At 59.4% G+C, this 57671-nt stretch carries 53 protein-coding genes (1 of these 53 running past the window's edge); 16 read left to right on the top strand and 37 right to left on the bottom strand.

The features are described from left to right. The 9 genes from DOU54_RS19770 to DOU54_RS19730 form a co-directional block, all read right to left on the bottom strand. Positions 1 to 606, bottom strand: the 5' portion of a protein-coding gene (locus DOU54_RS19770; protein ID WP_113381088.1) for a prepilin-type N-terminal cleavage/methylation domain-containing protein. Its footprint begins 21 nt before the window's first position; only the first 606 of its 627 coding nucleotides appear in the window; its start codon is at positions 604 to 606; the stop codon falls past the left edge of the window. Between the two features lie 14 nt (positions 607 to 620). After that, complete coding sequence (locus DOU54_RS19765) at positions 621 to 950, bottom strand: hypothetical protein (RefSeq protein ID WP_146617389.1); 330 nt, start codon at positions 948 to 950, stop codon at positions 621 to 623. A 31-nt stretch (positions 951 to 981) separates the two neighbouring features. Then, positions 982 to 1443 (bottom strand): prepilin-type N-terminal cleavage/methylation domain-containing protein, encoded by a 462-nt coding sequence (locus DOU54_RS19760; protein ID WP_286079945.1) that lies wholly within the window; start codon positions 1441 to 1443, stop codon positions 982 to 984. Between the two features lie 23 nt (positions 1444 to 1466). Beyond that, the gene (locus DOU54_RS19755) at positions 1467 to 2678 is read right to left on the bottom strand and encodes a type II secretion system F family protein (RefSeq protein ID WP_113731743.1); all 1212 of its coding nucleotides are present in this window, start codon (positions 2676 to 2678) and stop codon (positions 1467 to 1469) included. Between the two features lies 1 nt (position 2679). After that, positions 2680 to 4149: a GspE/PulE family protein gene (locus DOU54_RS19750; RefSeq protein ID WP_502695981.1), complete on the bottom strand. Its 1470-nt coding sequence runs from the start codon at positions 4147 to 4149 to the stop codon at positions 2680 to 2682. Between the two features lie 143 nt (positions 4150 to 4292). Then, positions 4293 to 5192: a hypothetical protein gene (locus DOU54_RS19745; protein ID WP_113381083.1), complete on the bottom strand. Its 900-nt coding sequence runs from the start codon at positions 5190 to 5192 to the stop codon at positions 4293 to 4295. Continuing rightward, entirely contained in the window at positions 5182 to 5751 is a 570-nt protein-coding gene (locus tag DOU54_RS19740; RefSeq protein WP_113381082.1) for a hypothetical protein, read from the bottom strand. Before DOU54_RS19740 ends, DOU54_RS19745 begins: the two co-directional genes overlap by 11 nt. Beyond that, entirely contained in the window at positions 5748 to 6344 is a 597-nt protein-coding gene (gene gspM, locus DOU54_RS19735) for a type II secretion system protein GspM (RefSeq protein WP_113381081.1), read from the bottom strand. Before gspM ends, DOU54_RS19740 begins: the two co-directional genes overlap by 4 nt. Then, positions 6341 to 7357, bottom strand: a complete 1017-nt coding sequence (locus DOU54_RS19730) for a PilN domain-containing protein (RefSeq protein WP_146617388.1) — start codon at positions 7355 to 7357, stop codon at positions 6341 to 6343. Before DOU54_RS19730 ends, gspM begins: the two co-directional genes overlap by 4 nt. Positions 7358 to 8028: 671 nt before the next feature. On the opposite strand from DOU54_RS19730, the gene lexA reads away from it, so the two are divergent. Then, entirely contained in the window at positions 8029 to 8751 is a 723-nt protein-coding gene (lexA, locus tag DOU54_RS19725) for a transcriptional repressor LexA (protein WP_004441588.1), read from the top strand. A 252-nt stretch (positions 8752 to 9003) separates the two neighbouring features. Next, positions 9004 to 9681, top strand: a complete 678-nt coding sequence (locus tag DOU54_RS19720; RefSeq protein WP_113381079.1) for a glutathione S-transferase family protein — start codon at positions 9004 to 9006, stop codon at positions 9679 to 9681. 19 nt (positions 9682 to 9700) lie between these two features. On the opposite strand, the gene DOU54_RS19715 is transcribed toward DOU54_RS19720, so the two are convergent. Beyond that, on the bottom strand, positions 9701 to 12175 hold the full coding sequence (locus DOU54_RS19715; protein WP_286079943.1) for a ComEC/Rec2 family competence protein: 2475 nt from the start codon (positions 12173 to 12175) through the stop codon (positions 9701 to 9703). Between the two features lie 262 nt (positions 12176 to 12437). Between DOU54_RS19715 and gltA the strand changes: the two genes are divergently transcribed. After that, the gene (gltA, locus tag DOU54_RS19710; protein ID WP_006697561.1) at positions 12438 to 13727 is read left to right on the top strand and encodes a citrate synthase; all 1290 of its coding nucleotides are present in this window, start codon (positions 12438 to 12440) and stop codon (positions 13725 to 13727) included. Positions 13728 to 13850: 123 nt separating this feature from the next. On the opposite strand, the gene lpxB is transcribed toward gltA, so the two are convergent. The 14 genes from lpxB to DOU54_RS19640 all read right to left on the bottom strand — a co-directional run bounded on the left by lpxB (position 13851) and on the right by DOU54_RS19640 (position 28147). Next, positions 13851 to 15032 (bottom strand): lipid-A-disaccharide synthase, encoded by a 1182-nt coding sequence (gene lpxB / locus DOU54_RS19705; protein ID WP_077987096.1) that lies wholly within the window; start codon positions 15030 to 15032, stop codon positions 13851 to 13853. Further along, on the bottom strand, positions 15029 to 15895 hold the full coding sequence (locus tag DOU54_RS19700) for an LpxI family protein (protein ID WP_193603404.1): 867 nt from the start codon (positions 15893 to 15895) through the stop codon (positions 15029 to 15031). Before DOU54_RS19700 ends, lpxB begins: the two co-directional genes overlap by 4 nt. Before the next feature lie 3 nt (positions 15896 to 15898). Beyond that, the gene (gene lpxA, locus DOU54_RS19695; protein ID WP_006697564.1) at positions 15899 to 16714 is read right to left on the bottom strand and encodes an acyl-ACP--UDP-N-acetylglucosamine O-acyltransferase; all 816 of its coding nucleotides are present in this window, start codon (positions 16712 to 16714) and stop codon (positions 15899 to 15901) included. Next, a complete protein-coding gene (gene fabZ / locus DOU54_RS19690) occupies positions 16711 to 17178 on the bottom strand; it encodes a 3-hydroxyacyl-ACP dehydratase FabZ (protein ID WP_004441570.1) in 468 nt (155 codons plus the stop codon). Before fabZ ends, lpxA begins: the two co-directional genes overlap by 4 nt. Further along, positions 17171 to 18238: a UDP-3-O-(3-hydroxymyristoyl)glucosamine N-acyltransferase gene (lpxD, locus tag DOU54_RS19685; protein ID WP_045534116.1), complete on the bottom strand. Its 1068-nt coding sequence runs from the start codon at positions 18236 to 18238 to the stop codon at positions 17171 to 17173. The genes fabZ and lpxD overlap by 8 nt, the downstream gene beginning before the upstream one ends. 49 nt (positions 18239 to 18287) lie before the next feature. After that, positions 18288 to 20612, bottom strand: a complete 2325-nt coding sequence (gene bamA / locus DOU54_RS19680) for an outer membrane protein assembly factor BamA (protein WP_045534115.1) — start codon at positions 20610 to 20612, stop codon at positions 18288 to 18290. Between the two features lie 199 nt (positions 20613 to 20811). Beyond that, positions 20812 to 21933, bottom strand: a complete 1122-nt coding sequence (rseP, locus tag DOU54_RS19675) for an RIP metalloprotease RseP (protein WP_193603410.1) — start codon at positions 21931 to 21933, stop codon at positions 20812 to 20814. Positions 21934 to 21982: 49 nt separating this feature from the next. Next, positions 21983 to 22816 (bottom strand): phosphatidate cytidylyltransferase, encoded by an 834-nt coding sequence (locus tag DOU54_RS19670; protein ID WP_004441563.1) that lies wholly within the window; start codon positions 22814 to 22816, stop codon positions 21983 to 21985. Beyond that, positions 22816 to 23559 carry an isoprenyl transferase gene (locus DOU54_RS19665; protein ID WP_004441561.1) on the bottom strand — a complete coding sequence of 248 codons (744 nt, stop codon included), beginning with the start codon at positions 23557 to 23559 and terminating at the stop codon, positions 22816 to 22818. Before DOU54_RS19665 ends, DOU54_RS19670 begins: the two co-directional genes overlap by 1 nt. A gap of 62 nt (positions 23560 to 23621) precedes the next feature. Next, positions 23622 to 24179, bottom strand: coding sequence for a ribosome recycling factor (gene frr / locus DOU54_RS19660; protein ID WP_004441558.1), 558 nt, complete (start codon positions 24177 to 24179; stop codon positions 23622 to 23624). A gap of 61 nt (positions 24180 to 24240) precedes the next feature. After that, positions 24241 to 24963: a UMP kinase gene (pyrH, locus tag DOU54_RS19655; protein WP_003502561.1), complete on the bottom strand. Its 723-nt coding sequence runs from the start codon at positions 24961 to 24963 to the stop codon at positions 24241 to 24243. Positions 24964 to 25060: 97 nt separating this feature from the next. Continuing rightward, positions 25061 to 25987 carry a translation elongation factor Ts gene (tsf, locus tag DOU54_RS19650; RefSeq protein ID WP_004441554.1) on the bottom strand — a complete coding sequence of 309 codons (927 nt, stop codon included), beginning with the start codon at positions 25985 to 25987 and terminating at the stop codon, positions 25061 to 25063. Between the two features lie 357 nt (positions 25988 to 26344). Continuing rightward, positions 26345 to 27112 (bottom strand): 30S ribosomal protein S2, encoded by a 768-nt coding sequence (gene rpsB / locus DOU54_RS19645; RefSeq protein ID WP_003502558.1) that lies wholly within the window; start codon positions 27110 to 27112, stop codon positions 26345 to 26347. Between the two features lie 192 nt (positions 27113 to 27304). After that, positions 27305 to 28147 (bottom strand): cell envelope integrity EipB family protein, encoded by an 843-nt coding sequence (locus DOU54_RS19640; RefSeq protein WP_004441545.1) that lies wholly within the window; start codon positions 28145 to 28147, stop codon positions 27305 to 27307. 116 nt (positions 28148 to 28263) lie between these two features. On the opposite strand from DOU54_RS19640, the gene DOU54_RS19635 reads away from it, so the two are divergent. Genes DOU54_RS19635 through DOU54_RS19620 form a run of 4 tightly spaced genes read left to right on the top strand, consistent with a single transcriptional unit; the run spans position 28264 to position 31115 of the window. Beyond that, positions 28264 to 28734, top strand: coding sequence for a RidA family protein (locus DOU54_RS19635; protein ID WP_004441543.1), 471 nt, complete (start codon positions 28264 to 28266; stop codon positions 28732 to 28734). Further along, positions 28731 to 29471, top strand: coding sequence for a glycerophosphodiester phosphodiesterase (locus DOU54_RS19630; RefSeq protein WP_162749574.1), 741 nt, complete (start codon positions 28731 to 28733; stop codon positions 29469 to 29471). The genes DOU54_RS19635 and DOU54_RS19630 overlap by 4 nt, the downstream gene beginning before the upstream one ends. After that, positions 29468 to 30646, top strand: coding sequence for a GNAT family N-acetyltransferase (locus DOU54_RS19625; RefSeq protein ID WP_113381077.1), 1179 nt, complete (start codon positions 29468 to 29470; stop codon positions 30644 to 30646). The genes DOU54_RS19630 and DOU54_RS19625 overlap by 4 nt, the downstream gene beginning before the upstream one ends. Before the next feature lie 37 nt (positions 30647 to 30683). Then, on the top strand, positions 30684 to 31115 hold the full coding sequence (locus DOU54_RS19620) for an HIT family protein (protein WP_113381076.1): 432 nt from the start codon (positions 30684 to 30686) through the stop codon (positions 31113 to 31115). Positions 31116 to 31300: 185 nt separating this feature from the next. Here the strand turns inward: DOU54_RS19620 and DOU54_RS19615 are convergent, their stop codons facing one another. After that, positions 31301 to 32152: an urea carboxylase-associated family protein gene (locus tag DOU54_RS19615; protein WP_113381075.1), complete on the bottom strand. Its 852-nt coding sequence runs from the start codon at positions 32150 to 32152 to the stop codon at positions 31301 to 31303. 109 nt (positions 32153 to 32261) lie between these two features. Between DOU54_RS19615 and DOU54_RS19610 the strand changes: the two genes are divergently transcribed. Continuing rightward, a complete protein-coding gene (locus DOU54_RS19610) occupies positions 32262 to 33137 on the top strand; it encodes a LysR family transcriptional regulator (RefSeq protein WP_113381074.1) in 876 nt (291 codons plus the stop codon). Here DOU54_RS19610 and DOU54_RS19605 read toward each other — a convergent pair. The 6 genes from DOU54_RS19605 to cckA all read right to left on the bottom strand — a co-directional run bounded on the left by DOU54_RS19605 (position 33121) and on the right by cckA (position 41139). Then, entirely contained in the window at positions 33121 to 34071 is a 951-nt protein-coding gene (locus DOU54_RS19605) for a phosphatase PAP2 family protein (protein WP_113381073.1), read from the bottom strand. The two genes, DOU54_RS19610 and DOU54_RS19605, sit on opposite strands and share 17 nt — an antisense overlap. Before the next feature lie 55 nt (positions 34072 to 34126). Continuing rightward, positions 34127 to 34471, bottom strand: a complete 345-nt coding sequence (locus DOU54_RS19600) for an AzlD domain-containing protein (protein ID WP_162719197.1) — start codon at positions 34469 to 34471, stop codon at positions 34127 to 34129. Further along, a complete protein-coding gene (locus DOU54_RS19595; RefSeq protein WP_113381072.1) occupies positions 34468 to 35226 on the bottom strand; it encodes an AzlC family ABC transporter permease in 759 nt (252 codons plus the stop codon). Before DOU54_RS19595 ends, DOU54_RS19600 begins: the two co-directional genes overlap by 4 nt. 165 nt (positions 35227 to 35391) lie before the next feature. Then, a complete protein-coding gene (gene clpA / locus DOU54_RS19590) occupies positions 35392 to 37899 on the bottom strand; it encodes an ATP-dependent Clp protease ATP-binding subunit ClpA (protein WP_004441518.1) in 2508 nt (835 codons plus the stop codon). 10 nt (positions 37900 to 37909) lie between these two features. After that, entirely contained in the window at positions 37910 to 38266 is a 357-nt protein-coding gene (clpS, locus tag DOU54_RS19585) for an ATP-dependent Clp protease adapter ClpS (RefSeq protein WP_113381071.1), read from the bottom strand. Between the two features lie 284 nt (positions 38267 to 38550). Further along, positions 38551 to 41139: a cell cycle histidine kinase CckA gene (gene cckA, locus DOU54_RS19580; protein ID WP_006697576.1), complete on the bottom strand. Its 2589-nt coding sequence runs from the start codon at positions 41137 to 41139 to the stop codon at positions 38551 to 38553. A gap of 189 nt (positions 41140 to 41328) precedes the next feature. On the opposite strand from cckA, the gene DOU54_RS27550 reads away from it, so the two are divergent. Both DOU54_RS27550 and DOU54_RS19570 read left to right on the top strand, forming a co-directional pair. Further along, a complete protein-coding gene (locus tag DOU54_RS27550) occupies positions 41329 to 41685 on the top strand; it encodes a hypothetical protein (RefSeq protein ID WP_193603402.1) in 357 nt (118 codons plus the stop codon). Between the two features lie 113 nt (positions 41686 to 41798). Next, positions 41799 to 43046 carry a flagellar biosynthetic protein FliO gene (locus DOU54_RS19570; protein ID WP_162749573.1) on the top strand — a complete coding sequence of 416 codons (1248 nt, stop codon included), beginning with the start codon at positions 41799 to 41801 and terminating at the stop codon, positions 43044 to 43046. 102 nt (positions 43047 to 43148) lie between these two features. Here DOU54_RS19570 and dksA read toward each other — a convergent pair whose 3' ends face one another. Then, positions 43149 to 43568, bottom strand: coding sequence for an RNA polymerase-binding protein DksA (dksA, locus tag DOU54_RS19565; RefSeq protein WP_004441503.1), 420 nt, complete (start codon positions 43566 to 43568; stop codon positions 43149 to 43151). Between the two features lie 302 nt (positions 43569 to 43870). Here dksA and DOU54_RS19560 point away from each other — a divergent pair, with 302 nt between their 5' ends. The 4 genes from DOU54_RS19560 (at position 43871) to DOU54_RS19545 (ending at position 47719) form a co-directional block, all read left to right on the top strand. Then, positions 43871 to 44347: a SixA phosphatase family protein gene (locus tag DOU54_RS19560; protein WP_048902808.1), complete on the top strand. Its 477-nt coding sequence runs from the start codon at positions 43871 to 43873 to the stop codon at positions 44345 to 44347. Positions 44348 to 44474: 127 nt separating this feature from the next. Further along, positions 44475 to 45953, top strand: a complete 1479-nt coding sequence (locus DOU54_RS19555) for a YcjX family GTP-binding protein (protein ID WP_113381070.1) — start codon at positions 44475 to 44477, stop codon at positions 45951 to 45953. Then, complete coding sequence (locus DOU54_RS19550; protein WP_004441496.1) at positions 45950 to 47029, top strand: YcjF family protein; 1080 nt, start codon at positions 45950 to 45952, stop codon at positions 47027 to 47029. Before DOU54_RS19555 ends, DOU54_RS19550 begins: the two co-directional genes overlap by 4 nt. 129 nt (positions 47030 to 47158) lie before the next feature. Beyond that, positions 47159 to 47719, top strand: a complete 561-nt coding sequence (locus DOU54_RS19545; RefSeq protein ID WP_004441493.1) for a hypothetical protein — start codon at positions 47159 to 47161, stop codon at positions 47717 to 47719. A 13-nt stretch (positions 47720 to 47732) separates the two neighbouring features. Here DOU54_RS19545 and folK read toward each other — a convergent pair whose 3' ends face one another. From folK to folP, 3 genes are all read right to left on the bottom strand, one after another. Beyond that, complete coding sequence (folK, locus tag DOU54_RS19540) at positions 47733 to 48248, bottom strand: 2-amino-4-hydroxy-6-hydroxymethyldihydropteridine diphosphokinase (protein WP_193603401.1); 516 nt, start codon at positions 48246 to 48248, stop codon at positions 47733 to 47735. A gap of 4 nt (positions 48249 to 48252) precedes the next feature. Further along, positions 48253 to 48618: a dihydroneopterin aldolase gene (gene folB, locus DOU54_RS19535; protein ID WP_003502532.1), complete on the bottom strand. Its 366-nt coding sequence runs from the start codon at positions 48616 to 48618 to the stop codon at positions 48253 to 48255. A 78-nt stretch (positions 48619 to 48696) separates the two neighbouring features. Then, a complete protein-coding gene (gene folP, locus DOU54_RS19530) occupies positions 48697 to 49557 on the bottom strand; it encodes a dihydropteroate synthase (RefSeq protein ID WP_162749571.1) in 861 nt (286 codons plus the stop codon). 103 nt (positions 49558 to 49660) lie between these two features. Here folP and DOU54_RS19525 point away from each other — a divergent pair, with 103 nt between their 5' ends. Beyond that, positions 49661 to 50287, top strand: coding sequence for a DUF922 domain-containing Zn-dependent protease (locus DOU54_RS19525; protein ID WP_004441483.1), 627 nt, complete (start codon positions 49661 to 49663; stop codon positions 50285 to 50287). 302 nt (positions 50288 to 50589) lie between these two features. Here the strand turns inward: DOU54_RS19525 and DOU54_RS19520 are convergent, their stop codons facing one another. Both DOU54_RS19520 and DOU54_RS19515 read right to left on the bottom strand, forming a co-directional pair. Continuing rightward, positions 50590 to 50910, bottom strand: a complete 321-nt coding sequence (locus tag DOU54_RS19520; protein ID WP_006697584.1) for a 2Fe-2S iron-sulfur cluster-binding protein — start codon at positions 50908 to 50910, stop codon at positions 50590 to 50592. A gap of 131 nt (positions 50911 to 51041) precedes the next feature. Beyond that, a complete protein-coding gene (locus DOU54_RS19515) occupies positions 51042 to 51410 on the bottom strand; it encodes an Hpt domain-containing protein (RefSeq protein ID WP_022556070.1) in 369 nt (122 codons plus the stop codon). Between the two features lie 477 nt (positions 51411 to 51887). Between DOU54_RS19515 and DOU54_RS19510 the strand changes: the two genes are divergently transcribed. Next, a partial coding sequence (locus DOU54_RS19510) for an apolipoprotein A-IV repeat region-like domain-containing protein (RefSeq protein ID WP_286079942.1) occupies positions 51888 to 57671 on the top strand: 5784 nt, incomplete at its 3' end.

Genomic DNA, 57671 nt, shown 5'->3' with positions numbered 1-57671 from the left:
CACCAGACGCGCCGTGCTGCGATCCCGGCGGTCGCGTCTTGTCGTCACCTCAAAGCGAACGGCTAATGGCAGTTCCGCAGGCTCAGACCATTCATCCCGCCAGTCGGACGGGGTTATATCGTCAACATCCTCACGACCCTTGTACCAGAACCTGATGGAGGTCTGCTCCGACAGCGTCAGGGTTTCCGGTAGTCGCCCGGCATCGCTCGCACGCCGTGGATAGAGCTCTAGAACCAGCTTGCCATTCGCCTCGTCATGCGTAAGAACGACATCTCTCAGACCGAAGGCCGATACGCCGACACGCATGACGCCGACAAAAGTGATCCTGCCGGCGGTTCCTCTCAGCAAAAATCGTTTCTGAGGATTGTCCTGAGACAAAGGAAGATATCGTGCGGCGTCAATCATCCTCTCCACCGTACCCGCTAAAGCCTCGAGTTCGACTGCCGCGTCATTGTCTTTCTGCGCGACCTGGATCGACCGCAATTGCGACGTCAGCGCGACCGCCACGAGCGATAGGGCAGCGACGAGGGAAAGGGTTACGAGTACCTCGACAAGGGTAAAACCCGCATCTCCGCGCTCTGTCGGTCTATTGTGAGGCCGCAGCATTCTTCGGCAACGCTTCAACGATCGACGACCCCGCGCTCAATCAGGACGTCTGCCACCTGCGAGCCATCGTTACGAAAAAGCCGCAAGCGTTCCAACATCGGCCCGCCATTCCATCCGGTCTCCTCAATGCCCGTCACGGTCCATTGAAAGCCGCCGACAATGCCTTCCCTCGCACTATCCGCTTTACGGTCGAAAAATCTCTGAAAAACAATCGTGGATGTCACCCGCTTCGCCGCAACCCGTTCACGCGCATATCCGATGCTTTTTGAACCCAGCTGAATTGTCTGGAGCACGATGACGGCGCTCAGAGAGAGGATTGCAAAAGCGCAGAGGACTTCCACCAAGATAAATCCGTCCTCGGATACCCGCCCGGCCCTAACCATGATTGCCTCCGGAATTTTTCATGAAAGGAATGCCGGTCAGCCAGGGAATGGACAGGAGAGCCGACGACTGCTCGCTCTTGAAGGATACCTCCCCTCCGGATGATGAACCATCAGGCAGGAATATAATCGTGGCTCGCCTTTCTGCGCGCACCAGTTCGCGACCGGTCACCACGGTCATTTCCATATGGGCCGGCACGGAAAGTAACCTGTCGCCACGCTCGTTCGAGATCGTTCTGGCCACCATATCGATGACCAGCGGCCGTTGCTGGCGGCTGTTGATCGCATCCAGCCGGACGAACTGGATCAGTTGGGCGACATCGCTCGCCAAGGCGGCCGGAGATTTGGGACGTTGTGTTGCTTGGAGTCCAAAAAACGCGATCATCGCGGTCATCGACAAAATCGCGACGACGACGATCATCTCCACGAGTGAAAAGCCGTCCTCTTCAGCGAGCATAGCCGCCCCTTCGACGCGATATCTCATATTGTGCTCATCTGGTTTATGCTCAGCAACGCGCTCATCACCGAGACCACGAGGGCACCTATCAGCAAGCCCATGAAGATGGTGATGCATGGCGTCATGAGACCGAGCATCGTCTTCTGCATCCGCATCGCCTCCTCCTCCAGAAGCGCGGCCGACCGCTCAAGAACGCGTGGCAAGCTGTTTACCTCGTCGCCAATAGCCACCAGCGAGGAAACAGAACGCGGAAAAATCCGCGCCTCCAGCAGCGCTTCCGAAAGACGCTCGCCTCCAACCACACGCTCGCGCATCGCCTCAAGTACAGCTCTGTAGGATGGAATAGGGCACACCTTCGCCGACAGGACGAGAGCCTTCTGCATCGCGACGCCATTACCGAGCAGGAGCGCGAGGCTGCGCATATACCGCGCCAGCCCCTGTTTTCGAACGAGATCGCCGATCATAGGCGTCACCAGCACGAGCCGCGTCGCGAAAGACCGAAGCCTTTGCCGACCGCTCTTGCGGAAGGTAAAAAGCAACAGAAAAGCCACGACGAGCGCAGCCGGCAAAGCCCAAGTCCGCATTGCCGTGCCGATTGCATCCAGTACCCGGATCAGTGGCGGAGGACGCGCGTTTGCGCCTTCAAAGACCGGTAAAACGGCCGGCACGAGGAAGATCGTGACGATCGCCAAGGCGGCGAACGTCAGCAGGAGAAGGAACGCCGGATAGGTGAGCGCTTCCAGCATTTGACTTCTCCCGTTGCGACGCATGTCGAGGTCGGCTGCGATAACGGCGCAGACGACATGGAGTTTACCCGTGTGTTCAGCGCTCAAAATCAGCGCAGATATTCCCGGACTATCCTCTTCCATCCGCGCAAACGCTTCCGATGGGCTCATGCCGTTTGAGAGGCGTGCGAGCGATTCCGCCGCGAGCGCTTGATTGCCCCCGTTGCCTGTCTCCTCTGCGATTGCTTTCAGAGCACGGTCCAAACCCAGCCCCGCCTCCATGAGCAGCGCGAGATCATAGAAGAAGCGCTGCAGATCGACACGCCGCTCAAGAAATGGCGGCAATCGAACAGGCCGGCGCTCCGCCCGTTCCGCCGACAGACCAAGTTGCAGGACACGAACCCCGTCGGCCTTGAGCCGTTGTGTCGCCTCCGACGCGCTCGGCGCCTCGATCAAACCACGCCGCCTCGATCCATCCCTCGTATAACCCACATAATGGAATCGCGGCATGCTAGACTCCCTGAAGGTCGATGACGCGCGAAACCTCGCTCGATGTCGTCACTCCGGCAGAAACAAGCGCATGGGCATGGTCTCGCATGCTTCGCATACCCATCTGCTGTGCCTCCATTTCGAGGGCACTTTCGTCGTCTCTTCTGGAAATCGAATCGCGCAACGCATCCGTGATTTCCATGATCTCATAGACGGCTTGCCGTCCCGCCAAACCGGAGCCGCCGCAAACGGCACACATGGTCTCGCTGTCGTGATGCCGGCATTCCTCGCACACCCTGCGAACCAACCTCTGGCCGATGATCCCCCGCAAAGTTGCGGCAAGAAGGTAGCTTTCGATTCCCATGTCGCGAAGCCGGCTGATAGCCCCGGCTGCGCTGTTGGTATGCAGCGTTGAAAGAACAAGATGACCGGTCAGCGCCGCCTGCACGGCGATTCTGGCCGTCTCCTCATCGCGGATTTCCCCAATCAGGATGCCGTCAGGGTCTTGCCGGAGAACTGAACGCAGGGCTGAAGCGAAGGTCAGACCAATCCCCGGATCGACCTGCAACTGGGTAATTCCCTTCATCCGATACTCCACGGGATCTTCGACCGTGAAGAACTTCCACCTCGGATCGTTGATGTCGTTTAGAATGGAGTAGAGTGTCGTCGTCTTGCCGGAACCCGTTGGCCCGGTGACGAGAAATATCCCGTTCGGTTTGCGCGTAATGGCCGCGATCGCCTCAGTGGCCTGGTGATCAAATCCAAGAGCACCTAATTCGAGGCGCACATTCGAGCGGTCGAGAATTCGCATGACAACGGTTTCGCCGTGCACGCTAGGCGTCACGGAGACTCGAAAATCGATCTCCTGCCCGCGAACGGATGCCCGCAGCCGCCCGTCCTGGGGTAAGCGTCGCTCCGCAATATTGAGCCGCGACAATATCTTGATCCGGCTCTTTATACCGGCCGCCATCGATCTCGGCACGGTCTCCAGGGTTTGAAGAATGCCGTCTGTCCGCAAACGAATTCTCACACTATCCTCAAAAGGCTCGATATGAATATCCGTCGCTTTGCCATCGACGGCCCGCTGAATGATTCTGGACACGAAGCGAATGACCGGCGCCTCTTTCGCAATGTCGAGCAACCGGTCGACATCCTCCTCGCCTGCAACGTCATGGCGCCCGGGAAAGTCACTGTCGTCTCCCAGGGCATTACGGACCCGAAAAAACTCCTCAAGCGTCGATCTCGGCGCGACAATGAGCGGAAGACGCCCCCCCATCAAAAACTCGATCGCTTCTATGGCCGGGCGGCTAAAGGGGTCCGCAACGATGAGGGAGAGCGCTCCTTTCTCGCCTGTTATTGGAAGAAGTGCATTCCTTGCTGCAAAATCCGTACCGATCCGTTCCAGCAACTGGCTGTCTGCTTCGAAAACCGATTGCGCGCAGCCTATCATGCAGAAATCTGCAATCGCCTGCGCGAGTTCGGCTTCCGGCATCAGCCCCAGCTCACGCATGACAACATCGATCGGTTGACCCGTGGCGCGCCAGGCGGAGGACAGCCTTTGAAGCGCCTCGGGTGTCAACCTTGAGCTGGTGCCGAGATGCGCGATAAACTCATCCGAAGTCGGAAATATGATGGTCACAGGATCATCTCACCAACCGTCTGCGCCAGTGTCGGCCCTAGGAGTTCCAGGCAGGGAGCGGGTCGACCGGGTAGACCGGGGGTGTCTTCAGCCAACTCCTCAAGCCCGGGTATGGCGGCCTCGAGGACCGGAGCACCATTGGCCACGCGAAATATGCCGGCATAACCAAATTCCAGCCTGTCTCCGCGCCGGAGGCCGACGACAACGGTCAGCGCCCGCCGTGGGCCAGCATTGTTGACCAGGAATGGCATGGACCGCCCCGGACCCGCTGAGGCAAGCTGTCGCAATTCGTCGGACGCCTGATCTGGCTGAAGGGTGCCGGTTTGCGTGTGGACGGTAAATGTTCCCGCCAGACGCATGACGGAAACGGTACGCAATGCGAGGAAATCGTGCAGTTCGGCGACATCTTCGAATGCCGCATGTTTAAGACCAGCGGGGTTTAGCTCGATATCCAGCTTCATACCTGTGGTCATGTCTCCGATAGTGCGATAGCGGAGAACACCGAGAGAAAGCGATCGCGCTTCGTCACCCGAATAACCCAGGGATTGGAAACCCAGGTTCAACAGATCGAGGCCGGCAGCATTAAGGTCGATCAGCCCGGCATGGTCCTGTATCCGCACTTCAAGTCGGTTTTCTCCCCATCGGCATCCGGCATTTTCGCCCGTTGAAAGCGCTCCGTCACGACCATCGCCCGACATTTGCTTGGCGGCGATATAGGACACCAGAGCATGCGCTAATGTCTGATCCTCATACGCGCGCAGTTCATTGCCAGTCGTCAGCGCGCGCAGTCGCGCAGATAGAGAAAACGGCAGCAGAATGGCTGACACGACCAGCAACAGGCCCAGGACAGCGACAAGGGCGAAACCGTCCTGTCCACTCGCATCCTCATTGGTCATTCGCTACGCCCTTGTCTTTCCCCGTTTCAGGTGTCTTATCCGCGGCCGCAAAGAGCCCATATGTCGCCTTCTGTTCGCCATTGGCGAGAATGAGCGTATCCCTGCCCACCTCCTCTACGACCCAGCCCTGAAGCTGATCGCCAGCACTGAGCCATATTGCCGGCTGTAGCGGATCAAGTGCTACAAGAACGCTGGCCCGGGAACCGAACAGTCTCGTTCCCTGAAAGCTGAATTGCGGTCGAAGCGCTTGGTCTATAGGCTTCATCGCAACGACTTCCTCTACCGGTTTTGAGGTGGTCCGTGGGGTTTCGGCTACGAATTCTCTCCGAGTTTGGCTGAAGAGCGGACGCGCAAGCGTGTGTGAAATCTTGATGTCACCGCCGAATTGACTTTGGGCGGTGGTCGCCTGCCCTTTCGTAGTCGCTTCCGTAAGCGGCCCGGGCGCCAGCGGCGATATATCGACCGCTTCCCGGTAAAAGAACCAGTTGACCATGAGAAGAACTGCGAGCGTCACCGACCGAGCAGCCCAGTGCAGAGGTTTCAGTAACGGTCTGATCATGGCGCGCCCGCCTTTCGCCCGTTCGAAGCCGTAGGGTCAAGTGCGCCCAAAAAGCTCAACTGCACACTCAATTCAACCGGACCGGGGGATCGTCCCTGATTGACGACATGAACCACCATCTCGCGAACGATCAGATAAGGTTTACCGGTCTCGAGTTGCAGCAAGGCGCCATGAATCGCCTTCAACGATCCTTGCATGTTGGCGCGAATGCCTACGTAACGCACGCCGTCCAGTTCGACAGATGGAATACCGCCTGAGGAAAGCACAGTTACCATCGCGCTGCCAGCAAGCGAATTCAGTCTGTTTTGCAGATTCGCCTGTATAACGGCTTCGTTTTCACCGACAAGAAATTCGGAAGCGGTAGCAGAGATAGTCGGCTGCTTCAGCATCGCTCTGCCGACGGCAATTGTCGCCTCGAAGCGGGCGAGCGCGAGGCGGTTTTCTTCAATTGCTGCAGCGTTCCCGTTCAACACGCTGAACGCGACCCAGCTCAACGCCGAGATGCCAACCCCAATTACAAAAACGATGGCGCTGGCAATCGCACGTTGCGAAGCCACTGAAAGGTTCATGACCCGGATCAAGAGATCGGTCATTGGCGTCCAACCTTCATGTGAATAGTGAAACGCTCACCATCCTGGCCGGGCACACGCGTGACCGGTGCCGTAAAACGCGGATCGCGAAAAACCGGAGAGGCACCGAGCATACCGATCAGGTCGGCAGCCGCTCTGGAAAAGCCGGCAATTGAGACCATATCTTCGCGGAGGGTTAAATCTGACAGCCACGTCGAATCCGGCAGTATGCGCGTCAGTTCTTCCCAAAGCGCCGAGGCGGGCACGGTCCTGATTTTCGCCGCCCGCGCGGCCTGAAGCAGCCGCTCCTCCATCTGCAATGCGTCGACCTCCTCCCTGACCGCTAGTGCCTCACGACGGCGCTCATCCACAAGGATCGCAAGTCTCGCCCCCGCCTCGACCGTGCGTGCATAGGCGTGGCCGAATGTGGCGATCGAAATCAGAAGCACCAAAAGGGAAAAGCAGGCTGACAGACGCTTTTTCACTGACCAACGGGGCGACTGACCCGCTATCGATCGCACGCTTCCGCGAGACACCTCCTCCGCCTGACCTTCGTTTTCCATCAGGATCCGGTCAATCCGGCTTCCCGAGGAATGGATGGCGCTGAGGACCGGTTCCAGAACCTCTTTTTTAACAATGAAATAATCCGTGCCTTGCCCATCGCGAGCGAAACCAAAGAAAACATGCACCTGTCCGATCAGAAAAGGCATGCGCTCACTGATTTCCAGCGACCACAACTCGCTTGCACGTGTGAAAGGTAACCTCTTTGAGGCAAGATTTCTTCGCAGATAACAATCCCCACCGATTGTCAGTACGACGGCGTTCTTCCGTTCGATCTCAGCCAGCAGGCCCGGTACACGTGACACATCAATTGGAACGAGCGCACCCGTTCCTATATCGCAGGCAAGCCCGACACCAGAAACATGCAGAGTGACGGCTTGCGTCGAACGACCCTGGAAAAAACCTGCTAAAATCGTACTCTTAGAGAGAGTCTCTCCAAGCCAAATTAAAATGTCTCGCCAAAGGTAGCCGCTCACACCACTCCTCTATCCACCAACAACGGGAACTTATAAATCAGAGAATATTTAGTTATTTTCCCTACCCTGACAAAATCTCAAATTTACTTCAAGACATATCTTGAAAAACACAAAAAACAGAAACGCATTACATCATAAATATATTATAAAATACGTCTAATTTGCGATGATTATAAAACAATTAACTATATAATATAGTGGAATTTGATAATTAAGAAAATCACCTCTGTGCAGATATGCTGCGATCTGCACTTTGCCAAGCCCGTAAGTCGTGGCAAGTGCAGGACGCCGCAAGCTCACTCACCGGTGAAGACCGACAAGAAAAGCTGGGGTTGCTTCGTGATATGCTTCGGCCAGATGAGCTATAGGGTTCCCAATATATTCCGAGTAATTAGCCACTTAGCTGCTGCGCGAGAACGACGCATTATGGAGGTTTGCCAATACAGCGACTGGCGACGCCTAATTTTCGGAAAAAATCCAATAAAAACAACGAAATCTTATGATTTCCATTCCAGCTTATCTACCTGGGTTCTTGGCGTGCCATTCCCGTTTTGTTTTCTCGCCCCAAGTTCACGAAATTTTAGGGGATTGCGGAACACATATGGAACATATAGTGTTCGTTCTGTATTTGTTTCGCGACTTCAACGACGATTCTCAAGGGTGTTTTCCTCATGCTCACGCGCAAACAGCAGGAATTGCTTCTCTTCATTCATGAAAGAATGAAAGAGTCCGGCGTGCCGCCCTCCTTCGATGAAATGAAGGACGCACTCGATCTTGCCTCCAAATCCGGCATCCACCGGCTGATCACCGCTCTGGAAGAGCGAGGGTTCATTCGCCGGCTACCTAATAGGGCGCGAGCGCTTGAAGTGATCAAGCTGCCGGAGGCCTATGTGCCGGGTGCGAGGCCGCAACGGGGCTTCTCGCCGAGCGTTATTGAAGGCAGTCTCGGCAAGCCCAAGATGCCCGAGCCCGCCCCTGCTCCCAAGGCGCCCGCGAACGACATAGCAGGCGCGGCAACCGTGCCCGTCATGGGCCGGATCGCTGCCGGTGTGCCGATCTCAGCCATTCAGAACAATACGCATGACGTGGCGGTTCCGGTGGACATGCTTGGCTCGGGCGAACATTACGCGCTCGAGGTCAAGGGCGATTCCATGATCGAGGCCGGCATCTTCGATGGCGATACCGTCATCATTCGCAACGGTAACACCGCCAATCCCGGCGATATCATCGTGGCGCTGGTGGATGACGAGGAAGCGACGCTGAAGCGCTTCCGTCGCAAAGGCGCTTCGATCGCACTTGAAGCAGCAAACCCTGCCTATGAAACCCGCATTTTCGGACCTGATCGGGTTAAAATCCAGGGCAAGCTGGTAGGGCTGATCCGCCGGTATCATTGATGCTGCTGCCGGTCCGGATAAGGCCGGAGCGGTCGATGAGCGATAAATCAGGCCTTCAAGATGAACGGCGCGTCATTCCACTCGAGTGATGCGCCTTTTCTTTTTAAAGGCGGCGAAGGCGGCTTTGCCAGAGGACGTCGGCACGGATGGCGCCCCACCCATCAATTGGCGTTATGGGAGCGATGGATTCTTTGCGATATTCCGGGCAGGGCCGCTGGTATAAAAACCCGCTTCACAGTCAGGAGACCCGCAATGTACGATCTTTATATCGCCAACAAGAATTACTCCTCCTGGTCGCTTAGGCCATGGGTCCTGATGCGCACGCTTGGTATCGCCTTCGAGGAGAAACTCGTCCCGTTTGGTGAAGGCGTGTCATTCTCCACCTTTTCCCCAACTGGCAAGGTGCCTTGCCTTGTCGATGATGGGGTGACGATTTGGGAGTCACTCGCGATCGCCGAATATCTTGCCGAACGTCATCAAGGGGTATGGGCAAGCGACAAGCATGCGAGAGCATGGTCGCGGTCGGCAGCAAGCGAAATGCATGCGGGATTTTCGTCCCTTCGCAATCTCTACCCCATGTCCGTTGGCGTTCGTGTCAGACCGAACGTCAGCGATGCCGGGCTTGCGGCGGATATAAAGCGTGTCGATGCGTTGTGGAGCGAGGGCCTGTCGAATTTCGGCGGTCCCTATCTCGCCGGTCAGAAGTTCACGGCGGTGGATGCCTTCTACTGCCCTGTGGCATTCCGTTTCCAGACGTATGGCGCACACCTTTCTCCTGCGGCAAAAGCCTATTGTGAGCGACTGCTCGCTCTGCCTTCCATGCGCGAATGGTATGAGGCGGGACTGAAGGAGACCTGGCGTGACGCGGCACATGAAGAGGAGATCGCCGGAATCGGCGAATTGACGACGGATCTACGCGCAAAGGCCTGACGATCCTTGCCGGTGGCGATCATTGCGACGCCGCCAGCAGACGGGTGATCGTTTCAGGCAATTCACGGTCGAAACGTCCGGTTTTCCAGTCATAATATCGATGTTCACTCCACGGGCGGTTTGCGCCCGCGGTCGACGCCCGTAGCCGACCGACAACGCCGGGCTGATCGCTCCTCGCGAAGTCTATCTCCACGGAACCGATGCGCCGCAATATGTCGCGGTTGAGGAGTAACGCGCCCGAGCGACACTGTGCAAACGACGTTCTGCGGGAAACAATGACGATGTCGGCAATGTCACATGCCTTTCCGGCGAGGCGGCCGTCTTCCAGTACGATGATCCATTCGCCGCTTTCCGCACGCGCCAGGCACCAGCGACCTGACTTGCATGTAAAAATTCCAGGCGCTGCATCCTTCAACGCAGCCGCCATGTCTCGTCCCACAGCCTTTATTTCGTCCCGCGTGAGCTTTGATTTCTTGGTGAGTGCGATGCCGGACGCGGTTGGAACGTCTTTTCTGAGGATAACGGGCGCGAGCGGTTTCTCCGGAAGCAGCAGCGCCCTTTGCCACTGGTCATAGATGAAGCCATGCGGCCGGGCTTTTGTGGCGTAAACCGTGTTCTCGTCCAGAAGCGCGACAAGAGAACCGTCTTCATGAACGAGGAGATCGGGCAAATCGCGCTGAGATGTCGCTGCCGAGAGGCCGAAGGCAAGCAGCAGAGGCGGGATGCCCAAAAGCGCAAGGCGGCTGCGCAGCAGGGTTAGCAGCAGGAAGCCAGCCGAGGCGATGCCGATGAACCAGCCATGCGGACGTCCGGTCGCGGCGCTGCCACCCCAGGAGGCGACTTCGTCCGCGACCTCTATGACCAGCGCCATGCCATGGCCCATGACCTTCAGGAATGGCGCGTCGAGCCCGAACGGCATGAGCAGCATGGCAATCAGACCGAAGGGCATGACGATCAGCGACATGAGCGGGGTGGCGGCGAGATTGGCAAAAAGTCCATAGGTGGTGACACGCTGGAAATGTTCGGCAGAATAGATTGCTGTCGAAAGCCCGCCGATCAGCGACGTTGTGATAACGCCGCCGATCACGGCACCTGCAGTTTGCGCCACCGTCATCCAAACCGGTTTTCGCCCCCTAAAAAGACGCTCGCGGTCAATGCGCCAGCGGCTCCAGGCCGCATAGGCAGAAACAAGCGCGATCGTTGCGGCAAAAGACATCTGAAAGCTTGGCCCCATCACTTCGGACGGGGACAGCGCCAGTATCACGAGGGCGGAGAGCGCAACATTTCTCAGGCTGAGCGAGGGCTGATCGAAGAGCACCGCAATCAGCATCACCGACATCATCAGCCAGGCCCGCTCGGCGGAAACTGCGAAACCGGAAATCAGATAGTAGCAAAGTGTCATCAGGAGCGCTGCGAAGGCGGATATCTTCTTGACCGGCCATCGCTGGGCAAAGGCTGGGAACAGGCTGAATGCGAGCCTCATGCCGACAAAGAAGATGCCTGATGCCAAGGCCATGTTGAGCCCGGATATGGCAACGATATGAGCCAGCCCCGAGACCCGCAGCGCCTCCATGGTTTCCGGCGATATGGCTTGTCTCTCGTCGGTGACGATGGATGCAGCGAAGGCACCCGCATCGCCGCCGATCGTCGTGCGAATGCGCTCGGCGATGGCGGCACGCAGGCGATAAAGCCACATGTCGGCCTTCTCCAGCCAACCCTCGGCCCCAATGTCCGCCGTCGCCACCGCCTGGGGCGGCTGGTAAAAAAAGCCTGTCGCACCGATGCCCCGGAAATAGGATGAAAAGGCAAAGTCGTTCAATCCCGGCAAAGCCGGTCCGGACGGTGGAGAGAGCCGTGCCTTGCCGCGTATGGTCGCGCCGATCGGCATGGCGTCGCCGCCACCGCGCGCAAGGAGCGACACCCTCCCCGGCAGACGCGTTAGTGACGGCGCTTCAGTGGAGTGGAGCTGCACCAGATACCGCCAGTCGCCCCGCGCATCCACCTCCCGGCGCACCACCTTGCCGGTGAGCGTGGTGGTGACCGGCGTGTCCAGAAGGATGGTCGCCGCACGGCGGGTTTCCAGTTCCGCAAAAAGCATGCCGAGCAACAAGAGGGCGACAAGGCTGCACGCCCTCCCCGCCGCATCAAGGCGGTATCGGTTGAGAAGCGCCAGTGGGGCCGCGACTAAAAATGCGACGATCAGAAGGGGCAAGGAAGGCGCGGTGTCGAGAGAAAACCAGAGGATCGCTCCGCAACCGATGGCAACGGGTATGAAAAGAAAATCGTGCCCGAATGCGCGTTCTTCCGTCAGCCAGACGGCAACTTTTCGAGAAACGGAAACGCCGGGTTCGGGCCTGTCGACCAGAGGCGGCAGAACAGGGATCGCGACGGCGCCGGTCCGCTGCAGCGGAAACAGGATATCCACCGTGCCGGGGGCGTTTCCCTGCATCGTTTCGGCATATCCGAAATGCTGTTTTTCCCCTTGACCAAGCATTCTGCGCCGCGCCCCTGCCGCACCGTAAACAGGTTTGCAGAGGGACGCCCGAGATTGCAATGCTTTCCTTTAACCGCGCGTTGACCGAGATTGAATTGCTTCGATCGACGAGGCCAAAAGCAACGCATTTGCGTTTGCCGCAATGCACAATTTGACCTTTGGATAGCTTGGCATCTGCGACAGGATCATATAGCTAATCGGTAGACGCTTAACCGCGGGGCGTGTCTCAACGCCCCCACCCGCATGTTTTCGGAGGATCAGTATGACGGAAAAAAGCGCTACAGTGACACTTGGCGACAAACAGGTCGAACTCCCTGTCAGGGAAGGCACGATCGGGCCGAGCGTCGTCGATATCGGCACGCTGTACAAACACACGGGCTCCTTCACTTACGACCCGGGTTTCACGTCGACGGCCTCCTGCGAATCCAAGATCACCTATATCGACGGTGACGAAGGTGTTCTCCTGCACCGTGGCTTCCCCATCGAACAGCTCGCCGAACAGGGCGACTTCCTGGAAACCTGCTATCTGCTGCTTTACGGCGAACTGCCGACGGCGGCACAGAAGAAAGATTTCGATACCCGCGTCACGCGCCACACCATGGTGCACGAGCAGATGAGCCGCTTCTTCACCGGCTACCGTCGCGACGCGCATCCGATGGCCGTCATGTGCGGCACGGTCGGTGCTCTCTCGGCCTTTTACCACGACTCGACCGACATCACCGATCCGCATCAGCGCATGGTCGCATCGCTTCGCATGATCGCCAAGATGCCGACGATCGCCGCGATGGCCTACAAGTACCATATCGGCCAGCCCTTCGTTTACCCGAAGAACGATCTGGATTACGCCTCCAACTTCCTGCACATGTGCTTTGCCGTGCCGTGCGAGGAATACAAGGTCGATCCGGTTCTGGCCCGCGCCATGGACCGCATCTTCATTCTGCATGCCGATCACGAACAGAATGCCTCCACCTCCACGGTGCGTCTTGCCGGTTCGTCGGGCGCCAACCCGTTCGCCTGTATTGCGGCCGGCATTGCCTGCCTCTGGGGTCCGGCACACGGCGGCGCCAACGAAGCGGCGCTCAACATGCTCAATGAAATCGGCTCGGTTGACCGCATTCCGGAATATATCGCCCGCGCCAAGGACAAGAACGACCCGTTCCGCCTGATGGGCTTTGGTCACCGCGTCTACAAGAACTACGACCCGCGCGCCAAGATCATGCAGAAGACGATGTATGAAGTGCTGGAAGCCACTGGCAATTCCGACGATCCGATCATGCAGGTCGCGCTGGAACTGGAAAAGATCGCCCTTTCCGACCCGTATTTTGTCGAAAAGAAGCTTTACCCGAATGTCGACTTCTATTCGGGCATCACGCTGAAGGCGCTCGGCTTCCCCACGACCATGTTTACCGTCCTCTTCGCTCTCGCCCGCACCGTTGGCTGGATCGCACAGTGGAACGAAATGATCGAAGATCCGCAGCAGCGCATCGGCCGTCCGCGCCAGCTTTACACGGGTGCCGGCAAACGCGACTACGTTCCGGTTTCCAAGCGTTAATCGGCAAACCACGTCACATCAAAGGCCGGCGAGTTTTACTCGCCGGCCTTTTTGCTTGCCATTGTGGATTGGGATACACGCGGTGGGACCGGCGGCAACACAGGCCCTGACACAGATGGGGCTTCAACCTCGCTGTCTGCGGGCGTTCACGACCTCGAGGAGAATAGCCGCGCCGGTTTCGCCGGGCGGGACATCCGTGCGCAGACGTTGCTGCACCAGAGCATAACCTTCGAGCATGGCCTTCCGCTCAATTGTATCGGATGACAGGCGTTCCGCCCAACGCAGCATCGACCCGGCCCTGACCACCTCGTTGAAATACTCCGGGACGACAGCATAATCGGCAATGAGGTTGGGTAGCGCACCCGTCCAGGTCTTCACCCGCTTGCTCAGCATGGTGAAAATCCAGTCGGTCTTGTAGACAGATATGGTCGGCACGCCGGCAAGAGCCAACTCAAGAATGACCGTGCCTGACGCTGCGATAGCCGCATCGGCTTCCGCAAAGGAGTTCCACTTGAAAGCAGGATCGATGCCGATTTCGGGTCTGATTTCCTGCGGCCAAGACGCCGCCAGTTCGCGGATGCGATGTTCCTGACGTGGAACGGTGGGCAGCAGGAACCGCGTCGGACCATTCCGTTCCACAAAAGCCTTCGCCGCGTGCTGGAACGGCTCCATCAGCCTGGTGGTCTCGGTGGAACGCGACCCGGGCAGAAGAAGAATCGTCTTCGGCCGCCCCTCCGCTGGAAGTGGCCGTTCTGCCCGCTTCCGACGCACCGCGAGGACGTCCGGATCGACGCTGAGGCGATGGCCGACGAATGTGGTCGGCGGGCCTCCGAGACTGCGCATCGCCTCCGGCTCAAATGGCAGGAGAGCCAGGACATGGTCCACATAGGATAACATCGCCGTTGCGCGATGTTCTTTCCAGGCCCAGACGCTCGGGCACACATAATTGACGACCGGGAGATGCGGCAGTTCCTTGCGGACTTTTTTCGCCACTCGATGGGTGAAATCCGGGCTGTCGATGATCAAAAGGACATCCGGTTTTTCCCGTATCACCGCCTCAGCCGCCCGGTTGATCAGGCCGATCAGTTTGGGCAGTTTCTTGAGGACCTGCGTGAACCCCATGATCGAGAGTTCGGAATAATCGAAAAGAGAAGTGAGCCCCTGCCCCTCGAGCGCCTCGCCGCCGACGCCGACAAGTTCGATCGAACCGGGATATCGGGCCTTGAGGGCCCGGATCAGATCCGCGCCGAGAAGATCGCCCGACACTTCGCCGGCGATGACCGCCACCTTCAATCTCTCCGTCATTCCATCATGTCTCCGCGAAGTGACGTATCGATGCCACAGACGAATATGCCCGCCTGATCGGCAGCTTTCAACATCGCGTCACGATCAAGCACCAGTGCGCGTCCGGCTTCGACGGCAATGCCCGCAAGCCCGGCCTTTTGAGCATTTTCGACAGTTTCGATCCCGATTGTCGGCAGATCGGCGCGTATATCCTGCTGCGGTTTGCAGAGCTTGACCAGCACGCCCCGGCGGCGGGGCGAGATGCGTCCCTCCGAGCGCAATGCCGCGACGCGCAGTAACATTGCGTCCGTGCCTTCAACGCCCTCAAGCGCCACGATGCGGCCGCCGACAGAGACCGCGCCCTGCCCGACATCAAGTTTGCCGAGCGCAAGCGCCGCCTCAGCCGCCTTGCGTATGTCCTTCAAGTCGTCTTCGGCCGGTTTTTGCGTGCCGAAAGCGCCAGTCGTGGCCAAGAGGCCTGGAGCGATCTCATGCGCGCCGATGACTTTCGCACCGAGCGTGCCGATGATCTTTATGACCATCTGCAGAACGGCGTCATCGCCGCCCGACAACAGCGTTTTGACGATGGATGGCAGTTTTAGCAGGATGGCGACGGTGGGGCGGATTTCACGCCATTCCGGCCGCCGCGCCACGGCCCCGGAGAGTACGACACGATCCACCCGGTTCTCACGCAGCAGCCGGCCAAGCCCGGCGACGTCTCCGACGGAGATGACGGCGTTGTCGAAACCGCTCCAGTCGAAGCGGGAATCATCGCGCAGCCGCACGATGAAAGGATCCTCTCCCATCTCACGGGCGGCGTTCGCCACGTAAAGCGGCAACTGGCCGCTGCCGGCCACAATGGCGAGACGCCCGCCGCCTGTCACGGCTCACTTGCCCCGGTTGGGGGAAGAGATCGCGCGGTCGCTGTCCACTCCAATGAAATCGATGATTTCTAGCGCCTGCGGGCAATCCAGATATTCGCTGCGGTCGATCGCTGCCGCATTGCCGCGGATAGTGCCTTCTGCCTCGAAAATCTGCTTGAAGACGCGCCGGACCTTGTGGATATCTGCGCGCTCAATGCCGGCACGCGTCATGCCAACGACATTAAGGCCGCCGAGAATGCCGGGATTGCCATTCAGCATGCCATAGGGAATGACATCGTAATTGACCGCGGACAGCCCGCCGATGAAGGCCTGACGGCCAATGCGGGTGAACTGGTGAACAGCACAGCCGCCGCCGAGAATGGCGCGGTCCTCGATCGTCACATGGCCGGCCAGCATCACATTGTTGGACAGGATGATGTGGTCGCCAAGGCGGCAATCATGCGCCACATGTGAGTTGGCAAGGAACAGATTGTCGTTACCGACGATCGTCTTGCCGCTGCCATCAGAGCTGCCGGCGTTCATGGTGACGCCTTCGCGCATGATGCAGCGCTCGCCGATTTCGAGCGTGGTTTCAGAACCGTCGTGGCGAACCGCCTGCGGCGTTCCGCCGATGACCGCCATGGGGTGGACGACCGATCCACGGCCGATGACCGTCAGGCCGGATACAACGGCATGATTGTGCAGCCGGACATCATCATGCAGCGTGACTTTCGCGCCGACGTAGCTCAGCGCACCGATGACGACGTTTTCACCGATCACCGCGCCATCTTCGATCACGGCGGTGGGGTGAATTCTGGCCGAGGCGGCAATCGTGCTCATTGCTGGTCCTCGGGGATCATCATGGCGCCGACATCAGCCTCCGCCACCAGCGCACCATCCACCTTCGCCTCGCAATGGAATTTGAAGACATTGCCGCGCTGGCGCTGCTTGACGACGTGGATTTCCAGACGATCGCCGGGGATCACGGGTTTGCGGAAACGGGCGTTGTCGATTGTCATGAAGTAGACCAGATGGCCGCCCTCACCTTGACTGCGGGCGCATATTGCACCTGCCGTCTGGGCCATGGCTTCGACGATCAGAACACCCGGCATGATCGGCCGGTCCGGGAAGTGGCCGGTGAAATGCGGTTCGTTGACCGTCACGTTCTTGATGCCGGTCGCCGAATTGTTACCGTCAATATCGATGATCTTGTCGATTAGCAAGAATGGGTAACGATGCGGCAGAAGCTTCATGACTTCCAGAATGTCAGCCGCGCCGAGCGTCGTCTTCGTTTCTTCAGTCATTGTTTTTCTCTCCTGTTTTTTTATCACGCCCTTCAGCGCGTGCCAGAATTTCGGCCATGTCGCGCAGGAAATATTTCATCGGTCGTGCAGGCGTTCCGCCATAACGGGCGCCTGCCGGCACGTCCGCCACAACACCGCTCATGGCAGCGATCTGCACGCCGTCGCCAATGTTGATATGGCCATTGATGCCTGCCGCACCACCAATCATCACACCGTCGCCGATACGGGTGCTGCCCGCAATGCCGACCTTGCTGACGATGCCGCAATGGCGGCCGATGCGAACGTTGTGGCCAATCTGGACTTGATTGTCGATCTTGGTGCCTTCGCCGATCACCGTGTCATCCATGGTGCCGCGATCGATCGTGGTGTTCGCGCCGATCTCGACATTGTCCTGGATGATGACACGGCCAATCTGGACGATCTTCAGCATGCCGCGTGGACCGGGGGCATAACCGAAACCGTCTTGCCCGATGCGCGCACCATTGTGGATAATCACATTATTACCGATGAGCGCGGCAAGAACGCTTGCGCCGCCTGCAATGGTGCAATCGCGTCCGATCTGTACATCCTGCCCGATGACGACACCGGGCCCGATCCGCGTACCAGCACCGATATGAGCGCCGGCGCCGATCACTGCGAGCGCCTCGACAATGACGCCCGCTTCCAGCTTCGCGGAAGGATCGACATGCGCAGCATGAGAAATTTCGCTTTCCATCCGCGCGATCGGACCCGGACGCATCGCCGAGGGGTGCAGCAAAGCACCAACCTGGGCAAACAGCGTGTGTGGATTTTTCGATATCAGCGCGGGGATGTCGGACGGAAGCATGTCCACGAGGGCAGCGTCACAAATGACGGCGGCGGCTTCGCAGGTCTGCAGCTCATCGCGGTTCTTGCGCGAAAGGATATAGCAGAGCTGATCGGGTTTTGCCCGATAGACCGGAGAAACGGACCTGATAATCCGCTCTCCCGCCGCCTCATCAGACAGTTCCGCCCCAAAGCGGTCTGCGATGTCTTTCAATCGCAGTCCCTCGTGGGGCGGAAAAAACGCGTTGTATTCCATTAGCCGGAAACTCCAGAACGTTCAAAGTTGCAGTTCTGGACTGCCGATATCAGAAAGTGTTGGACATGCCAAACCGGAAACGCTGTTCCTCGTCGTAGTCTTCCTTGGCGATCGGAACCGCGTAGTCTACACGGATCGGACCGAAGGGCGACGCCCACATCACGCCAATACCGGCGGATGCGCGGATGGAATTGTCATCCTTTACACCGGCGCTGTTGGCGACCTTATTGCCGTAAAGCGTACCGGCATCGACGAAACCAGCAAGACGCAGACCGAAATCCTCGGGAACGCCAGGCATCGGAGCCGTGACTTCAGCAGAGGCGGCGAAATAGGTCGTGCCGCCGATGGAGTCGGAACCGATGCGCGGACCGATACCATCGTTCTTGAAGCCGCGCACCTGACGTCCGCCGAACTTGAACTGATCGAATACCAGCAGATTGTCGCCCGTCGGCATCACGTGACCGGCCTGACCGGTGAGCGAGCCGATGACGTCGTACTCATCCGACAGGGTATAGAAGAAGCGCGCCTTGGCGTAGATCTTGTAATATTCGGAATCGCCACCCAGACCGGCAAATTCGTTCGTCAAAGCAGCCTGCCAGCCTTCACGCGGCATGTTGCGGTCGTCAAGCGTATTGTAGTTCAGCGTGTTGGAGATGATGGACTGCGTCCAATCGCCACCGCGGATCAGGTCCTTATAAGGTGCAGCAAGGTTGCTACCGGTCTCCCAGTCACCCTCACCATCATAGTTGAGCTGCTTGTAGGTATACTTGAACGTCGTCGAAAGATCCTCGGTGATAGGCGCGGTCACGCGCAGCGAGAAGCCCTGCTCGTCGTAGTCGTAATAATCTTCGCTGCGGCTCTGGCTCTTGAACAGGTCGAAACCTGCAGCAAGGCGGTAGCCGAGGAAATAAGGCTCGGTAAAGGACAGCGTGTAGCTACGCGCATCGTCTTCACCCGCACCGGCAGCGAGACGGATATACTGACCGCGGCCGAGGAAGTTCTTTTCTTCGATGGAGGCTTCGAGCAGAACACCGTCGTTCTGCGAATAACCGGCGCCGATACCGAACGAACCGGTCGACTGATCTTCAACGTCAACCACGATCACGACGCGGTCAGGCGCGCTGCCGCCGGCGGTCGAGATATTGACCTTCGAGAAGTAACCCAGCGCTTCCAGACGACGCTTGGCAGCGGTGATAACCGTCTGGTTGAACGCATCGCCTTCAGAAATATCGAATTCGCGACGAATGACATAGTCACGCGTGCGGGTGTTGCCACGGATTTCGATACGCTCGACGTAAGCGCGCTCGCCCTGATCAACGATGTAGGTCACGCCAATGGTGTTGCCGGACATGTCGCGGTCGCCGCGCGGCGTTACACGGGCGAAAGGATAACCTTCACCGGCGACGCGCTTGGAAATCGCCTCCATGCTCTGCTGAACTTCCTTGGCGCTGTAGCTTGCGCCCTGGCGGGTCTCAACGAGGCCCTGAAGCTCCGAACCCTCAACACCCGGAACGGTCGATTCGACCGCGACGTTGCCGAAGTTGTAACGCTGACCTTCATCGACCGTGATGGTGATGTTGTACTCGTTTTTGGACTCATCAAGCACAGCCTCGGAACCAACGACCCGGAAGTCGGCGTAACCGCGGTTGTAATAGAACTGGCGCAGCGCCTCTTCGTCGGCGCGCAGCTTGTCCTCGTTGTAGACGTCCTTACGCGTCAGGAATGACAGCATGTTGGACTTCTTGGTATTGATGACAGCAGCCAGACGACCATCGCTGTAGGCATTGTTGCCCACGAAGTCGATGCGGCCGATCTTGGTACGCTCACCTTCATTGATGACGAAAGCGATGTTCACGCGACCCTGACCGACGGAAACCGTCTGGGTGGTGACTTCGACATCGCTGCGGCCGATAGCGGCATAGGCTTCCTTGATGCGGGCAATATCCGCCGTCACGATGGCCTGATTGAACGGGCCGAGCGACTGCGTCTGCACGATGCCGGCGAGCTTGTCGTCCTTGATCTTGCGGTTGCCGTTGAAGACTACCTGGTTCACGAGCTGGTTCTCGTTGACGGTCACGACAAGCGTGCTGCCCGAAACGCGCATGGAAACATTCGAGAAGTAACCGGTGGCGTAAAGACGCTTCACCGATTCATCGATGTCCGAATTGGAAAAGTTCTTGCCGGGCGCAATGGTGATGTTGGAACGAACCGAATCCGCACCCGATCTTTCGGCGCCGCGAACGTCGATTCTGCTGATGACGGCTGCGTGTGCAACGCCAGCAGAGGCAAGCACACCAAGGCCCGCAACCGAAGAAACACCGGCAGACAGAGCAACCGCCGACACAGCGTTCAAAAATCTTGAACCAGCCTTCATTTCAATTCTTACCTTTTTACGTTGTCCCTCAGCGGGCGGAACCCGACTCCGGCCATGTGCGTCGTTTTACCTGCTTTTCCCCTACAAGCAAGCGCGAACGTTAAATTCTGTTTACTTCGTGCTCCAGAGTGGCTCATTCGCCACTTTGGCATAAAAACAAGGTAAACAACCGACTAACAAAACCGTTAAAACACAATCCTCAGCCAATCAAGCTGCTGATATCATTCCATGTTGCAAAAACCATAAGACCCAAAATCATCGCCATGCCGATGCGGAAGGCAACCTCCTGCGCGCCCGCTCCCAGCGGCCTGCCGCGGATGGCCTCGATGGCGTAGAACACGAGATGTCCGCCGTCCAGAACCGGGACGGGCATCAGATTGAGGAGCCCGATCGATACCGACAAAACGGCTGCAAGTTGAATCACGGCGGAAATGCCAAGCGTCGCCATCTGGCCGGAAGCCTGCGCGACCCGCACCGGGCCGCCGAGCTGATCGGCATTCATGCGGCCGGTAACGAGATTGCCGATATAATTGAATGTGCCGGTGATGACGTGGCCTGTCTCGCGCGCACCTTCCAGAAGCGCCTGCGACGGCGAATATTCGATGTGACGGAAATTACCGCTGGTCTGGTCGGTGACAATGCCGATGATGCCCATTTCCAGCTTGTTGCCGAACTGGTCGGTGGTTTCGGTCCGGGTCGGCACCATCGGCAGCTTGAGCTCCTCGCCTGCCCGCTCGACGGTGACCGTGATAGGCGTGCCGGGCCGGATGCCGACATAACGGCGGACATCTTCGAAGGTCACCACTTTTTCGCCATCAATCGCCACCAGACGGTCGCCGGGGCGCACGCCCGCAGCGGCAGCGGCACTGTTTTCACGCACCTCTGCAACGACGGGATCGGCGATCATCCGGCCGTAAATGCCGAAGAGTACTGCGAAGATGAGAATCGCGAGGATGAAGTTTGCGATCGGGCCCGCAGCGACGGTCGCCGCCCTTTTCCACAGTTTTGCACCGGAAAGCGTCTGCGCCCTCTCCTCCAGCGTCATATGGGACAGGCCCGAGCTGTCCGGCTTGCTCGCTGCGTCTTCATCGCCGAAGAATTTCACGTAGCCGCCCAGTGGTATGGCTGAAATCTTCCATCTCGTCCCGCGCTTGTCGGTGAAACCGAGCAGCTCGGGGCCGAAGCCGACGGAGAATGCCGTGGAACGGATGCCGCACCAGCGACCGACGAGATAATGCCCCATCTCGTGGACAAAAACGAGAAGGGAAAGCACCAGGATGAAGGGCACGATATAGCCGGTCAAAAAGCCGGTCGCCGCCATTACTGTGTTCATGACAATCTGCCCTTCATGTCGTGACCTTTCGTGCCGCTTAGAAACCCGGCAGCAGACCGCCGCCCGACCCGGGCACATCGCCGGTTGCCGCCGCGTGCACGAAAGCTATGAGGAATACCGTAAAGCAGGCGAAAACAAGACCGTCAACACGGTCCATGAAGCCACCATGGCCAGGAATGAGATGGCTTGAATCCTTGACCTGGAAACGCCGTTTCACGAAGGATTCGAAGAGATCGCCGATCTGGCTGAACACGGAAAGAAGGAGTGCAAGCCCCAGCACCAGAAAGCTGATGCGTCCGTGATAGGCCATGGAGACTGCCGCGCCGCCGATCACGGCCGCCGCCGCCCCGCCAATCGCGCCGGACCACGTCTTGCCGGGCGAAATAGAAGGCGCCAGCTTCGGCCCGCCGATGGCGCGTCCGACAAAATAGGCAAGAATATCCGTTGACCAGACAACGGCGAAAATGAACAGGATGGATACAAAGCCCGTCAGTTCGTCACCGCGGATGGCCGCCAGTGATATACCGCTCAGACCCGCATAAAAAATGCCCCCCACCAGCCACCAGTTTTTGCCGCGCAATACCGGAAACAGCGCCGCTGTCAGCGTGAAGCCTGACAAAAGCGGCAGGTCGAGCGAGGATTCGCCGAAAATCGTGTTGCCGGCAATGACGGCGACGGAAAACCAGCCCCAGGCGTTGCCGGTCGGATTGCTCTCCGACATCCGGGTAATCGTCGACCACTCATAATAGATGAGAATCGCCAGAAGGCCCGCAACGATGCGGAACAGAATGCCGCCATACCAGGTTGCGGCCAGAATGACCGCGGCCATGACGATCGCGGAAACAATCCGCAGTCTGAGTTCTCGGCTCATCAGGCGCCTGCCACGGCAACCTGCTCGGTGAGTGCACCGAAGCGGCGGTCACGCGTTGCATATTGCTCGATTGCGGAGAAGAAGAGCTGCCGGTCGAAGTCCGGCCAATATTCCGGAATGAACAGGAACTCGGAATAGGCCGCCTGCCAGAGCAGGAAGTTCGACAGGCGTTCCTCGCCGCTGGTGCGGATGATCAGGTCAGGATCAGGAATGCCCGAGGTGTCGAGCCGGGCCGAAATCATCTCGGGGGTGATGGAAGCGGCGTCTAGCCTGCCTGCGGCAACATCAAGGGCGATTGACGCCGTCGCGCGAGCGATCTCGTCACGGCTGCCGTAGTTGAAGGCGATCACCAGCGTCAGCTTGGTGTTGTCGGCCGTCATCTGCTCAGCCTCTTCCAGAAGCGAGCGAATATCGTTCTTCAGCCCCTGCCGGTCACCGATGATCCGCACGCGGACGTTCTCGCGGTGCAGTTCGGCAAGGTCGCGGCGGATGAAAGCCTTCAAAAGCCCCATCAGGTCGCTTACCTCGGATTCGGGCCTGCGCCAGTTTTCCGACGAGAAGGCGAAGAGGGTGAGATAGCGTATGCCGCAGTCACCGGCCGCGCGCACGGTCTCGCGCACGGCCTCCACACCGCGGCGATGCCCCATCACGCGCGGGAGGCCGCGCTGCTTTGCCCAGCGGCCGTTGCCATCCATGATGATGGCGACGTGCTCGGGTATGGAGGAACGTGTCGTCGTCGGCATATCGATCCAGTAACAGGGCAGCGCGGAATTAAACGGAAAAGACAGGTCTATCGCAGGCGATATCAGACCTGCATGATTTCCTTTTCCTTCTCGGCAAGCAAGCGGTCAATTTCCGAAATCGTGTCGTCGGTCATTTTCTGCACCTTTTCCGACTGGCCACGGCTTTCGTCCTGACCGATGTCGCCATCCTTTTCGGCTTTTTTCAGACCGTCCATGCCATCACGACGGACATGGCGAATCGCCACCTTGGATTTTTCGGCATAGTCATGGGCGACCTTGACGAGCGACTTGCGGCGCTCTTCATTGAGTTCAGGCAGCGGAATTCTGAGGTTCTGGCCGTCAACGATCGGGTTGAGGCCGAGGTTGGATTCGCGAATGGCGCGGTCGACAGCGTTGACCATCGACTTGTCCCAGATGTTGACGCCGAGCATGCGCGGCTCGGGAACGGTGATGTTGGCCACCTGGTTGAGCGGCACACGCGAACCGTAGGCGTCGACGGTCACTGGGTCCAGAATGTTGGCCGACGCGCGGCCGGTGCGCAGCGACGCGATATCGCTCTTGAACGCATTGATGGCGCCATCCATACGGCGCTTGATATCGTTGAGGTCAACACCACTCATCTTGATACTCCATCTTGTCGGCCAGCGGCCGTATTCGCCCCAGGGGCGGCATCGTTTTGGATTATTTGTCGTGCACGATGGTCTTGCGGCCGCCGCCGGTCAATATCTGTGCAAAACCACCCTTCTCATGGATCGAGAAAACAATGATCGGGATGTGGTTTTCGCGGGCAAGGGCGACAGCGGCGATATCCATGACCGCGAGCCCCTTGCCGAGCACTTCGCTATGGGTCAGCTCGTCAAAGCGGGTTGCCGTCGGGTCCTTCTTTGGGTCAGCGGAATAGATGCCGTCCACCTGGGTTCCCTTGAAGATCGCCTCTGCGCCCATTTCGGCGGCGCGCAGTGCAGCAGCGGAATCGGTGGTAAAGAACGGGTTGCCCGTACCGCCGGCGAAAATCACCACGCGGCCCTGGGCCAGATGATGAAGGGCGGCACGCTGGGAGAAGCTCTCACAGATCTCGGGCATGGCGATTGCCGAAAGAACGACAGTGTCGATGCTGAGCTTGCGGAGCGAGGTGGCAAGGGCCAGCGCGTTGATGACGGTTGCCAGCATGCCCATATGGTCGCCGGTGACGCGGTCGCCGCCCTTGGATGCCACGGCCACGCCGCGAAAGATATTGCCGCCGCCGACGACAACGCCGACTTCAACGCCCATCGCCCTTGCCTCGGCGATATCGGAGGCAATGCGGTCGGCCACCGCCACATCGATACCGAAACCCTGATCACCCATGAGGGCTTCGCCGGAAGCCTTGAGAAGAACGCGTTTGTAGATCGGCTTGGAAGACATCATGACTCCTCGGAAATGTAACCGAAACGCGGATACACGAAGGGCACCGCGTTGTCACGCGATGCCCTCCCGTTTTCCCAAGATTGGGTAAATATAATCAGCCCTTGGCGACGGCTGCGACTTCAGCTGCGAAATCGCTTTCTTCCTTTTCGACGCCTTCGCCGAGCAGCAGGCGAACCATGCCGGTAACTTCGATGGAAGCGCCAGCTTCCTTCTCGGCTTCCTTGACGGCAGCGCCGACGGTCAGGTCGGGGTTGATGACGAAAGCCTGCGACAGAAGGGCGACTTCTTCGAAGAACTTGCGCATGCGGCCATCAACCATCTTTTCGATGATGGCTTCGGGCTTGCCGGATTCGCGGGCCTGTTCGATGAAGACGTTGCGCTCGCGCTCAGCAACGGCAGCGTCGACTTCTTCAGCACGGATGGCGAGCGGGTTGGTTGCAGCGATGTGCATGGCAACCTGGCGGCCGATGGAGTTGAGAACTGCCTTGTCGCCTTCCGACTTCAGCGCAACGAGAACGCCGAGCTTGCCGATGCCGTCGCCGGCAGCGTTGTGGATGTAGGTCGCGACAACGCCGTGCGGCACTTCCAGCGCAGCGGAACGACGCAGCGTCATGTTCTCGCCGATCGTTGCGATCGCGTCCTTGATGCTGTCCGAAACGGACTTGCCGGTTGCCGGATAGGTGGCAGCGGAAACAGCGTCAACGGTGCCATCGGTGGAGAGAGCAACCTGGGCGATGCCGCGGATGAGATCCTGGAAAGCGTCGTTACGGGCAACGAAGTCGGTTTCCGAGTTCAGCTCGACAACGACAGCCTTGTGACCCATGGTGGCAACGCCGACCAGACCTTCGGCAGCCGTGCGGCCGGACTTCTTGTCGGCCTTCGCGATGCCCTTGGCGCGCAGCCAGTCGATCGCCGCTTCCATGTCGCCATTGGTTTCAGCAAGAGCCTTCTTGCAGTCCATCATGCCTGCGCCAGACTTTTCGCGCAGTTCCTTCACCATTGCGGCTGTGATTTCGGTCATTGTGTGCCTCTTATCGGTTCGATCGGTCAGCCGGCGGAATTTGCCGTGCCGAAGTTCTGGGTGATGACTGTACCCGGCCGCATACCCTTTGAAACCCTGAGGTTCCGACAAGGGGCATGCGCATTCCCAAGTGCTGCGGCGTCGCCAAACATCGAAATGATGGGTGCCGCTCTAGTGTGACAGCGTTATGAAGACTGCCTGCCGTTCCAACCACCTCGGACGCCTGTGGTTTCCAGAAACCGTGGCGGAGCGGTTAGAAACAAACAAGGCCGTCAACCCATTGAAGGTCTTTGACGGCCTTGTCATATCCTGGTCGAGGAGACGGCGATACGGGATCGCCGCCAGACAGGGCCTATATCAGGCGCCAGCCTCGTCTTCGAGAGCGGGCTCGATCGGAGCTTCTTCAGAAGCGCCGATGTCGCGGCCGGAAGCGCCCTGCTGACGGGCAATACCGTCGATGGCAGCGCGTGCGATCAGGTCGCAGTAAAGCGAGATGGCGCGCGACGCGTCGTCGTTACCCGGGATCGGGTAGTCGATGTGATCCGGATCGCAGTTGCTGTCGATGATCGCAACGACCGGAATGCCAAGACGCTTGGCTTCTTCGATCGCGATCTTTTCCTTGTTGGTGTCGATGATGAACATCAGGTCCGGAACGCCGCCCATATCGCGGATACCGCCGAGAGCCTTTTCAAGCTTTTCGCGTTCGCGCTCAAGGTTCAGACGTTCCTTCTTGGAGTAGCCGGAGCCTTCCGAGTTCAGGATCTCGTCAACCTTGCGCAGGCGCTGGATCGAGTTCGAGATGGTCTTCCAGTTGGTCATCATGCCGCCGAGCCAGCGGGAGTTGACGTAGTACTGGGCCGAACGCTTTGCGCTGTCGGCGATGATTTCGGACGCCTGGCGCTTGGTGCCAACGAACAGAACGCGGCCGCCACGGGCAACGGTGTCGGACACGACCTGAAGGGCGCGCGACAGCATCGGAACGGTCTGAGCCAGGTCGATGATGTGGATGTTGTTACGGTCGCCGAAGATGTACGGCTTCATCTTCGGGTTCCAGCGGTGCGTCTGGTGGCCGAAGTGAACACCAGCTTCCAGAAGCTGGCGCATAGAAAAATCGGGCAATGCCATGCCTTGTTACTCCTTTTCCGGTTTAACCCCCGCGAAGCGAACAGCGCCGATTTTCATCGACACCACCGGGCGGAACGGACCGGATTTCTCCCGGAACATCCCAAGCTTCGCGTGTGGAATGGTGAGCCGCATACAGTCGCCCGCTTAAAAATGCAAGCGATTATGCGAAAAAACCGCGCAAATGGCCCCGTTTCAGCGCACGGGCTTGTTTTCGCAGGTTTCGGGCTTGAGAATATCAAGCTTCGCAAGCTTTCCCGTCAGAACGAAATCGCCGTAATCCATGGTGAGATCGCGGGTGATTCCGTTTTCATAAAGCTTGAACGACATGCGGTAGATCGGCAAAGCGTCGGTGCCGGTCTTGTCGTTGTAATAGGCGATGGTCACCGGCCAGAAGGCGGCCTTAGCGAAATCGCCCGCCTTGCCGGCATCCGCGTCCCCGTCCTTCGGTGTCTGCGCCTTGCCGACCAGCGTCGAGGTGATCAGGCTTTCATCACCATCATCCGACCCATCGAAAATACGGGATTCGAAAATGCGCTTTCCCTGCTTCGCGTGCTCGATGACCTGAAACATGTGTTGTGTCGGGAATTCACTTGCGACCAGACTGACCTGGCGGGCATCCGGACGGGTCAGGTCGACCTTCACGCCATCGCTGCTGTCGGTTGCCGCCCCCTGCACTTCCTTGTCCAGCTTGTCATCGGTGTAGGACTTGGTCTCGAAGGTGAATTTCTTGGCGGCAATGTCTTCGAACGTCGTCGTCTGCTGATCCGTCATCCGCACGGCATCGCCCGTGTTGATCTGCGTTACGAAACGGAAATCCGTCTTGTAACCCTGGCAGGCGGAGCCGGTGAACTCATAGACCATGCGACCAGTCATGCCTTCGATGCCGGAGCGATCGGACGCATCCTTGAGTTCGAGGTCGTAGACGGCGCGATGTGCAATGAGATCGGGAACCGCGACGGGCAAGGCGCTGGCGGCGTTCGACAGGCCGGTCATAAGCCCTGTTGCGGCGACGAAACCAAGCGTCCTGACAAACATGCAATATCTCCTGTTGGACTCGCCGCTCATATTGTACAAGCAACCGCCCGGCTTTTGGATCAACATCTTCTGAATGCCGGATTCTTGAAGGATTTACAACAAAACCGGAGACGAAAATGTCGGACGTCATCGAAGGCCGCCTCAAGGAACTAGGCTTTACGCTTCCTGTTGCGGCAGCACCAGCCGCAAACTACGTTCCGTTCACCATCAGCGGCAATCTGCTTTATGTATCGGGTCAACTGCCGATGGAATCTGGCAAGATTGCGGTGACGGGCCTCGTTGGCCGCGATGTCGACGTGGCAGGCGCCCAGCGCGCAGCCGAACTTTGCGCCGTGAACATTCTCGCACAGGTCAAGGCCGCCTTGAATGGCGATCTGTCGAAAGTCCGCCGCGTCATCAAGCTGAACGGCTTTGTGGCTTCCGTTCCCGAGTTCGTTGAGCAACATCTCGTCATCAACGGTGCATCGAACCTCATCGCCAATGTTCTGGGCGAAGCCGGCAAACATGCCCGCGCCGCCGTCGGCATGGCCGCCCTGCCCTTCAATGCATCGGTCGAAATCGACGCCATCGTGGAAATCGACGTATGACACTGAAACTTTCCTGGCTGACGGCCCAGCCCGTCGCCCATCGCGGTTATCATGATCTCAACAAGGCGGTCTGGGAAAACACGCTCTCCGCCTTTTCCCGCGCCGTCGAGGCCGGTTTTGCGATCGAATGCGACGTTCAGCTGGCGGCCGACAGTGTGCCGGTGGTTTTCCATGATCACGACCTGGAAAGGCTGACCGGCATCAAGGGCGATGTGCGTGAACGCACCTCGGCGGAACTGGCAATGCTTTCCGTCGGCCAAACCAAGGATCGCGTTCCGAGCCTCAAGCAGCTTCTGGCTCTCGTGGCCGGCAAGGTGCCGCTGGTTATTGAGCTGAAGGGCCGCGAGGGCGAAGGCGTCGATGACGGCTTTGCCGAAGCGGTGCTGGAAGACCTCGAGGGCTATAACGGCCACGTGGCGCTGATGAGCTTCGACCACCATCTGCTGAAGGACCTGAAGGCTGCGGGCTCGCCCTGGCCGCTTGGGCTGACGGCCGAAGGCGATAGGCCGGAGGACTTCTTCAGACATGACGACGCCATGCAACTGGGGCTCGATTTCATCTCCTATCATTGGGGTCACCTGCCCAACAGCTTCATCGAAGCGCAAAGAAAACTCGGGCTTCCGGTGATTACTTGGACGGTCAGGGATGAAAATGCGCGCGAGACGACCTATAAATATGCGGACCAGATGACATTCGAAGGTTTCGACCCGAGAGAGAACCCGTCCACCACTGCATGACAGAAGATTATTCCATCAGCATTGCGCAGTCCTTCGCGGACATCGATCCGGAGAGCTGGAAACGGCTTTCCGGAACATCGCGCGATGCATCAGGAAAATCTTACAACCCGTTCATATCGCATGAATTCCTGTCTTCTATGGAAGACTCTGGCTCGGCGACCGCCAAGACTGGCTGGCTGGGGCACCACCTGCTGCTGGAAAACGCTGCAGGCACCCTCATTGGTGCCGTTCCTGCCTACCTGAAAAACCACAGCAAGGGCGAATACGTCTTCGATCACGGCTGGGCAGATGCCTTCGAGCGGGCTGGCGGGCATTATTATCCGAAATTGCAATGCTCGGTGCCCTTTACCCCGGCGACGGGCCCGCGGCTGCTGGTTGCCAACGGCGAAGATGTCGGACGATTCAAGCCGCTACTTGCTTCCGGTCTCGCACAAGTGACCGAGAAGATCGGCGTTTCCTCGGCTCACGTCACGTTTCTGCAAGAGGATGACCTATCCGCTCTTCTGCCAGGCGATTTCCTGCATCGTACGGACCAGCAATTCCATTTCATCAATGACGGTTATCGCGATCACAACGATTTCCTCGATGCGCTGTCATCACGCAAGCGCAAGGGGCTCAAGAAGGAACGCCGATCAGCGCTGGAACACGGCATCGAGATCGACTGGCTGACGGGTTCCGACCTGACGGAGGACATCTGGGACCAGTTTTTCGCCTTCTACATGGATACCGGCAGCCGTAAATGGGGCCGGCCCTATCTTACCCGGGAATTTTATTCGCTGATCGGCGAGCGAATGGCCGATGACGTGCTGCTGGTCATGGCGAAACGCGAGGGGCGCTATATTGCCGGTGCGATCAACTTTATCGGCTCGGACGCGCTTTACGGCCGGCACTGGGGCTGCATCGAGGATCATCCTTTTCTGCATTTCGAGGTCTGCTACCATCAGGCGATCGATTTTGCGCTGTCCAAGGGTTTGAAACGGGTGGAAGCCGGTGCGCAGGGCGAACACAAGCTGGCGCGCGGCTACGTGCCGGTCACCACCCATTCGGCGCATTTCATCGTCCACCCGGGCCTGCGCCGCGCCATTGCCGATTATCTTCAGCGGGAGCGCGAAGAGGTCGAGCATATCGGCGATTACCTTGATGAACACACGCCTTTCCGCAAGGGCGAAAGATAGGAACCGGACGCATAGTCCGACATACGGAGAGAGCAGAATGACGGCCAGCGCCTATGACGACAACAATATCTTCGCAAAAATCCTGCGCGGCGAAATTCCGAGCCATAAGCTTTACGAGGACGAGCATACTCTGGCCTTCATGGATGTGATGCCGCAGGCCCCGGGCCATCTGCTCGTCGTTCCCAAAACCGGCTCCCGCAACCTGCTCGACGCCGATCCCGAAGTGCTGGCGAAAACCATTCCGGTGGTGCAAAAACTCGCAGTCGCGGCAAAGGAAGCCTTCGACGCGGACGGCGTTTTCATCGCCCAGTTCAACGAACCGGCCGCTGGCCAGACCGTTTTCCACCTGCACTTCCACGTTATTCCACGCAAGGAAGGCGAGCCGCTGAAGTCGCACTCGGGCGTGATGGCCGATGGTGAAGTGCTGAAGGCTCACGCAGAGAAGATAAAGGCGGCGCTCGCCTCGTGACGGGCGCCAAGACATCTGCGCGTTTGTCGCGGCCTCCGCACGCCGTGTGACAGACCCGATCCCTCGGCTGGCGCGATCAAGTTCTCGATCGCGCTAGCTTTAAGGCGCAGAAGCGCCCTGGCTGCACGCGCGGCATCATCCTCTGGCCCGTTCGGGAACGCACACGGCGGCAATATTGTTTGCAGTCACGCCGGAGGGCGATAGGCATTCCTCTCCGGCCATGGCCAGCCTTCAAGCATCGTCGGATCCGGCCGGTAAATCTCTACCTGCAGCGGATAACAGGCCGCCGTATCGCTGGAATGCGTGGAGCTGCAATCGCCTCCCGGGCAGGCGGACAGCGCGCCGATGAGATCAATTTCCGCAAAGAACTCGAGATAGTCGCCCGGGCGCACCGGACTTGCCTTCATGAAATACTGGTGGGTGTCGCGGGTGAACCCCGTGCACATGAAGACGTTCAACACATCATGAACATGCGGCTCCGCCTGCCGGAACGAAAGGCCCTTGGCGGAAGCAAGCGCGTTCGTGAGGTTGGAGTGGCAACAATGATGATAATCGCCGCCGCTGAGCAGCTTGTTCGTGTAGGGATCGCAGCGCGTGCCGATCACGTCATGCACACCGCCGCCGTCCTCGTCCCAGCCATACCATGACAGCGTGTCATGGGTGATGGTCGCCATCGGCCGAAGGGATGGCAGGTTGCTCCACAACCGGTTGCCGACAGAAACATGGGTGGCATGCAGCGCGCGGGTCTTGCCGCTAAAAAACCGTTCATTCAGATCATGCGCATTCCAGAGGTTCAAATCCCCCACCTGCGGGCCTTCGATACTGACGATGCGGAAAAAATGGCCCTTCGGAACGTTGAAGGTTCGGCCGTCACGCGGCGGCACTATAACCTCATCGATCTTTTCCATGCTCCCGCGTGCTTTTTCCAAAAGCGCAAGGTCGGGAGTCTCAAGTGTGCCGTTCGGGTAAACGACGACAGGCGAAATGGCGCGGCACGCGGCGGCGTCTTCGGGTTCGGCAACAGGCGTTAGGGGCATGAAATCCTCTGAGCAATGTAATGTCGGAGGGAAATTGCGGTACGAATGCCCGGGTGACAAGATGGGTTCTTCTTGCGCTCAGACCAAGTTTTACTTACCCTTGTTTCTCATGATGTTGCCTCCGCTCACCACTCTCCGCGCCTTCGAGGCGGCCGCCAGGAAAGGCAGTTTTGCCCTGGCCGCCCTTGAACTCGGCATGACGGCGACCGCCGTCAGCCAGCATATACGCAATCTCGAGGCATGGCTTGGTGTTGCACTCTTCGAACGGCATGCCAGGGGCGTGACGCTGACGCCAGCCGGGAAGGATTTCGGCGGCACGGTTTCCTCAAGCCTCAGGCAGATCGCTTCCGGCGCAGAACGCATTCGCGGCCGTCGCGATCGCATCACGGTCCGTCTCGCCAGCCTGCCTTCAGTCATTGCGCATTTTCTGACGCCGCGGCTTCCGCGTTTCCGGGCGATGCATCCCGGTATTCAAGTGTCCATCAGCTATCTCGGCGCCAGGCAGGCCGTGCCGGCCGATCTCACCATAGAGCATGGCGTGTCTGCCGGGCCAAATGCCGTGGCGCTTTTCAGCGCCGAGACACGCCCCACCTGCGCTCCCGGTTACGCCGACCAATTCGGTCCATTCAGCGCGGTTGCCAGCCTGTTGCAGGCGGAATTGCTGCATGACGATAGCGAAATGGCCTGGCGCGCCTGGTTCGCCGCCGCCGACACGGTCCCGCCGAATAGCACTGGCCCGATTTTCGCGGATTTCAATCTTCTCGTAACAGCGCTGAAGGCCGGCCAGGGCGTCGGTCTCTGTCCGACAGCACTTCTGCGTGACGAGATTGCGAAAGGCGAACTGACCGTTCTCTTCGAGCGCGCCGCCGACAAGGACAAATATTACTGGCTGGTGGAAACGGCGGAAATGAGTACACCGGCGAGGCTTCTGGCGAACTGGCTGTTGGCAGAAGCACGCGAAGCCGGGACTATTCCGCCACCATGACCTGCCCGGCCGCCTCGGCCGTCCTTTCCATGCGCTCTTTTGCCGACAACCATTGGAGCAACCGGCCCGAGACAGCGCAGATGATGGCAAAAGCGACGAGACCGCCAAAAACATCCGAGAGGTGATGCCCGCCCTGCACGAGGACGGCCGGCAGCATCAACAGGTTAAGCGGCAGTATGACGAGCATCGCCCACCAGTGCCTTGGTGCGAACCAGACAGACATTGCCGCCATGAAGATGTGGAACGACGGAAAACCGATAAGTCCCAGGACGCTTTTAGGGGAAAGGTAGCCAACTCCCTGCGTCGCAAGACGGTTCAGTTCCTGCCCATACTCATTGCCCACCGCCAGAGGAATTGCCTGGGAGACCCATTGGGGCAGCTCCATATAGGCAGATGGTCCGAATGTCGGGAAAAATATCCAGAAAACAATGCTCGCAAAAGCGCCCAGCACCCCGGTGACGAGGAAATGATGCAGCAGCCGGTTCTTGCCCGTAAAGCCCAGAGTGAGGACAATCAATAGAAGCTGGGGAAGTGATGTCGCATAAACGAAGAACAGGATTGTCCCGATCCACGGATGCGTTGCCGCCCAGATGACAATGTCCTTCCAACTATAGCCAAATGCCGCGTCCACAGCGAAGAGCACATGATCGATCGTCGGGAACGCAATTGGCAGGAACATATAGTTGAAGATGGAGGCCGCGAGCGTGAAGAGGATAAAAAGCCCTCCCGACATGAGGGCGGCGGCGATACGGTAATCGCGCCCGCTTCTGCGATAGAATTGACCAAGAAGAAAGACGCCGGCACCCGCGAATACACACAGGGAGTACCCGGCATAATCCACGCTGATGCCCCTTGCTGCAATCAAGGCTGCATCAACGACAAATAATAAAGCGATAAAGCCAACGACGAAACGTTCCGCTGCAAATAATCGCATGGCGCTGGATCCCTGTTTTGATCGCGCAGTCTAAACAGGGAGTTTTAATACTAGGTTAGAAACCCAGCGCGAAAAGTCCGCCTGCCAGGAGCACGATCGGCACCGCGACGCCGACGATGACGCGTTGGCCGGCGGCCAGAAAGGCAACAAAGCCGAGTACTGCCGCACCGATACGCAGCCACATCGGCGAGGACTCAAGCGTTCCGGTCGGAAACACGATCAGCTTGGCGGTGACCGCCATGACGAGTGACGTGGCAACCGCCCTCACCCAATAAAGCGCCTCGGAATCCTCTTTCAACCGGTTACCGGCGAGAACACCGAGCCAGCGCCAGAGATCGGTCGCCAGCCAGCCTGCGATTGCGATGAAGAGATAGGGTGCCCACCAATGGTCGCTCATCATGGTTCACTCTCCGGTGAGGCCGGTTTCATCCTGCGGCGGAATATGAGGCGATCAATTGCATAAGCCACCGTGCCTCCACCGATACCGGCATAAAGGATGTCGAATTCGGGTGCGAGGACCGCAAAGGCCGGACCGGCGATGACGCCGATGACAAAGGCGACCTTGACGACGGAGTGGCGCGCGGAAGCCCAGATGGACGCGATGAAGTAAACCGGCGTCAGGAAGAACAGGACACCAGCAACCAGCGGCGGAAACGCGGCGACGACACCGTAACACAAGCCAACGATGATGGCATTGACGACGGTGAGCGTGATGCCAAACCCGGCAAACCAGACGGCGCGGGCCTCCCGCGGCACCTTTGAAAGGTTCTGTGTTGCAAAGACCCACGCCGTAATCGCAACGAAATGCGAAAGGAACAGTAAAATCCAGGTCGGCGTCTTCGCGCCGCGCATTTCGGGAATAATGGAAGCGACCATCGGCATCATACGGACCGATGACAATGTCACCGCCAGAAAACAGGCGGCAAGATTGGCGCCGCCGACCATGGAGCCGATCAGGATCATCTTGGCGGGCAACGCCCAGATGAACAGCGTCATGAACACGGCTTCGCCGCGGGCTACGCCCGATTCCAGTGCAAATGCGCTGAAACCGACGAAGGACGTCATGAGAATAAGGGAGGGCAACGAGAAAATGCCCTGCATCCCCCTGAAAAACCAGCCGCGCAATGGGATGGTGTCGCTATCGGCATTTTGCATTGCGAACCCACTCGTGCATGTCGTCTGAAATGCCGTGGCATCGCGGCAACGTCATACAGACGGAGAAATGAAGACTTGCCGCCGATTCCATTAAAGAGCGGCACGCTTCATGCATAAAAATGCCGGGCTTTCGCCCGGCATCTGTTTATCGATCAAAGACCGCGGTCACTTCTTCTTCGGTACCTTCGGTACGGCGTTGGCCTTGCGCCGCGGCTTTTCGGCATCGTCGGACTTGTCAGCTTCGGCGACGAGGACATCCGCCTCTTCCTTCGCTTTAGCAGCCTTGGAAGATGTTTTCGCCTTTGCCTTGCCCGGGGACTTCGCCGCCTTGAGTTCGGCTTCCGGCTGCGGCTTGACGGGTGCGGTCTCCGGCAGAACCTCGAGTATGAGGCCATCGGCACCGTCATCCTTCTTGCCGACGGTGACGCTGACGACGCCGCCCTTCTTCAGCTTGCCAAAGAGAATTTCATTGGCGAGCGGCTTCTTGATGTTCTCCTGGATCACACGAGACAGAGGACGGGCGCCCATCTTCTCGTCGTAACCCTTCTCCGCCAGCCAGGAGATCGCATCTTCATGCAGATCGAAGGTGACGTTGCGCTCGGAGAGCTGGGTTTCCAGCTGCATGACGAACTTCTGCACGACCTTGTGGATAACGGCGGTCGGGAGCGGCGAGAACGGAATGATCGCATCTAGACGGTTGCGGAACTCCGGCGTGAACAGGCGGTTGATCGCCTCTTCATCTTCACCAGTGCGGCGCGAAGAACCGAAACCGATGGCGGATTTCGCCATTTCGGAAGCGCCCGCATTGGTCGTCATGATGAGGATGACGTTGCGGAAGTCGATTTTCTTGCCGTTATGGTCGGTCAGCGAGCCGTGGTCCATCACCTGCAACAGGATGTTGTAGATGTCAGGATGCGCCTTTTCGATTTCGTCCAGCAGCACCACGGAATGCGGATGCTGATCGACGCCATCGGTGAGGAGACCGCCCTGGTCGAAGCCGACATAGCCGGGAGGCGCACCAAGCAGGCGCGACACGGTATGACGTTCCATGTACTCCGACATGTCGAAGCGCAGCATCTCGACGCCGAGCGAGGCGGCAAGCTGCTTGGCCACTTCCGTCTTGCCCACGCCTGTCGGGCCCGAGAAGACATAGGAGCCAATCGGCTTGTTCGGTTCGCGCAGACCGGCACGGGCCAGCTTGATGGCCGTGGCAAGCGCCTCGATGGCGATGTCCTGACCATAAACGACGGAGCGCAGTTCCTTTTCGAGGTTGGCGAGAACCATCTCGTCATCCTTGGACACCGTCTTCGCGGGAATACGGGCCATCGTCGCGATGGTGGCCTCGATTTCCCGTTCGGTGATCAGCTTGCGACGCTTGGAAACGGGCAGCAGCATCTGCGCTGCACCGGTTTCGTCAATCACGTCGATCGCCTTGTCCGGCAACTTGCGGTCCGAGATATAGCGGGCCGACAGTTCAACGGCAGCCTTGATCGCCTCATTGGAATATCTGAGGTGATGGTAATCCTCGAAATAGGGCTTCAGGCCCTTCATGATCGCGATGGCGTCATCAATCGACGGCTCATTGACATCGATTTTCTGGAAACGACGCACGAGCGCACGATCCTTCTCGAAGAACTGGCGATATTCCTTGTAGGTGGTCGAACCGATGCAGCGGATTGCACCCGACGAAAGCGCAGGCTTCAGCAGGTTAGACGCATCCATCGCGCCGCCGGAGGTCGCGCCCGCACCGATGACGGTGTGGATTTCATCGATGAACAGGACCGCGCCCGGGTACTCTTCGAGTTCCTTGACGACCTGCTTCAGACGCTCTTCGAAATCACCGCGATAACGGGTGCCCGCCAGCAGCGTGCCCATGTCGAGCGAAAAGATCGTGTCATTGGCGAGCGCCTCCGGCACTTTGCCTTCCACGATTCGCTTGGCAAGCCCTTCGGCAATCGCCGTCTTGCCGACGCCCGGATCACCCACATAAAGCGGGTTGTTCTTGGAGCGGCGGCAGAGGATCTGGATGGTGCGGTTGACCTCGTCGTGACGGCCGATCAACGGGTCGATCTTACCGTTTTTCGCCTTTTCATTGAGGTTGACGCAGTAGGCCTTCAAAGCATCCTGCTGCTTCTTGGCGGACGATCCGTCCTCCTCGGGATTGCTGCGGTTCGGCTTGTTTTCGCTTTCCGGTTCGTCAGCGCCACGCGGCGTGCGCGTCTGGGACGTGCCGGGGCGCTTGCCGATACCGTGAGAGATGTAGTTGACCGCATCGTAACGGGTCATTTCCTGTTCCTGCAGGAAATAGGCAGCATGGCTCTCGCGCTCGGCGAAAATCGCCACAAGCACGTTTGCGCCGGTCACTTCCTCGCGGCCGGATGACTGAACATGGATCACGGCGCGCTGAATGACACGCTGGAAGCCGGATGTGGGTTTGGAATCCTCGTCGTAACCGGTGACGAGGTTGGTCAGTTCATTGTCGACGTAATCGCTGACAGTCTTGCGAAGGGCATCGAGATCGACGTTGCAGGCGCCCATGACGGCTGCGGCATCCGCGTCGTCGATCAGCGCCAGAAGGAGATGTTCGAGCGTCGCATATTCGTGGTGACGCTCATTTGCAAAGGTCAGTGCCTGGTGCAGCGCCTTCTCGAGACTCGGGGAAAAAGTTGGCACGTTGCGATCCTCATTTCTTTTCCATGACGCACTGCAGCGGATGCTGGTGCTGTCGGGCGAAATCCATGACCTGGCTTACTTTCGTCTCTGCGACCTCATATGTAAACACCCCGCATTCGCCTACGCCGTGCTGGTGCACGTGCAGCATGATGCGGGTTGCCGCTTCACGATCTTTCTGGAAAAACCGTTCCAGAATGTGAATGACGAATTCCATGGGAGTGTAGTCGTCATTCAGTAAAAGAACACGGTACAAATTCGGTCTTTTCGTCTTCGGCTTAACGCGGGTGATAACAGACGTTCCACGGTTAGCACCGCCCCCGTCTTCCCCTTCGCCCTCGCCCTGCATGTAGATCGGCTTAGCGATCATCTTTCATCATTCTCCAAACTGTTCTCAAACCGACAGCTGATTGCCAGGAGGGAGAACTTCGCCTCTCCATATTTAGGTCGTTAAGAAGCGATTTTAAGCCCCTTGCGCGACGGTGCAATCACTATTGCGTTTGCGAAGAGGCAAACCTCGCGAAAAGTGCGGGATATGACAGGTAACCGAAGTCCGAGAAGACATACCTCGCCCGCATGGGCGCGCCTTCGCGCCAAATGCGGACGGCTGCGACAGGCGGCCGCTCTGCCGAATTCGGTTCGACGGCGCCGGTCTCACTCCTTGTCGTCGAGCATTTCGCGCACGGCGATGGCAAGCTGCTTCAACGAGAAGGGTTTGGGCAGGAAACCGAACTTGGCATCAGCCGGCAGGTTTTTCGCGAAGGCGTCCTCGGCATAACCTGAAACGAAGATGAATTTCAGGTCTGGATAGGATTTGCGCAGCTCTCTCAGCAGCGACGGGCCGTCCATCTCAGGCATCACGACGTCGGAAACGACGATATCCACCTTGCCTTCCAGTTCCTCCATCACCTCCAGCGCCTCAGTGCCGGAGCCTGCCTCGTGCACGGTGTAGCCGCGCGTTTCCAGCATGCGCTTGCCGCCACGCCGCACCGCCTCTTCGTCTTCCACCAGCAGCACGACGGCGGATTTGCCTGTGAGGTCCAGCGGCTCCTCCTTCACCGGCTCGGCCGCGGCGACCGGCGCAAGCGCCGCCTCGCCTGGCTGCTGTCCAGTGCCGGGAACCGCCTCCACCACGTGGCGCGGAAGGTAGATGCGGAAGGCCGTTCCCTTGCCCACTTCCGATTCGGGATAAATATAGCCGCCGGACTGTTTGACGATGCCGTAGACCATCGACAGCCCGAGGCCCGTGCCCTTGCCCACTTCCTTGGTGGTGAAGAACGGTTCGAAAATCTTGTCCATGATCTCCGGCGGGATGCCCGTGCCGTTATCGGCAACTTCCACCATCACCATGTCTTCGGCCGGGAATTCGGGACGGCCGAGCGCGGCGATCTCTTCTGCGTCGACGTTGCGTGTCCTGATGGTGATCTTGCCGCCATCGGGCATGGCGTCGCGTGCATTCACGCAGAGATTGATGAGCACCTGCTCGAACTGCGACAGGTCTGTTTTCACCGGCCACAGGTCCCGGCCATAATCGACCTCCAGCTTGACATTGGTGCCGGAAATCAACCTGTCCACCAGCATGCGCAGATCGCCGATCACATCCGTCAGGTTGAGGATTGCCGGGCGCATCGTCTGCTTGCGCGAGAATGCCAGAAGCTGGCGCACCAGTACGGCGGCGCGGTTGGCGTTTCGCTTGATCTCCATCAGATCGGCGAAGCTCGGATCGGCCGGACGCGCCTGCAAGAGCAGATGGTCGGACGACAGCAGGATGGCGGTCAACACGTTGTTGAAATCGTGGGCGATGCCGCCTGCGAGCGTGCCCACCGCGTTCATCTTCTGCGTCTGCGCCATCTGGGTTTCGAGCGCCTTCTGCTCTGTCACCTCTATGGCATAGACGATTGCCACCTCCTCCGGCGCCTCGTCGTCCTGGTCGATGACGGCATTGACGTAGAAACGGAAATGCCTCGTCTCGTCGCTCGGATGGCGGGAATCGAAGGGCGCGATATCGCCCTGACGGTCCTTGGCCTCGGCGAGCGCCTGTTCAAGGCGCGGCTTTTCATTGTCGTGAAGGACTGTCTCGAGTGCCACGCCGCGATCAATATCGTCGCGCCCGACAACGCCGGAGAACAGCTTGAGGAAAGGCGCATTGATGCGCAGGATGCGTCCATCGCCGTCAAGCGAGGCAATCGCCATCGGCGTATTGTTGAAAAAGCGCGTGAAGCGCATGGCGGAGGAAGATTCGGTATCCTCCTGCCCCTTGGGCCGCATCAGGACGATGGTACGGCTCTCACCCGGCGCGCCGTCCTTTGCCGTGACCTGGTGGACGAGGCGGGCCGGCATGCTCTGGCCGTTCACCCGGCGCATGTCGAGATCGAGGATTTCGGTGCGCTTTGCTGAACCCTGGGGCTGGACGGATTCGATCAGCGCCATGCCCTCGCCGGCGACGATGTCCGAGACCGTCATCGAGCCTGGCGAAAACTGTGCGAGATCGATGCCGAGCCATTCCGACAGAGTGGCGTTCAGATAAACGATCTCACCCTTGCGACCGGCGGAAAAGAAACCGGCCGGCGCGTGGTCGAGGTAATCGATGGCATTCTGCAATTCGCGGAAAAAGCGCTCCTGATCTTCGCGCTCTGGCGTGATATCGGCAATCTGGAAGACATGCAGCCCCTCGCCGCCCGAATCCTTCAGCACCCTGCCCTTCAGCCTGTACCAGTGTGGCCCCGCATTGGAATCCTCGCCCAGCGGTTTCAGAAGGCGAAATTCTTCGTAGCCGTCGCGGCCTTCGCGCAGCATGTTGATGAGACGGTAAAGAGCCTCCGTCGCTTCCCGGCTGCGCGACAGCAATGTTTCAAGACTCTGGATATCGCTCGCCTTGGTGGTGCCGCTCATCCTGCAATAGGTGGCGTTGGCATAAACCATATGCCCCTTGGCATCTGTTATCAGCGTACCATCGGGGTGGGCAGAGAGAAACCGGCGTGCAAGCCCATCCGATTGCGATTGCGGCATGACCTCAATGAAACCGATGATCGACGACACCAGAAAGAAAATGCCCATCATGGCCAGCACACCAAGAATGCCGAGCACGATTTCGTTTTCGAGAGAATCCTTGAAATAGACAAAGGCGGCGGCAGCGGCGATCAGCACCAGCGCCAGCAGCAGAATGCGCAACACCGTGCCGGAACGGGCACGCCTGTCCACCAGCGGAAGGTCGTTGTCGCTTGTCTCGCGCACCCGTGTCATCTTGGCCTCGCAGTCGTGCAGGTCGTCATTCAAACAGTCCCGCACTCCGGACGGAATCGGGCAGCAGAATTTCTTGTAGCAACTCGCTCGACCCTCAAAAAGCTCCGCAGCGACACAAAGGCTTAAAACGCACAGCGAAAACGGCTTCAAAGCCGCATATCAGCCTCAAAAGACTAATGGCGCGTGCAGGTGAGTTCCCTCACCTGGCATTGGATCCGCGGCGCGGAGCACTCAATCCTGCCGTCACTGACGGTGCAGACCGAACATCCATCGGTAAAGTCCACACACGATGGGTTGTCCCGAACGAACTCATCCATCGTGAAAACCTTGCCTGGCGCCTTATCATCCGCCGCTGCCGAACAGGAAATCAACAGGGCGGCAGTGCAGCGCCTCAGTACGGGTCCGACGAGACGGGATCGAAACATGGCAAGCGCTACCTTCTATTGGAAGAATTGCAACTTTCGCTCTCCCCCGGCATTGAAGGACGAGATGTGGCGCTTTGGTGGCGCCGTTGCCATCGATAAGGCGATGCCCGTGCTGAAATGAATAAACCTTGTGTCGCGCCTAAAAAAATCGTCTTTTCGTGCTTGATGTTCACATTATAAGAACCACGGCAATATTAATTGCCCAAGAAATTAAAAAGCCAAAAATCTGAAGGGATGATCTCCATGATGGAAGATTTTATCGGCACCTATGGAAACCGTCTCATCGTCGCCGTCGTCGGTGTGGGTGTGGCCCTCCTCGTTCTGGCGATTGCTCTGTGGATCCTGCGCAGACGAAGCGGTTCGGCGCCCTTTATCCGCGGCGGCCGCAACCGGCAGCCACGTTTGCAGGTGCTTGACGCCACAGCCGTCGATGCGCGTCGTCGGCTCGTGCTGGTGCGGCGCGACAATGTCGAGCATCTGGTCATGATCGGCGGCCCAACCGATATCGTCATCGAGAGCGGCATAGGCGCGATCCCGATCGTCAGGGACGTGCAGGAGCCGGAACTCAAGGCGCTCCCGCGTCAGGAAAGCGAGCCGAAAAGGACCGAGCCTTCCATCTCACCGGAACGCCGCGCCGTGCTGCCGCAGCAGCAACCGTCTCAAGCCCCTGCGCCCGCTTCGATAGCGGAGGAGCCGGTGAAGCAGCCGCAACGGCCGGAACCGCCCGCTCAAGCCCAACGTCCCGCGCCGACAGCAGCGGCAGCACCACCGTCGCCGCGCCCGGCAACGCCACCGCCGCCTGCGTCCCCGCCTCCGACGGCGCGTGAATCCGCCGCGCCGGCAAGACCTGCACCTTCCGAGCGGGAGGCGGCCCGTCCTGCCCCGCCGCCAATACCGGTGACCGTAGCCGCCGCCGGCGCGACCGTTCTGCCCGTCGCCGCCGCGTCACTCCCCATCGCCCCGGAGCGGCCGGAGTTTAAGCGGGCCGAACCCTCGGCACCCGCCCCCGCACCGGTTGCGCCGCCGATCCCGGCCCAGGGACCTATAGAGGCAAAGACGGCAGAGGACGGGCCTGCGGACGTTGCGCCGCCCGTTTTCGCTGCGCGCGAGCCGGTGATCAATCAATCCATCGCAGCCGATTTTCTCGACGCTGCGCGGGAGCGGGTTCTTCCCGGTATGAGCCCGGCGGCGAGCGCACCGTCTGTCCCGTTCCCTCCCAAACCTGAGAATCCGGCTGTCGCCGCCAATGACACCGAGCCGAAATTTTCAGACGAGCTGGCCAGCGATTTCGAGAGCTTCCTCGAAGCCGAGATCGCCAAAAGCAAGGAAACCGATAGTGACCCGGACGCTCTCCCCGTAGCGGAAAAGCAGGCAAAACCGCAGCCGGCCACGCCACCAGTCACCGGCGCATCGCCGGATGGTGACGTCCAGAAGGAGATGGCACGCATCTTCGGTGAGCTTTCGGTGACCCGCGACCGCTGAAGGACGAATTTGCCCGGCCGAGGTCATTGCATAAAAAAGGGCACGGAAGCGTTTCCGTGCCCTTGTTCTTTTATAGTGTCACCGGTCTGACGCGGCTTAGCCTTATTCGTCGCGATAGACTTTTTCGCGACGCTCGTGGCGCTCCTGCGCTTCGATGGAGAGGGTCGCAATCGGGCGCGCGTCCAGACGCTTGAGGCCGATGGGCTCGCCTGTTTCCTCGCAATAACCGTAAGTGCCGTCTTCGATCCGCTGAAGGGCTGCATCGATCTTCGATATCAGCTTGCGCTGACGGTCGCGGGCGCGAAGCTCGATCGCCCGGTCTGTTTCGGAAGACGCCCGATCCGCAAGATCGGGGTGGTTGGCGCTTTCTTCGGCGAGATGTCCGAGCGTCTCGCGCGCTTCTCTCAGGATATCGTTTTTCCAGGCTATGAGCTTCGCGCGAAAGTAGGCGCGCTGGCTGGCATTCATGAACTCATCGTCTTCCGAGAGCACATATTTGCTAAGATCGATCTTCTCACTCAACGCGATTCTCCTCGAAGAACATCTCAATGCGGCGGTGTATACTCCAATGATAGTGGCCGGTTCAAGTCTACAGATCAGTTTTCGGGCATTTTTAAAACTGACACAAAAATCATCTAAATGACTAATTTTTATTCTTTATTCGTATTGAAGCGATCTCTTCTTCAATCACTTCAATGCGACTTACCAACAGGAAAGAGGACTTGCGGTCCTGCAACCCAATCCTGTAGCATTCCGCCCGTGCCCTGACATTCGAACGCCGGTCCCCGCCCTTGACAGCATCTTCCCCGAGCCGAGTTTATCTTCTGCGCCACGCCAAGGCCGCCTGGGCGGCGCCGGGAGAACGGGATTTCGACCGGGGATTGAACGAGGCCGGCTTTGCCGAGGCGGAGGTCATTGCCGACCTCGCCGCCGACCGCCGCTACCGGCCCGAAGTCCTCCTGTCTTCCACGGCCGTTCGCTGCCGGCAGACAACGGAGGCCTGGCAAAGGGCCTTCAATGAAGGCATAGACATCTTCTATGTCGATGAGATGTATAATGCGCGCAGCGAAACCTATCTCTCGCTTGTCGCCGCTCAGACGGAGGCGCAGTCAGTAATGCTGGTGGGCCATAACCCCACCATGGAGGCAACGCTGGAAGCGATGATAGGCGAGGACCTGCTGCATGCCGCCCTGCCCTCGGGTTTTCCGACATCGGGCCTCGCGGTTCTGGATCACGACGGCGGTGCCAGCAACGGCAGAGACCGCTGGCGGCTGGTCGATTTCCTCGCACCGGGCAAATAATCGCTTCGGCGTGCGATGAATTGTGGAAAGAAGGCGCGCTGAAAATCCGATGGCGCGCTTCTTTTTTGGGCAACCATATCTTCCTATATTGCAGCCGTGACCGTTTAACGCAGCCGGGAAATTGCCATTGCCGCCTTCTCTTACGTCCCTGACAGACAGTGCGCTCATTGCGTTCGATAATCTGGCCGACCGCGCGAGTAACCTCACTCACCCCACATTGCGGCTTGGTGTCACCGGCCTTTCGCGGGCTGGCAAGACGGTTTTCATCTCTTCGCTGGTCCACAATCTTCTCAACGGCGGACGGCTGCCGCTGTTTGAGGCCATGCGCTCCGGACGCGTTTCTAACGTGCGGCTGGAGCCGCAGCCGGACGACGCCATTCCCCGCTTTCAATATGAAGATCACATCCAGGCACTGGTGCGCGACCGGCTTTGGCCGGATTCGACGCGGGCGATCTCGGAACTCAGGATCACGCTGGATTACCAGAGCGCCAGCGGCTGGGGCCGCTGGTTCTCGGCCGGCAAGCTCTCCATCGATATCGTCGATTACCCCGGCGAATGGCTGCTCGACCTGCCGCTTCTGTCGCAGGATTACAGGCAATTCAGCGATACCACAGTCTCGCTGGCCGGAAGCGGGGTCCGCGCCGAGCTGGCACAGGAATGGCTGGCCATCGCCTCTTCGCTCGATATCAACGCGCCCGCCGACGAAATGACGGCCCGACGCTTGGCTGAAAGCTTCGCGGCCTATCTCAAGGCCTGCAAGTCCGACGAGAGATCGCTGTCCACCCTGCCGCCCGGCCGCTTCCTGATGCCCGGCGATCTGGAAGGGTCGCCCGCGCTGACCTTTGCGCCGCTTCCCGGCCTGACGGACGAAAAAGCGCCGAAAGGCTCCCTGCGCGCCATGATGGAGCGGCGCTACGACGCCTACAAGTCGATTGTCGTCAAACCCTTCTTCCGCGAGCATTTCGCCCGCCTTGACCGGCAGATCGTCCTGATCGACACGCTGCAGGCCGTCAATCGCGGTCCGGAAGCCGTTCAGGATCTGGAGCGAGCGCTGGGCGATGTTCTCGCCTGTTTCCGCCCCGGCACCAACAGCCTGCTGTCGTCGCTGATCGGCCGTCGCATCGACAAGGTGCTGATTACGGCTACGAAGGCCGATCATCTGCATCACGAAAGCCATGACCGGCTGGAGCGCCTGACCCGGCGTCTGGTCGACCGCGCCATCACCACCATCGGCATGAATGGCGCCGGTATCGAAGTCATGGCGCTGGCTTCGGTTCGCGCCACGAGAGAGGCAAGCGTTCGACAAGATGGCCACGAACTGCCCGTCATCGTGGGCACGCCGATGGCCGGCGAAACCATCAATGGCGAGACATTTGACGGCAATCGCAAGACAGCGATCTTTCCGGGCGACCTGCCTGACGATCCGGAGCCATTGTTCCGCAGCATAGACCGGGATGGCGACAAGGCGACACTACCTGATGTCAATGTCGTGCGTTTTCGACCGCCCAACATTGACGAGCCGGGCAGCGGCGGCATTCGGCTTTCCGTTCCACATATCAGGCTCGACCGCGCCATGCAGTTCCTGTTCGGAGACAAGCTCGCATGAAAGCTCCCACACAAAACGATCCGCAGACGCGCCGCCCCGCCGCTTTCACGCTCGAAACGGAAGAGACGGCACGACCGTCCGCCACGCAGAAGCGAGCGCCGCGCAGTTTCGATGCGGAGATATCTTTGACGCCAGATGAAGACGATCCGTTTCTGGCACCTGAGGACATAGACGCTGCCGCTCTGCCCGTGGCGATACCGAAGAAAAGCCGCTTCTCCTTCGGCAAGCTGGCGCTTGGTGCCTTGGGTGTGCTGTTCTCGCTTGCCTTCGGGCTCTGGGCGGATCAGCTCATCCGCAATCTGTTTTCCCGCTCCGACTGGCTGGGCTACACGGCAACGATCGCCCTCATCGTGGCGCTTTTTGCGGTTCTCGCCCTCGTCGGCCGCGAAGTCTTCGGCATCATGCGGCTGAATGCCGTACAATCTCTCAAGGCGGATGCCGAGACGGCAAGCCTTGACAAGAGCCCGAAACCCGCCCGCGCCATCGTCACCCGCCTGAATGCCGTCCTTTCCCATCGGGCGGAAACGGCCAAGGGGCGCGCGGCGCTGAAGGAAACGGAAAGCGATGTCATCGACGGGCCGCATCTGATCGAGCTTGCCGAACGTGAACTGCTGGTGCCGCTCGACCGACAGGCGCGGGCGCTGATTCTCAATTCATCAAAACGGGTCTCGGTTGTCACCGCCGTCAGTCCACGCGCCGTCGTCGATCTCGCTTATGTGCTGTTCGAAGTGACGCGGCTGGTGCGCGCCATGGCAGAGCTTTACGGCGGCCGTCCCGGCACGCTCGGCATGCTGAAACTCCTGCGCGATGTCGTCGCCCATCTCGCCGTCACGGGCTCGATCGCCGTCGGTGATGGGCTCGCTCAACAGGTTCTCGGACACGGCCTTGCTTCGAAACTCTCCGCACGTCTCGGCGAAGGCGTCATCAACGGCCTGATGACGGCGCGAATCGGCATTGCCGCAATGGATCTTTGCCGCCCGCTGCCGTTCAGGGCTGTGAAACGGCCGGGAATCGGCGATTTCATGTCCGACCTCACGCCCGATTTAAGCAGTGGAAAAAGCGGCGAGAAAGCCTGATTGCTCGGCTTTGAGCGGTGCAAAAGGTTACGGATGACGCCGCAAATGAGAGTGAAATAAACCAAGCATTAACCATTCCGCCGGTAGATTGCAGCCTATCGAACAGGCTTCTTCGCCGGGGAAAGTATCATGTATTCGCGCTTCTTTTCGCTTGTGGGCGGACTTGCCGCCATATTGTCCGTCAGCGGCGGTTTCGGCATGTCTGACGTGCATGCCGCATCACGCGATCGCGACGACGTGTTTTTCCGCTCCGTTGCCGGCGTCTGGAAGGGTCCGGGCGAAATCGTCGCCGGCAAATACAAGGGCACGAAATTCACCTGCGACCTGACGGGCGAACCGCTTGACGACAAGCAGACCGGCATAAAGCTCGGCGGCACCTGCCGCGTCGGCGTCTTCAGCCAGCCCATGTCCGCCGTCATCAGCCAGAAGGGCAACAGCTACGAAGGCAGGTTCCTTGATGGCGCGGCCGGCAAGGGTCTGGACATCACCTCCGGACAGGTCAGCGGCGACAAGGTCGTCGTCGGCATCAACCGCGCCAAACTCAACGGTGCAATGGTTGCCCGCGTCTCCAACGACAATTCGATGAACATCACCATCTCGGTGAAGGTCGCCGATCAGATGATACCGGTCATCGGCGTCACGCTGGCGCGCGATATCGACCAGCTGGCTGTCGGCTCGATCAAGCCGTAAAGACTACAGTTTTTCAGCCATTGCAAGGCGGGAGTGTCCACCACTCCCGCTTTTCGTTTGCGCTGACAATGCCGCTCTTGTCCGCCTGCTGAAGCCATTCCCGGACGGACTTTCCCCTGACCTGGAGATCAGGCGCTATATCAGCAAGCGGCATCAGCACGAAAGCGCGCTCCGTCATGCGCGGATGCGGCACTTCAATGCTTTCCGTAACGATAGACTGGTTCCCGAAGGTCAGCACATCGATATCGATGGTGCGCGGGCCCCAGCGTTCCGTCCGCACCCGTTTCATGCCTTTTTCGATATTGAGGCACAGTTCCAGCAGCGCGGGCGCCGGAAGCGCGGTCTCGACCAAGGCGCAGCAATTGAAAAAATCGGCCTGATCCGTGTTGCCCCATGGAGGTGTGCGGTAAAGGTTGGAGACGGCCATCAGGCGGCAATCGCCATGCGCATCGAGTTCGCGCAGTGCCCTGGCCATGGCGGCGGCCGCATCGCCGATATTGCCGCCGAGACCCAAGGTAGCGACGGTCATCGTTTCAGGCTCGGTGTTCAACGCTCACCTGTGCATAATCCAGAATACCGGGAACCGGCGCTGAGGGCTTGCGCACCGTGATGCGCAGCCAGACGATTTGCGGATAACGGGCACGCAGCGCCTTGGCGATGTCGTTCGCAAGCGCCTCTATGAGATACCGGCGCTGGCCGACGACGATCTTTTCGATGACCGCGAAAGCCACGCCATAATCGACGGTGTTCTCAATATCGTCGGTTTCCAGCGCGTCGCCCGCCTCGACCTCCATCTCGGCGTCGACGAAAAAGCGCTGCCCCAACACCTCTTCCTGTTCAAGAAGACCATGACGGGCAAAGAAGGAACAGTTTTTCAGGATGATGGTATAGCGGCTCATCGCATCGCCTCCATGGCAGGACTGTTTCGCCGGAAAGCCGCACCCTCCTCGGGACATGACATTCCGGCACTCATTGATCTAGGCATCGGCCTTTGCCGACGCTTTGGCAAGAACCGCATCGGCGATTGCCAATGCATCACGCGTCGCGGCGACATTGTGCACACGAAAAATCGAAGCGCCGGCAAGCCTCAGGATCGCCGTCGTTGCAGCCGTTCCGATATCGCGTTCATCGGCCGCATCCCGGCCCGTCAGCGACCCGATAAAACGCTTGCGCGACGTGCCGGCAAGAACCGGCAGGCCAAAGGCGGCAAGCTCGCTGAAACGGGCCATCAGCTCAACGTTTTCCCGTTCGTCCTTGGCAAAACCAAAACCGGGATCCAGCACGACGGCATCGCGGGCAACACCCGCGTCCTCGGCGATCTCGAGCGAATGATTGAGGAATTCGAACTGATCGGCGATGACATCGGCGAGCTTCTGCCGGTCACGGCCGGTATGCATGATGCAGACGCCCGCGCGGGTAGCGGCGACCACGCCCGCCATTTCGGCGTCTTTCTGCAAACCGAAAACGTCATTGACGATATGCGCCCCTGCCGCGATGGCGAGCCGAGCCGTCGAAGCGCGATAGGTATCGACGGAAATCAATACATCCGTCTCGCGGCGCAATTTCTCGATGACGGGCAGCACCCGATCCTGCTCCTCGGCTTCCGTTACCGCGCCAGCCCCGGGCCTGGTGGACTCGCCGCCGATATCGATGATGTCGGCTCCTTCTTCCACGCAGGTCAGCGCATGGGAAAAAGCCGCATCAACGGCGAGATAACGGCCGCCATCCGAAAAGGAATCGGGCGTTGCGTTGACGATGGCCATAATACGGCCACGCCCATCAAGTTTCAGGGAGCGGCCATGGGCCGCTTGCCACGCGTTGCTGCCGGCTGTTATCACGTAACACGTGCCTTTCGGAATAACGGAGTGTTATGCCAATTCTTATAAGTTCCGCTCCGCCTATGCAGCAAACGTTTTTCAAGTTCAACCGGAAGGCCGGGTCATGACCAAATCATCACGTGCTCTTTGCGCCGCTTTGGCGGTCGCAGTCGCACTTTCCATCCCCGGACCGGCTTTTTCCGAAACCATCGTCCGCAAGACCTATTCCTATTTTTCGATCAGCGGCAAAACCGCCGCCGACCTCGACCAGCAGCTTTCCAGGCACGGCCCGCTGACCCGCAATACCGGCGCGCGCCATCCGGGCGCGACCGAAATCAAATTCGGTGGCGAACTCACCTATGTTGAGAAAAACGGCCTTTGCAGCGTCGGAACCGCCAAAGTGGTGCTGAATACCCGGATTCTCCTGCCGCAATGGAAAAACCGCCGCCGCACCACGGCGGAACTGGCCTTCATCTGGGATACGCTGCTTGCCGATATCAAGCGCCACGAGGAACGGCACGCCGAAATCGCCCGCACTCACGCCCGTTCGCTCGAAAGGCAGTTGACCGCGCTTCGCCCCCAGAAAAACTGTGAAACGCTGCAGGAAATGGTTGGCAAGATCACCCAGACGGTGATGGACGAGCACGACAGGGACCAGATGCGGTTCGACGTGGTGGAATCGCGAAATTTCGATGCCCGCATGACACGGCTCCTGAAAAACCGGCTCGAACAGGGACAGAGCCGCCGCTGAGAGATCCGCGCCTTTCTTCCGACAAAGCTGAATGATTGGCCGACATGACGTTACGTGATGTCCGATCTCACCCGTGACTTCTGGTGATGGTGCGTCCGGCGAGACTCATTGTACGTTGTACGTACGGTTTCGGACCATACTGTCTCAAAAGCTTTGATGGTCGCAGCCGCCTCCGGTTCTCCCGGTGCGCACTTGAGGGCTCGCAGGTGTTTCCTCCCTCGCCTGCATGCTGCGTACCCGCCTCGCCCCGCTCCCCGCTACCTTGGTGAGCGGGGCTTTTTCTGCCGCAAAGCCGTTTCGTCTCAGCCCTGGCGCTCAGGAACGTGAACGACGAGACCGTCAAGGTCGTCGCTCATCTTGATCTGACAGGAAAGACGCGAAGTCGGCCGCACGTCGAAAGCGAAATCCAGCATGTCTTCTTCCATTGGCTCCGGCCCGCCAACGCGCTCCGACCAGGCGTCGTCGACATAGACATGACAGGTGGCGCAGGCGCAGGCACCGCCACATTCCGCGTCGATGCCGGGGATGGAGTTGCGCACGGCATTCTCCATCACGGTGGAACCGTTGCTCACGTCGAGTTCATGGGGCGTGCCGTCAAAGGCAACGATTGTCAGTTTTGTCATGCCGAAATCCAGAATGTGATCTAAGAACTGTTCTAAACACATAGAAAGGCCGGTTCGCCTTGGCAACCCGCTTGGAGGGCGCCCAGGGCCTAAACCGGCCTTGCGAAACCGCAATTTTGATGAGTTACGCCTCAGCGGCAAAGTTTCAGGATGAAATTTTCCGCCTCGACAATGGCGGCCGCAAGCTTTGCAATCGCGGCGCTGTCATTGCCACCAGCCTCCACGGCGGCGGCAGCCACAGAAACATCAAAGGCGCCGACTGCCTGTGCTGCCCCCTTCAAGCGGTGCGCGGTCGCCTTCACGCCCGTGTCGCCGGCGCCCGCCATTTCGTGCAGCGCGGCGCGCGCATTGCGGCTGAACAGTTGCAGCACCTCGATCTCAAGATCCTTGTCGCCCATCGTCTGACGGGCCAGATGATCGAAATCGATAGGCTTTTTTCCAGTGACCGGCGCGCCGCCGCAATTATCGGGCGCTTCGAAAGCGATACTGACTGCTGCCATGTCTCAAATTCCTGTCTTGCCGTTTCCTGTTTCGTGTCACATCTGTGTCGTATTCAGGCATCCTAACCCGTGCTATCGGCTTAAATTACGGCGTGACGCGGCTGAAAATCTTCTGCTATGGTTAATTTATGTTAAACTTATGCGAAACAAGGCGTTCAGCGTGAAACTCAGGTTTAAAAACTGTTAAAAAGCCGACACTTCGCCACCACCGCAAATCCGCATTAATTGTTTCGAACACCTAAATGTGTCACTACGGTACTGCTGTTGCTGCGAGGCCTAAGCACAAGCTTTGTTATTGCGGCACAGTGTTGTAATTTCGCCCGAAAGCTGGATCACCAGCATTCGGGATTTGGTAAGTGGCGGGATTGTTCTCTCTTGGAGGGATATGTTCCGCTGGCATGATGGCGGCAGTCCGCCTGCATAGGCAGGCGGTCCAACGGCATGAAGCCGGGCGTATGTGTAACGAGGCGTAACCGCATGGCGAATAACAAGATCAGCGACTCTGTCGACGAGACTGCTTTCCAGGCATTGGAAGATGCCCTGCAGCTTGGCGCTTTCGAAGAAAAGCCGGAGACGCGGAAGACTGCAGCGCCGAAGCAGCCGGAGGCCAGAGTGAAGGAAGCCAGCAGACCGACCCCTGCTCCCGAAGTCGCGCGCACGCCTGTCGAACCGGCGCCGAAATCGCCCAATCTCGAAGCGGCCAATGACGGGTCCAAGCGCAGCCCGGCCATGATCCTCAAATCGCTGGAAGGCGGGTCCATCGGCGGCGCGCTTCGCAACGCCACGATCATGTCGGTCATATGGGCGCTCGGCGGCCTTGGCATCGCGCATCTTCTTTACGGCAATGCGCTCTGGAATATCAGTTCGCTTTCCGACCTCGCCGCGATCCCCGGCCTGATGGCGATCGTCGTCGGCATTCTGGTGCCGGTCATGTTGTTTTTCGCCTTCGCCATCATGATGGCGCGTGCCCGCGATCTGCGCAACGCCGCCCGCTCCATGGCGGAAGTCGCGCTTCGTCTTGCCGAACCCGAAACCGTTGCCTCCGATCGCATCATGTCCGTTGGCCAGGCGGTTCGCCGTGAAGTCTCGGCCATGAATGACGGTATCGAGCGCACCATTGCGCGTGCGACCGAACTCGAAACCCTCGTCCATTCCGAAGTCAATGCGCTTGAGCGCAGCTATGCGGACAATGAGCTGCGCGTGCGCAGCCTCGTGCAGGAACTGACCGCCGAACGCGACGCAATCGTCAACCATGCCGAGCGCATCCGCTCCTCCATCGTCGGCGCGCAGGAACAGATCAAGGAAGAACTCTCCATCGTCGGCGAAGAGCTTTCGATGCGGATCGCCACGACCGGCGAGGCCTTCGCGTCGATGATCGACACACGTTCGGCGGCTCTCCTGGAAAAATCGCGCGCTTCGACGGAAGCGATGGGCAGCCTGATCGCTGCCAAGACCGAAAACCTGCTTCAGGCGCTGAACTCCTCCGGCACGACGATTTCCAACGAATTCGACATGCGGCTGCATAATCTCACCTCGACGCTGGACGAACGCGGTGAAGTGCTGCTCGAACGTTTCGCGATCCATGCCTCGACGCTCGACAGCGGCGTGGAAAGCCTCAACAGCGCGCTTGAGGAACGCACCCGCCAGCTCAACGAGACGCTTTCCAGCCGCACGCTCGAGCTCAACCGCAATATCGAACGCGGCCAGCAGATCATCGGCGGTTCGCTGGATACCGTGCTCGACAAGCTTTCCACGACGCTCGAGGAAAAAGGCCTCTCCTTCCGCCAGAGCCTGCAGAGCACGGCCGACGACGCCATCATGGATCTCGATCTCCGCTCCGGCCTCTATGAGGAACGGATGCAGGCGACGGTGGGTCAGGTCAACTCGGCCTTCGATGAACACGTGGCGCAATTCGCCAGCGCCTTCGACCAGCGCGCCGGCAGCCTCGATAGCAAGCTGATGGAAAGCCTTGCCCGGATCAACGAAACCGTGGCGGGCGGTTCTGAAGCACTAGACACCATGTTGAGCGCCGGTCTGGAACGCATCGGCACCACCATGACCGATCAGTCGCTGGCGCTCGCCACCGCGCTCGGCACGGGTCAGGAAATGCTGGAAAGCGCGCTTGAGGCCCGGACTCAGGCCTTCAGCGACGCGATCGGCCAGCGCACCGCCGAAATCACAGACGTCTTCGCCAATTCGCACGAGAAGATCGACGCCGTACTGTCGGAACGCAGCAACGCCCTGTTCGGCGCGCTTTCGGCCAGCCAGAACCGTTTCGACGAAGCGCTCGCCAGCCGTTCCATGGCTATTACCGGCTCCGTCTCCGGCACGGCAGAACGCCTCGCTGCCATGCTCGACGAACGTGCAGCTGCGATCAACAACGTCGTCGCCGACGTGGAACGTCGCCTTGCCGAAACGCTCGAAACGCGGGCCGCAGCCATTACCGGCGCAGTCTCCGGCATCGAGGACCGCATCTCCGACACGCTGGAAAGCCGCACGGCTGCCCTGCACGACGTCGTCTCCGGAGCCGAGAGCCGTATCGCCGAAACGCTTGATGGCCGCACGGCTGCGCTTTCCAGCACCATTTCCGGCGTCGAGGAACGTATCGCCGACACCATGGACAGCCGCACCCTGTCTCTCGACATGACCTTCGCTAATGTGGAGGAACGGCTTTCCGAGACGCTCGACAACCGCACCTCCGCCCTCACCGGCATCGTGGCGAGCGCCGAAGAGAAAATTGCCGGCGCGCTGGACAGCCGTACAGCCGCGCTCGGCGATGTGGTGGCGGGCGCCGAAACCCGGATTGCAGAAACGCTGGACGGCCGCACCGCAGCCCTCAACGCCGTGGTTTCGGGTGCGGAAGAACGCATCACGGATGCACTCGACAGCCGCGCGATGGCGCTGGATATGGCCTTCTCCGGAGTCGAGGAAAAAATCACCGAAACGCTCGATTCACGCACCGCAGTTCTCGGCGAGTTGGTGGCCAGCGCCGAAACCCGCATCGCCGGCGCGCTCGACAGCCGCACGGATTCGCTGAAGTCAGTCGTTTCCGGCGCGGAAGAGCGCATCACCGACGTCCTCGACAGCCGCACGATGGCGCTCGACATGAGCTTCTCGGGCGTGGAGGAAAAGATCGCGGATATTCTCGACGGCCGCACCGCCGCCCTGCACAGCGCCGTTTCCGGCGTGGAAGACCGCATTGCCAGCGCGCTGGACACCCGCACGGCGGCTCTTTCCGGTATCGTATCGGGTGCGGAAGAACGCATCGCCGATGCGCTCGACAGCCGCACCATGGCGCTCGACATGACCATTTCGGGTGTCGAAGAACGGATCGCCGAAGCCATGGACGCCAGGGCGTCATCGCTTTCGCTTGCGGCGGCCGGCGTCGGCCAACGCCTGGAAGCCACTGCTTTCACGCTTGAAAATGCGCTTGCCAGCGGCCATGAGCGGCTCGAAACCATGCTCGGCTCGCAGGCCGAGCGTATTGCCGGATCGCTGGAACGCAACAGCGGTCTGATCGAGCTAAGCGTTTCGGGCGCGGCCAACCGCATTGAAAGCGTCGTTGAGGACGGCAGCACCCGGTTTGCGCAGACCGTGGAAGAAGGCGTCTCGCGCCTCGAAAGCAATCTTTCGCAATCGCACGAGGACATCCGCAGCACGCTTGAGCAGCGTCAGGCAGAAATTGCAGCCACGCTCAGCTCCGCCACGACCCAGATGGGCGACATGCTCTCCGAGCAGGCGATGATGATCGGCACCACTGTCGCCTCCAGCGCCAGCATGCTTGAACTGTCGCTCGAAACCCAGCAGGAAACGCTGCAGAAGGCGATTGACGGTAGTGCGGCAACGCTGGAAGAGCGTCTTCGCAACAGCGCCGGCGATATCGCCGTCAAGATCGGCGAAGCCGCACGCGAAATCGGCGGCGCGACGGACGCCCTCTCCTCGAAAATCGAGACCTCTATCGGCAACGTCACCACTCGTCTCGACGAAACCGGCACCCGCATCGAGACCTCTCTCGATACGCTTCAGGCACGCGTCGGCGGCGATCTCGCCAATGTGAACACGTCGATCGAGGATGCCGGCCGCCGCTTCGCCGAGGCGCTGGAAGACAAGACAGCCGTCTTTGCGCGCACCAGCGATGAGGCCGCCGAGCGGATCACCGGCATCCTGGACGAGCAGACGACCCGCGTTGCCGACACCTTCGAAAGCCGCACCAGCCGCCTGGCCGAAACCTTCGATACCGGCACGGCCCGCATCGATGAGCGCCTCGGCACGATGGACCGCGCACTGACGATCGGTCTCGAAAACGTCAATCGCACCATCGAAGGCAAGGCCACCGATCTTGCTGTCAGCCTGCGTGGCGCGGTCACCTCTGCCACGCAAAGCATCGGCGACGAAGCTGCCCGTTCCTCCGCCCTGCTGGCGAAGTCCGGCGCGGAGTTCGCCGAACAGGTGCAGGCACAGAACGAGGCCTTTACCAAGGCCATCGAGGAACGCTCGGGTGAGATCGTCAACCGTATTTCGGATGCACAGACGCGCCTCTCCGGCCAGGCTGCCGCCGTGGCGCAGACCTTCTCCGAGGCGGGCGACATCATCGTCAACAAGGTTGCCGAGGCTGAAGCCGTTGTCCGCTCACAGGTTGGTGTCATTTCCGAGACTTTGACGGGTGTTGAATCCGCCCTCGACGCGCGCGGCGAATCGATCCGTTCGGCACTGGACAACCGCACCCGCGAACTCAACTCGATGCTGGCCAGCCGCTCCGCGGAGCTGTCGCGTCTTATCGAGGAAAAAGCCAAGCCGGTCGTCGACGAATATGCCACCATTGGCCGCGAAGCCGCCGAAAAGATCGTGTCCGCTGCCCAGCAGAGCGCCGAGCTTCTGTCGCAGAGCAATAGCGGCATGGTCGGCATGGTGGAGCAGGCAATCAGCGATTATGCCGCCGCGGGAACGGATGCGGCAAGCAAGCTGGTCGCAGCCACTCGCCAGAGCACCGACATGTTGTCGGAAACCCATACTGCAATGGCGGACGCCGTCGAACAGGGTATCGACAAATATGCCCGCGCCGGAAGCGAAGCAGCCAACAAGCTGGTTGCCGCCACTCGTCAGAGCACGGATATGCTGTCGCAGACCCATAACAGCATGGCCGAAATCGTCGAACAGTCGGCAACCAACTTCAATTCGGCCGTTGAGCGCGCCGCTCAGGGCTTCGGTGCAGCGGATGAAGCGCTGAATGCGTCTGCAGCTCGTTTCTCGGAGTCCGCGTCGCAGGCCGCCGACATGGTGTCCAGTTCCAGCCGTCTGCTGGAAGGAAAGATCGACCGTCTGTCGAATATTTCCGGCCAGACGCTGGCACAGGTCGCTGGCATCGTCAGCCGCTTCGAAGAACATTCGAAGGTGCTGAGCCAGGCATCCGAGCTGCTGAATGCCGCCCAGTCGAGCCTTGTCGGCACGCTGGAAGAACGCCAGGATGCGTTGCGCAGCCTGTCTGTCGGCCTCGTCAAGCGTTCCGAGGAAATCGAAAGCGCCATGCGCAATGTCATTGGCGTGGTGGAAACCACACTTAACGAGGCTGAAGAGCGTTCGCAAAACGTCGCCGGCAACCTGCGTGAAAATCTGCAGGCTTCCTTCTCCGATATCGGCCGCTCGCTTGATGAAACCGAACAGCGCGCCCGTTCGGCGGCACAGACCATGCGGGGCGCCCTGCTCGCCGCCGGTCAGGATGCCAGCCGCTCGATCGAGAGCACGCTCTCCGACGCGCAGAAATACTCCGACGAGCTGGTCAACCGCCTGCGCGGCGGTGTCGAATCCTCTCTCTCGGAAGTCGACAACCTTCTCGGCAGTGCTTCCGAAAAATCCAATGCGGCCGCAGCCAACCTCAAGGAAACGCTGCGCCAGGCTGTCGAGGAAGCGGTGAGCCGCTTCGCCGGCGCGACCGATGAAATCCGTCGCTCAAGCCACGATATCCGCCGCGAACTTGACGCGACCCGCGCCGAACTGAAGCGTGGTGCCTTCGACCTGCCGGAAGAAGCCAAGGAAAGTGCGGCCGCAATGCGCCGCGCCGTATCCGAGCAGATCAAGGCGCTGCAGGATATTTCCCAGCTCGTCGGCCGCTCGACGCAGCAGATGGAAGTGTCCGAGCCGGTTGCCCGCGCCATCGCCGCAACCCAGCCGGCTGTCGAGCGCCGTGTAGAGCCGCGCCCGCAGCCCGCAGCCCCGGCGCCGGTTCAACAGCAGCGCCCGGCGCAGCAGCAGCCAGCACCTGCC

This window comes from Agrobacterium sp. MS2 (genome assembly GCF_003261015.1).
GTDB lineage: Bacteria > Pseudomonadota > Alphaproteobacteria > Rhizobiales > Rhizobiaceae > Agrobacterium > Agrobacterium pusense.
The sequence above is the reverse complement of the archived record's forward strand: the minus strand, read 5'-3'. Positions and strand labels throughout refer to the sequence as shown.

Bases quoted from the DNA above. Each gene is read 5' to 3' on its own strand.
- DOU54_RS19760 (WP_286079945.1), bottom strand. From the start codon at position 1,443: ATGCTCGCTGAAGAGGACGGCTTTTCACTCGTGGAGATGATCGTCGTC.
- DOU54_RS19755 (WP_113731743.1), bottom strand. From the start codon at position 2,678: ATGCCGCGATTCCATTATGTGGGTTATACGAGGGATGGATCGAGGCGG.
- DOU54_RS19750 (WP_502695981.1), bottom strand. From the start codon at position 4,149: ATGCCGGAAGCCGAACTCGCGCAGGCGATTGCAGATTTCTGCATGATA.
- DOU54_RS19745 (WP_113381083.1), bottom strand. From the start codon at position 5,192: ATGACCAATGAGGATGCGAGTGGACAGGACGGTTTCGCCCTTGTCGCT.
- DOU54_RS19740 (WP_113381082.1), bottom strand. From the start codon at position 5,751: ATGATCAGACCGTTACTGAAACCTCTGCACTGGGCTGCTCGGTCGGTG.
- gspM (WP_113381081.1), bottom strand. From the start codon at position 6,344: ATGACCGATCTCTTGATCCGGGTCATGAACCTTTCAGTGGCTTCGCAA.
- lexA (WP_004441588.1), top strand. From the start codon at position 8,029: ATGCTCACGCGCAAACAGCAGGAATTGCTTCTCTTCATTCATGAAAGA.
- DOU54_RS19720 (WP_113381079.1), top strand. From the start codon at position 9,004: ATGTACGATCTTTATATCGCCAACAAGAATTACTCCTCCTGGTCGCTT.
- DOU54_RS19715 (WP_286079943.1), bottom strand. From the start codon at position 12,175: ATGCTTGGTCAAGGGGAAAAACAGCATTTCGGATATGCCGAAACGATG.
- gltA (WP_006697561.1), top strand. From the start codon at position 12,438: ATGACGGAAAAAAGCGCTACAGTGACACTTGGCGACAAACAGGTCGAA.
- lpxB (WP_077987096.1), bottom strand. From the start codon at position 15,032: ATGACGGAGAGATTGAAGGTGGCGGTCATCGCCGGCGAAGTGTCGGGC.
- lpxA (WP_006697564.1), bottom strand. From the start codon at position 16,714: ATGAGCACGATTGCCGCCTCGGCCAGAATTCACCCCACCGCCGTGATC.
- fabZ (WP_004441570.1), bottom strand. From the start codon at position 17,178: ATGACTGAAGAAACGAAGACGACGCTCGGCGCGGCTGACATTCTGGAA.
- lpxD (WP_045534116.1), bottom strand. From the start codon at position 18,238: ATGGAATACAACGCGTTTTTTCCGCCCCACGAGGGACTGCGATTGAAA.
- bamA (WP_045534115.1), bottom strand. From the start codon at position 20,612: ATGAAGGCTGGTTCAAGATTTTTGAACGCTGTGTCGGCGGTTGCTCTG.
- rseP (WP_193603410.1), bottom strand. From the start codon at position 21,933: ATGGCGGCGACCGGCTTTTTGACCGGCTATATCGTGCCCTTCATCCTG.
- DOU54_RS19670 (WP_004441563.1), bottom strand. From the start codon at position 22,816: ATGAGCCGAGAACTCAGACTGCGGATTGTTTCCGCGATCGTCATGGCC.
- DOU54_RS19665 (WP_004441561.1), bottom strand. From the start codon at position 23,559: ATGCCGACGACGACACGTTCCTCCATACCCGAGCACGTCGCCATCATC.
- frr (WP_004441558.1), bottom strand. From the start codon at position 24,179: ATGAGTGGTGTTGACCTCAACGATATCAAGCGCCGTATGGATGGCGCC.
- pyrH (WP_003502561.1), bottom strand. From the start codon at position 24,963: ATGTCTTCCAAGCCGATCTACAAACGCGTTCTTCTCAAGGCTTCCGGC.
- tsf (WP_004441554.1), bottom strand. From the start codon at position 25,987: ATGACCGAAATCACAGCCGCAATGGTGAAGGAACTGCGCGAAAAGTCT.
- rpsB (WP_003502558.1), bottom strand. From the start codon at position 27,112: ATGGCATTGCCCGATTTTTCTATGCGCCAGCTTCTGGAAGCTGGTGTT.
- DOU54_RS19640 (WP_004441545.1), bottom strand. From the start codon at position 28,147: ATGTTTGTCAGGACGCTTGGTTTCGTCGCCGCAACAGGGCTTATGACC.
- DOU54_RS19635 (WP_004441543.1), top strand. From the start codon at position 28,264: ATGTCGGACGTCATCGAAGGCCGCCTCAAGGAACTAGGCTTTACGCTT.
- DOU54_RS19630 (WP_162749574.1), top strand. From the start codon at position 28,731: ATGACACTGAAACTTTCCTGGCTGACGGCCCAGCCCGTCGCCCATCGC.
- DOU54_RS19625 (WP_113381077.1), top strand. From the start codon at position 29,468: ATGACAGAAGATTATTCCATCAGCATTGCGCAGTCCTTCGCGGACATC.
- DOU54_RS19620 (WP_113381076.1), top strand. From the start codon at position 30,684: ATGACGGCCAGCGCCTATGACGACAACAATATCTTCGCAAAAATCCTG.
- DOU54_RS19615 (WP_113381075.1), bottom strand. From the start codon at position 32,152: ATGCCCCTAACGCCTGTTGCCGAACCCGAAGACGCCGCCGCGTGCCGC.
- DOU54_RS19610 (WP_113381074.1), top strand. From the start codon at position 32,262: ATGATGTTGCCTCCGCTCACCACTCTCCGCGCCTTCGAGGCGGCCGCC.
- DOU54_RS19605 (WP_113381073.1), bottom strand. From the start codon at position 34,071: ATGCGATTATTTGCAGCGGAACGTTTCGTCGTTGGCTTTATCGCTTTA.
- DOU54_RS19600 (WP_162719197.1), bottom strand. From the start codon at position 34,471: ATGATGAGCGACCATTGGTGGGCACCCTATCTCTTCATCGCAATCGCA.
- DOU54_RS19595 (WP_113381072.1), bottom strand. From the start codon at position 35,226: ATGCAAAATGCCGATAGCGACACCATCCCATTGCGCGGCTGGTTTTTC.
- clpS (WP_113381071.1), bottom strand. From the start codon at position 38,266: ATGATCGCTAAGCCGATCTACATGCAGGGCGAGGGCGAAGGGGAAGAC.
- cckA (WP_006697576.1), bottom strand. From the start codon at position 41,139: ATGACACGGGTGCGCGAGACAAGCGACAACGACCTTCCGCTGGTGGAC.
- DOU54_RS19570 (WP_162749573.1), top strand. From the start codon at position 41,799: ATGATCTCCATGATGGAAGATTTTATCGGCACCTATGGAAACCGTCTC.
- DOU54_RS19550 (WP_004441496.1), top strand. From the start codon at position 45,950: ATGAAAGCTCCCACACAAAACGATCCGCAGACGCGCCGCCCCGCCGCT.
- DOU54_RS19545 (WP_004441493.1), top strand. From the start codon at position 47,159: ATGTATTCGCGCTTCTTTTCGCTTGTGGGCGGACTTGCCGCCATATTG.
- folK (WP_193603401.1), bottom strand. From the start codon at position 48,248: ATGACCGTCGCTACCTTGGGTCTCGGCGGCAATATCGGCGATGCGGCC.
- folB (WP_003502532.1), bottom strand. From the start codon at position 48,618: ATGAGCCGCTATACCATCATCCTGAAAAACTGTTCCTTCTTTGCCCGT.
- DOU54_RS19525 (WP_004441483.1), top strand. From the start codon at position 49,661: ATGACCAAATCATCACGTGCTCTTTGCGCCGCTTTGGCGGTCGCAGTC.
- DOU54_RS19520 (WP_006697584.1), bottom strand. From the start codon at position 50,910: ATGACAAAACTGACAATCGTTGCCTTTGACGGCACGCCCCATGAACTC.
- DOU54_RS19515 (WP_022556070.1), bottom strand. From the start codon at position 51,410: ATGGCAGCAGTCAGTATCGCTTTCGAAGCGCCCGATAATTGCGGCGGC.